The following is a 56,505-nucleotide window of genomic DNA, read 5'->3' on the forward strand; positions in this document are numbered from 1 at the left end:
AATTGTTGTCGTTTAAGCTCTCTTTCGGTTTAATTTTATAAATGGAGCTGCTGTCGTTAAAGCTATAATCCCAATTCGAAATCCTGTATTTGCTCATTTTATCCCTGGCATCGTCTGATATCCAGGTATTTGATGCCAATTGCTGTTTTTGATTGATCTTTTTCTCGAAAGTTATTTTAGCACTTTTGATGAAAACAGTTTGTGCACGCACTACTGTTATGGCAGAAAACAAGATTATGGTTAGTCCTAAATTTTTCATCTTCAATTATTTTTTGTCTTGTTTAACAAAGTTTCCGGTTAAATTATAGGTGATGCCAATTAGGACGTATCTCGGAATAAAGCTATTGGTGTATTCACTGATGTTATTGCCTCCAACGTAACGGTTATAACCAATTTTTTCGGCCAGAATATCAGAAATGGATACTTTAAGCTCTAATTCTTGCGATTTAAGCATCTTTTTTGATAAATAGGCATTCCACAAGGCAATATTTACCGGTGTGCTAAAAGAAGAATTTGCCGGTTGATATGACAAGGATATCGATGTATTAAATTCCGTATTGTATGGAAGTTCTATGTTTCCGGAAATATCATGATTGTGGCTAAAGTTTTTACCATTATTTATCGAACCGATTGACGAGCGGCTGTTCGAAAAAGTAACCGATGGATTATACTGGATTTGAACTTTATCGCCATAATAGCTAAAACGAGGACGTATATTAATGCTATTGTTCACATTTTCATTGAGCTTATTGTTTAAGATTGATACGGAGTTCGAATGGTTGAAACTGGCATTTAATCCTGTATTAAAACCGATTTTGCTAAAACTTTTATTAAAACTCGCACCTGCGTAAAAATTATTATTACCATTTAGATTGATATAACTGCTGACGGTTTTATTCACATCATCTACTGTTCTTGAACTTACAACGGCATTTTTGGTAAAGCTATAGCCACCATACACATACGCGTACATCTGCGATTTTTGCTGATAGGTGTTAAAATTAAAGCCAAAATTATTGTTGAAAGATGGTTTTAAATTCGGATTGCCTTTTATTTCGTAAAGCGGATTGTTAATTTGTATGATAGGTTGCAACTGATCTAAACTCGGCTGTCGGGTATTGCCATTGTAGTTTAATGATACACTGGTGTTTTTACCAAGTTTATAGTTAAAGTTGCTCTGTGGGGCCCAGTTTAAATAGCTTCGGTTAAATTTATTGTCTCGGTCCAGATCATTCAGCTCGAATGTCGTTTCGGTAGCCTCTGCACCACCAGATAGCGTGAACTTCTTTGATCTGTATTGCAGCACAATTTTACCAATGTTCGAAAAATTATTGAAATCGAAATTATTGCTCAGCGAATCGATTCGTTTATTGTTTAATGATTTATCGAATACCAGTTTATGGCTATTTGATGTTACCGTTTTAAAACTGTAGGCTGTTTGTAATGAAAATTGCTTGCCCAAAGGTTCGGTATACGATATTCTGGCACCAAGAGAGCTTTCACTGCCCGAATTATCGTTCAGAAAGTTTTGGTTAACAGTTCTGTTGATTGTTCCATTCCCATCATAGTAATTGGTTATGCTTAAACTGGTTCCCAAACTGGTGCTGCTTTTAGTTTCAGGTTGTATGTCGATAGAGAGTGTTCTTCCTCTTTTTACAAACTTTTTAGCATAATTAATATTCCCGTTAAACAAGTCGTTGTCGCCATTGCTATCATTAGACTGATCACTATTATTTACAAATATCCCAGTGTCATTTTTAGTTTCGTTCTTGCTGATATACTGACTGCTGTTTTTGCGTTTGCTACCTGCAAAGGATATTTTTAAGGTAGAAAGCGAATCTAATTTAATATCGACACTGCCTTTTAAACTCTGTCCGGTATTTCTGGTTTCGCTGTTTGAGCTGCCTTCGCTAAAGAAATTCGTTCCGTTGGGCAGTAATGATTGGTTTTTTGATGTTGTTCTGTCCAGTATATTTCTGTCACTGCCTTTATAATTGAGTTTTAAACCAACTTTATTTTCGTTCCATTTGTTAGAAAAATGTGCACCATATCCCGTTACGTCTGGCAGGCCGCTTGATGGTGAAAAATCATCTTCATCTCGGTTGCCGCCATAACTGATCATGACCGTACTGCCGTCGTCGCCAACCTCAATCACATCATAATCATTACCTTTTAACTTGCTCATGGCAGCACTTGCTTTCGAATCTTGGTTGGTATTGGAGTTAGAGCCAAAAACCGCGGCCTTTAATTTGTTTTTATAAATGCCTGCCATGCCACCTATATTTTTATAATGCTTAAGATCGCTGTTGGCATCCAAGGTGCTGAGATACCCATTTTTGGCGTTTTCCTTGAGTTTGATGTTCATGACCTTTTCCTTGGCATCACCTTCTTTTATACCAGATAATTCTTCCTCTTTGGTTTTTTTGTCATAAACCTGAACTTCACTCACTGCATTGGCTTTCAGGTATTTCTGGGCCAAAAGTGGATCGTCGCCAAAAAATTCCTCTCCGTCAACCAAAAGTGTATTTACATCTTTTTCGCCAGCTTTTATTGCGCCATCTTTATCAACCTCAATTCCAGGTAAGCGCCTTAATAAATCCTGTAGATTGGCATGTGGTTTTACCGCAAAACTATCTGCCTGGTAGGTTATGGTATCGCCCTTCATACTAATGGCCTGCTTTTGGGCTTTAATTACCACTTCGTTTAAAAGCGTGGCTTTGCTGTCCATCGCGATATTACCCAGGTTAAATTTTGATGAATCAGACAATTGGATGTCTCTTATATAATCGGCCATCCTCGGAAAAGTGACCACCAGGGTATAATTGCCTTTTTTTAAATTCGAAAACTCGAATTCACCATTAACCTTGGTCCGTGCATCTTTAACTAAAATGGAATCTTTACTTCTTATTAACAGGATAGAGCTGTTCTGTAATTTTGTTTTTTCAACGGTATCAACAACAACGCCCTTTATACTTGCATTTTGAGCCAGAGCAGGAAGACATAACAATAAAAAAATAAGAACCGAGAGGAGTTGTTTGAGCATGTATGTTGTAGAAGAAGCGTTAATAAAATAGTGCGTTTGGTTAAGTGCCTGAAAATACAACTATTTATTTAGTTATTGTAAATAAAACTAAATATTTTTTTTAAAAAAAATAACCACTTGATCTCCGGAGAATAATATCCTTAAAAAAGAAGAGATTGGGGGAGAAGTACAAGTTATGCGTTTAATGATAGCATTTTAGATTGATACGTTTCACCATCAGTGGTGACATTTATTTTGTAGTCGCTAATATCAGTTTTTTGATCAGTACAATCTGCCCAAAATGGTAGTAACTATGTTCAATCGCACCTTCTATATTACGCAGATAAGTGCCATACTTTTCATTTACAAATACCTGATCTAATTTTTCATCCGGCATTTTCGCTACTTCATCAGCGAAAACTGCCGAATTTGCCAAAAAATCTTCCATCAGTTTTTTCCAATCTTCTTCTGATTGTATTGGCGGTAGGTCGAAACTATATTGATCTTTAATTTCCAAAGGGGCGCCTTTAAATACCTTTAAAATGCCAATCAGGTAATAATTGATGTGATAGGTTAAAGCTGCAATCGTATTTAAATCTGCTACCTGATGTATAGCCTGTTGCCAGGTAATGTTCAACAATTGCTCCTTATAGTTGGTATTGGCAATCCAATACCCATTTAGAAAAACTTCCCTTAATCGGTTTGCAATTAATTCAGATCTGTTCATTTCTAAATTCCTGGTATTGATTTATATCTGCTAGCAACAGTTATAATAGATCTTCACTTTCTGTTCTTTTTCACTCCAGGCAATATAAATGTTGTTCTCTTTTCCTAAGCGATACTTAAAGCCATTTAATCCCGATTTTTTTAATTCTTCGTAAAGGGCTTTGTCGGGGGTATAATTATCGGCTTTATCTTCAGGCATTACTGCAGGTTCAAGAAAATTATCATCGCTAAAAAAATCATCTGCAATGGTTTTCAAGAAAATAATCTGGTCTTTTTCTTTTGAAAGATCAACATTTGGATCGGTACTGCCCAATAATTCAGTTCCTTTTATTTTGGTATTGTAAATTTCTTTTCCGTCAGCATTTTTGATTGTAAAATTCAATACCATTTCTTCAGGTTTCCGGCCAGTAAGCTCGATCTTAAAAGTGTCCAAGCGTTTTAAATCGGAAAAAGATTTCGCGAGGCGCTGGTTAACATTTTTAAACTCAATGGCATTGGTTTCCTTTTTGCTGTTCGAATTACAGGCAACGAGCGCTAATAGACAGATAGCAACGAAGAGCGGTATATTTCTCATATTCAAAACTACAAATTTTATGTTTTAGTTCATGTCCATATTTTATGATATCACCTAAATTTAAAAGGAATAGCCAATAGATAACCACAATTGAAAGTCGAAATAACCACTTGGGAGCCTATTCTTCAAATTATTTTGAATATGATAATAATCTCCATAACCTAAGCCTGTTAAGCCTTCTAAAAGAAAATGTTTTCCCGGAATAAAGGATACGCCGAATGTTCCGCCGTAACGCAAAGAACCCGCACTAAAATCCCTGTTGCGGCCCCAGCTAAAAATACCGGTTTCATCAACTGAGCGATGCGAGACAACAGTTTTGTCGAGGTTTCCGAAATAAACTCCATAAAAAGCATTGGCTTCTCTTTTCTTGATCGGGCGGATGTATTTCTTTGCGCGAAGCAAGAAGCCTTCGTAATGGAGATAATCGCGGTAGCCCAGATTTTTAATTTCGCCAGAGGTGTAAGCGAGCTCCAAACCATAAAGGTTTAAATAAGTCTTTTCTATGGCTATTGCAGGCCTTTTTGCTATTAAATTCAAAATGTTTGTCTTTATCATTAAGCCAGACTCATTTTGTGCAAAACCGGAATAGGCACATGAAATAAATATAAATAGGAGCGTTTTCTTTTTCATATAAGGTCGAAAATACTAAAATATTAAGCCTCGACAATTAACTGTTGTAAACCAAAATTTAGTTCCTATATTTGTGTAACTGATTACGTAATTAATTATTGTTATGAATTTTTTCGAACAGACTGGTAAAGTAGCTATAGGTAGCAGGTTGAGAATGTTAACCGATAAGGTGACCGAAGATGCAGCGCAGATTTATAAGTTGTATAATATTGACATGCAACCTAAGTGGTTTCCTGTGTTTTATGCTTTGGCACAAGACAAAGAAAAAACAATTACAGAACTGGCCAAAGATATTGGCCATTCTCATCCATCGGTGAGTAAAATCATTAGCGAAATGCTAAAAAAAGGCTATGTTAAAGAGGGAAAAGATAAAACCGATGGACGGAGGAATGTGGTGAGCCTTTCTCTGGCAGGGATAGAGATCTCTAAAAAAATTGAAGATCAGCTGATTGATGTAAATGCTGCCATTGAAGAGATTTCGGCCCAGTCACAAAATAAACTTTGGGAAGCAATAGGCGAGTGGGAGTTTTTATTGGAACAAAAAACCTTATTGAGAAGGGTAGTGGAAAAGAAAAAGGAAAGAGATAGCTTAAAGATTGAGATTGTAGATTACCAGCCCAAATACCAGGAAATATTCAGGTCGCTAAATGTAGAGTGGATTTCACAGTATTTTACCATGGAAGAAACTGATTATAAAGCTTTGGATAATCCGCAGGGCTATATTTTAGATAAAGGAGGTTTTATATTGGTTGCACGCTACGAAGGCGAACCCTTGGGTGTTTGTGCACTAGTAAAAATGAATGATGGCGAATATGATTTTGAACTGGCCAAAATGGCGGTATCGCCAAAAGCACAAGGAAAAAATGTGGGCTTTCTATTGGCAAATGCCATTATTGATAAGGCAAAATCGTTAGGTGCATCTAAAATTTATTTGGAGAGCAATACCATTTTAAAACCAGCCATAAACCTTTACCATAAACTAGGTTTCCAAAAAGTGGCAGGTAAGCCCACACCGTACACGCGATGTAACATTCAGATGGAACTGGTGATTAGGTAGGTTAGGAAGAGTTTAGTGTTTAGGGGGGCGCGCTAACCTCTAAACTTATAACCAATGTTTAATGGAATTTAGTCTAGTTTCAAAGCCTTAAGTAATTTATTCAGTTTTAATAAGTCTTCAGGTGTATCTATTGCAACTGTTTCTAAGTCGGTTACTTTTGTTTGGATATAAAATCCATTTTCGATCCAGCGAAGTTGTTCTAAGCTTTCGGCAATTTCTAAAGAAGATGGTGGTAATTTGGTAATGGCTTTTAGCGATTCCGTACGGTAACCGTAAATTCCGATGTGTTTGTAAAACTGGTGTTTTTCTGCCCATACTCCCGGTTCGCCATTTCTGATAAAAGGAATTGGGCTACGGCTAAAATACATGGCGCGACCGTTTACATCGATCACCACTTTAGGACTATTGGGATTGTATACACTTTCCTGACTCTGAATCGATTTGATTAATGTTGCCAGCTGCACTTTTTCTTCACTAAAGCAGCTTGCCAATAATTCAATCTGTGCAGGTTCAATAAAGGGTTCATCACCCTGGATGTTGATCACAATATCGTATCCAGGTAAAGCTTCAATCACTTCAGCGCATCTATCGGTTCCGCTTTGGTGATTAGTCGAGGTAAAGATAAATTCGCCTCCAAAGCGATTTACCTCATCGGCAATTCGTACATCATCAGTAGCAATTACTACTTTCGATAAGCTTTCGGCTTTCGATGCTTGTTCGTAAACCCTTTGGATCATGGTTTTTCCGGCAATATCTACCAAAGGCTTTCCCGGAAAACGGGTAGAGGCATATCGTGCAGGAATAATTCCGATAATTTTTGGATTTCCTAAAGAAGGGTTTAAATTTCTATCACTCATATATTATTTCTATAGAACTGATAAAAAACAAATATGAAAATCAATGCGATGATAATATAAGATATCGGATGTGCAAAATTGAATGTCCAACCGAGCAATTTTACGCGCTTCGGAACAATTAATCTCGAATCTTTTTTATTGAAATAAAAAGTACCCCATTTCCAGTTCTCCGGATTATCATGCTCGAAATCTTTTTCCATATTTATCACATTAAATATTTAAGCCATTTATTACGAAAAACTCCCCTTAGGGTTGGGGTTAAAATAAACCATTTATTTCAGCCTCAATAGATTGGATTACCGTACCTAGATCTTCGGGGTTGTTGGTGAAATCTAATTTATCTTTATCTAAAATCAATAATTTACCCAGATTATAACCTTTAATCCAGGCTTCGTATTTTTCGTTCAGTTTAGACAGGTAATCGATACGGATGCCTGCTTCGTACTCACGGCCACGACGCTGGATATTATTAACCAATGTAGGTACCGATGCACGCAGGTAAACCAATAAATCGGGTGGTTTAATAAAAGAGGTTATGTTATCAAAAATAGCCCTGTAATTATCATGATCTCGGGTGGTCATTAAAGCCATATCATGCAGGTTTTCTGCAAAAATATGTGCATCCTCGTAAATGGTCCTATCCTGGATCACGTTGCGTTTATTTACTTCAATGTCGGTAATTTGCTGAAAACGACTATTTAGGAAATAAATCTGAAGATTAAAGCTCCAACGTTTCATGTCGCTGTAAAAATCTTCCAGATAAGGGTTATTGTCCACAGCCTCGTATAAAGCTTCCCATCCATAATTTTTGGCTAATAAACCTGTTAAGGTAGTTTTACCGGCACCTATATTTCCTACAATTGCTATGTGCATTTTCTTTAGATTGGAGATTAGAGATGTGAGATGTGAGATTCGGGATATGCGACTGAGAATTAATCTCAAATCTAATATCTCAAATCTAGTTTCTCATATCTCAAATCTATTAAAATTATTAAAAACTTTTAAACCCGATTAAACTGCGAACCTCTCTGATGGTTTTTTGCGCGCTTTCGCGGGCCTTTAATGCACCATGTTTAGCCACTTGCCTTAAATATGAATCATTTTTGGCAATATCCAAAATACGCTCACGCATCGGTGCAGTAGTAATAATCATATCTTCTGCCAGTTGTTTTTTGAAATCGCCATAACGGATCTGCATTTTGCTATACAAATCTTCAAAATGTGCAAGTGTATCTGCACTCGAAACCACTTTCATTAAATCAAAAAGATTCTGGATAGGTTCAGGTTTTGGTTGGTTTTCTTCCGTTGGGCCACCATCACTAACTGCTCTCATTACTTTTTTACGAATGGTTTCAGGGTCATCAGATAGGTAAACTGCATTGGCTTCGCCTTCTGATTTACCCATTTTACCTTTACCATCTAAACCAGGTACTTTAACCAGTTTGTCTGAGTAGCTAAAAGCGTAAGGTTCAGGGAAATATTCTGTATTGTATAACCTGTTGAAACGGTTCCCGAAAGTACGCGCCATTTCCAAATGTTGCTCCTGATCTTTTCCAACAGGCACTTTAGTCGCTTTGTGGATTAAAATATCGGCGGCCATTAATACCGGATAGGTTAATAAACCTGCATTTACGTTATCTGGGTTGGCACGCACTTTATCTTTAAAAGATGTGCTGCGCTCCAATTCACCCATGTAAGCGTTCATATTTAAGTATAGATAAAGCTCTGCAATTTCCGGAACATCACTTTGTATATAAATAGTACTATTTTCTGGATCAATTCCACTAGCCAGATATTCTACCAAAACATGTTTAATATTTCCATGTAAATCGGCTGGAGTAGGGTGTGTAGTTAAGGAGTGTAAATCGGCGATAAAAAAGTAGCAATTGTAGTCGTTCTGCATTTGAACGAAGTTTTTAACTGCACCATAATAATTACCCAAATGTAATTTTCCTGTTGAGCGGATACCGCTCACCACTGTTTCTTTCATAATGGCACGAAATTAAAAATAAAATACAAGCAAATCATAAATCGCTTCAATTTTAATGGTAAGATTTTTTTTGAATACTGGTAGAACCTATAATTTATATGTATAGTCGTCATCTCACTATTTTTTTCGTCATCTCGACCGGAGTGCAACGTAGCGGAGAGATCTTTTCCTAGCGCTGGTGCCGCAACAACCACAGTGAGCAATATAACCATAATTTGAAAATGAAAGCTGCTATTTCATCGGAGACTGTAGTCCTTCTTTCCGTTGCAAGTCCTCGCTGCGCTCCGGGCTTTACACTTCAATAAGGTTTATTAACAGTGGTTTTTGCAAGGACGGAACTACGTAGAAGTACCTTTTCGATCTTTATCTCTAAATATTTTTTTCGTCATCTCCGGAGTGTAACGTACCGGAGAGATCTTTTGACCGGGTTTCGCCAGTGATTGGTATAATACAACCGCAATCTTACCCCAATGCAATCAGTTGTTTGAAATATCAAACTATTTTATATTTTTGGTTATCTATGATTTATCTTCTAAGACAAGTACACCGGATATGGTTTCTATTCTGGATACTGTTTTTTTTCGCTCTGTTCTATCCAATATATTACATTACCTCACGTAATGAGAAGTATTACAGTACGCTCAATTTTTTCAGAAAAGCCAACAGTTTTTTGTGCAGTTTGTTCTCAGGTGTTTTTTTTCATTATCAATATGAAGAAAAGCTAAATCCCAAACAAACTTACATCTATTGTGCAAACCACACCTCCAACCTGGATATCATGATTTTTTGCATCATGGGACATGGTAAATTCCACTTTATGGGAAAGGACGAATTGTTGAATAATCCCGTATTGGGCATTTTTTTTAAAACCATCGATATTTCTGTAAACCGCGACAGTAAGATTTCTGCTTTTAGAGCATTTAAAAAAGCCGGTGAAAATCTAGAAAAAGGAATGAGCCTGATTATTTTTCCTGAGGGTAAAATAGACGACCATTACCCACCAAAGTTGGGTGAGTTTAAAAATGGTCCGTTCCGCCTGGCTATCGATAAAAATATACCGCTGGTACCTGTGAGCATTACCAATGTTTGGAAAATTAATTGGGATGATGGCGCAAAGTATGGAAGTAAGCCAGGAATTTGCGATATTTACGTCCACAAACCCATAAATACATCAACTTTGGCAGATGTTGATTCTGATGTACTGAAAGAAAAGGTTTACAGATTGATTGATAGTAAGTTAGAATAAATATGAATTTAGACGCAAAAACCATCCATAAAATAGCCGATCTGGCCAGAATTCATATTGATGAAAAACAGGTGGATACACTGATCCCAGAAATGAACAAAATTTTGTCATTCATGGAAAAGTTAAATGAATTAGATACTTCAAACGTGAAACCATTGGTTTATATGAACGAATCAGTTAATGTTTGGAGAGAAGATGTAGTTAAGCAGGAAATAGCTACAGCTGATGGTTTGAAAAATGCAGCAAAACATACCGGCCAATTTTTCATGGTACCAAAAATTATTGAGAAATAATGGTGTAATCGCTATGCTGGATTAAATTCAGCATCATTAAGATTAACATTTATGCAGTAATTTTTAACCCTCTTGTAACATCTTACCCTTTACGCTTGTCTAAAAAAGAAAAAACATGGAGAAACCACTCATCACTATAAAAGAAATTGGCCGTAAATATGTTATTGGATCTGAAGTGATTCACGCTTTAAAATCAGTTTCTTTAGATATTAATAAAGGCGAATTCGTAGCATTGATGGGCCCATCTGGTTCTGGTAAATCAACCTTGATGAACATTTTAGGCTGTTTAGATACACCTTCAAGCGGAACCTATGTTTTAAATGGAACCAACGTGAGTCACATGAGTGATGATGCCCTGGCAGAAGTACGCAACCAGGAAATCGGTTTCGTTTTTCAAACCTTCAACTTATTGCCACGTTCAACATCTTTAGATAATGTTGCCTTACCTTTAATTTATGCCGGAACAAGTAAAAAGGATAGGGATGCAAGAGCAGCTAAGGCACTAGAAAATGTAGGCTTGGGCAATCGTATGGATCACAAGCCAAATGAACTATCGGGTGGTCAACGTCAACGTGTTGCTGTAGCCAGAGCTTTGATCAATAATCCATCTATTATTTTGGCCGATGAGCCAACAGGTAACTTAGATACCAAAACATCAATTGAAATAATGGGCTTGCTGGAAGAAATTCACAGTAAAGGGAACACTATAATTCTGGTTACACACGAGGAAGATATTGCACAGCATGCGCACCGCATCGTACGTATGCGTGATGGTTTGATCGAAAACGATTATTTAAATACAGATATAAAAAATGTATCTCCACGTTTGCAAGCTTTGAAAGATACTGGCAGCGATTGGGAGAAAATCAATTGAGGTTGATGGCATAAGGTGTAGGGCATAAGGCTTTGAAAGCCCTAAACCTTAAACCTTTCACCTTAAACCATTCCAATATGAAAATCTACACTAAAACTGGCGATAAGGGCCAAACATCACTCATTGGTGGTGCCCGTGTGCCTAAATATCATTTACGTATCGAAACCTACGGAACTGTTGACGAGTTAAATTCATACATAGGTTTGATTATGTGCCAGGATATTGATGCGCACGATCAGAAGTTGTTAAAAGAAATTCAGGATAGGTTATTTACTGTTGGCTCATCGCTTGCAGCAGATCCTGAAAAATCTAAAATGAAGATCCCCGATCTGCACGATACTGATATTACCTTGTTGGAAAATGAGATGGATCTGATGAACGAAAAGCTGCCTGCTTTAAAACATTTTGTTTTACCTGGCGGAAATACTGTCGTTTCTTACTGCCATATTGCTAGATGTGTTTGTAGAAGGGCAGAACGGCTAACCGTTGAACTTGCAGAAAATAGCTTTGTAGATGAGCGTGTAACAGTTTATTTGAATCGTTTAAGCGATTATTTATTCGTTTTGGCACGAAAACTGACCGTGTATTTTAAGACGGAAGAAAACATTTGGATTCCGCGGGTTTAATAGTGGAAAAATAAGTTTGTTTTGCTCAAAAATTTTAATATACTTTGCGCAATAATAAGAACAAGAATTTAATTGAATTGACGATATGTATTGGACATTAGAATTAGCATCGCACTTGGAAGACGCACCATGGCCTGCAACTAAAGACGAATTAATTGATTATGGTATCCGCTCGGGAGCCCCAGTAGAAGTAATTGAAAACTTACAGGCATTAGAAGATGATGGCGAACCTTATGAAACCATTGAGGAAATTTGGCCAGATTATCCAACTAAAGAAGATTTCTTCTTTAACGAGGACGAATACTAAACATTAGAAACTATAAAAACCTTCCAGCTAAACTGGGAGGTTTTTTTATGCTTTCATTTCCAATATTATTCATTATGCCGATAAAATAATTACATTTTTTAAACAAAAGTGAAAAGCCGAATGTTAATACATCAATAATTATAACATTGCTAAAAAATTAACACTATGGGAAATTTATTGTATTTAGTCGCAGTAGTATTGGTAATACTATGGGTAATAGGATTTGTGTTTCACGGCTTCGGAGACGTTGGCGGTATAATCCACGTTTTATTGGTAATCGCAGTTATTGCAATTCTGCTTAAAGTAATTGGCCGGGCAGCGTAAAATATATCGCACCGATATTCATTGATTTAGAAGTAGGGAACACTTTGAAATAGATGGATTAAAAAAGGAGTTTCATTTTTGAAACTCCTTTTTATTTTTTTAACAACAACTCGGCAAGCTCCAGATCGATTGGATAAGTGATTTTAATATTTCCTCTTTCTCCTTCGATGATACTAATCTCATAACCGATAGATTCTACCACACTTGCGTCATCTGTAAATTGAGCATTAAACTCTTGGTTGTAAGCTTCTTTAAGAATACTAAGGCTGAAAGTTTGTGGCGTTTGTACTAAATAAATCTCATCGCGTTTTAATGCCGTAGTTTTATCGTCTCTAAGCATACGTACGCTGTCGCTTGATTGTACGGCTGCAATAACGTTTCCTTGCAGCTCAGCTTCGTTAAAACAGTTGTCGATAAGGGATTTGGAAACCAGTGGACGAACGGCATCGTGAATGGCAACATAACTTTCTTCTTCGATAGCATGGATTGCATTTTTTACAGAGTGAAAACGCTCTGTGCCGCCATCGATAACCTGGTGTGGTACATGGAAATTAAATTCCTCACATAGCCGGGTCCAGTATGCTTGTTGATCTTTGTTTAGAACCAATAAAATTTTAGGCTGAGTATCACTTTGTGCAAAAGCTTTTATAGTATGCATCAAAACCGGGAGGTTTTTGAGCAGTAGAAATTGTTTTGGGGTTTCCGTTTGCATCCGATTGCCAGAACCGCCTGCTACAATTATAGCGTAGTATTTCATAGTTGAGCGTTTAGGGCGTGGCGTTTAGCGCTAAACCGCCAAACGCCAACCGCAAAACTTATATAATTAGCATGGCATCGCCATAACTGTAAAATTTATATTTTTCTTTTACTGCAACTTCGTAAGCATTCATTACGTTTTCATATCCGCCAAATGCACTTACCATCATCAATAAAGTAGATTCTGGTGTGTGGAAATTGGTAATCATTGAGTTTGCAATACTGAAATCGTAAGGAGGGAAGATAAACTTACTGGTCCAATCGTTAGCCGATTTTAATGTTCTGTTAGCAGAAACAGCCGATTCAATAGCACGCATTGAAGTAGTACCCACCGCACAGATTTTTCTTTTTTCCTCTAAAGCTTTGTTTACGATGTTCGCATCTTTTTGCTCGATGATAAACTGCTCAGAATCCATTTTGTGTTTGGTTAAGTCTTCAACCTCAACAGTTCTGAAAGTTCCTAAACCAACATGTAAAGTTACTTCTGCAAATTCTATGCCTTTAAGTTCAAGGCGCTTCATCAACTCACGACTGAAGTGTAAGCCTGCAGTTGGAGCAGCTACGGCACCTTCGTGCTTAGCAAAAATGGTTTGATAACGTTCTTTATCTTCAGCAGTAGCTTTACGTTTAATATATTTAGGAAGTGGAGTTTCACCTAAAATTTCAACGTTTTTTCTAAATTCTTCGTCAGTACCTTCAAATAGGAAACGGATGGTACGGCCACGTGATGTGGTGTTATCTACAACCTCAGCAACCAATAAATCGTCGTCGCCAAAATATAATTTATTACCTACGCGGATTTTACGTGCCGGATCTACCAAAACATCCCATAAACGTAATTCCTTGTTTAATTCACGTAGCAAGAAAACCTCGATGGTTGCACCGGTTTTCTCTTTATTACCATATAAACGGGCAGGGAAAACCTTAGTGTTATTTAATATCATTACGTCTTTGTCATCGAAATAACCTAAAACGTCTTTAAAAATTTTATGTTCAATTTTACCGCTGTCTTTGTGTAAAACCATTAGGCGAGCTTCGTCGCGTTGTTCTGCCGGATTGTTGGCTACTAATGATTCTGGTAAGTTGAATTTGAATTGTGATAATTTCATTCTTGATGAATTTTTTGAGGTGCAAAAATACGAATTTAATTTTTCTTTTTCGTATTTTATCAAACGCAATTTATGTATATTATGTTTTAATCATTTTAAATCAAATAATACAGGGCGATTAATGCATTGTAGACATAAAATTAATTAGTTTTGAAGATAAGCTGTAACCTTTTGAAAAGCTTTGCATCTAACCTTTAATTATGATAATCTTTAGGCTAATAGGCGAGAGTTTCCGTTTTGCATTTGATGCGCTGCGCCAGAATAAATTACGCACCATGTTATCGCTTTTGGCTATAACAATCGGTATTTTTACCATTATTGCTGTATTCTCTGCAGTGGATACCTTTCGCGGTAAATTGCAGGCAAGTGTAGATAAACTGGGTTCCAATACTATTTATATTCAAAAATGGCCTTGGAGCTTTGGCGATAATTACCCTTGGTGGAAATATATGAACCGCCCTCAGCCGTCATTGCGCGATTTTGAAGCCCTCCGCGAAAGAATTGAAAATGCACAAGGTGTTACATTTGAAATATCGACTAACGACAGGACAATCAAATACAGGAGTAACTCAATAGAAGGGATTTCGGTATGGGCGGCATCGCACGATTTTAATAAAACCTGGAATTTCGAGCTTCAGGACGGCCGGTATTTTACCGAAAATGAGAGTAAAAACGGCTCACCGGTTTGTATTTTAGGTTCTGATATTGCTGATGGACTTTTTGATGGCGATGCGCCAGTGGGTAAACAGGTTCAGATTTTAGGAAGAAGATTAACTGTTGTTGGTGTTTTCAAAAAAGAAGGAGAAGATATGTTAGGTACTTCTCTTGATAAAAACGTAAATATTCCGATTGCTTTTGCAAAAGGTGTTTTAGACATCCAAAGCGAGCGTTACGGTCCACAAATTACTGTTCGCGGTAAAGATAATGTGAGCTTAGAAGAGGTAGAAAGCGAATTGAAAGGCTTAATGCGCTCCATCCACAGGATCAGACCTGGCCAGGAAGAAGATTTTGCACTAAATAAAACCACCATTATTTCTAACCAGTTAGATTCGATGTTTAAAATGGTAAATATTGCTGGTTGGGTAATTGGTGGGTTTTCGATCCTGGTTGGTGGTTTCAGTATTGCAAATATCATGTTCGTATCGGTTAAGGAACGTACCAATATTATCGGCATCCAAAAATCGTTGGGTGCAAAAAACTATTTTATCCTGCTTCAATTCATATTCGAATCGATTTCGCTTTGTATTTTAGGTGGTTTGCTGGGTTTATTACTGGTCTTTCTGCTCGCTTTGGGCATTGGTGCGGCCACAGATTTTCATATTATATTAGGCTTGAACAATATTGCCCTAGGTATTGGCATATCAATAATCATCGGCACTATCTCTGGTTTTTGGCCAGCATATTCAGCATCAAGATTGGATCCGGTAGAGGCGATAAGGAGTTAGTTTCAGTTGGCAGTTTTTAGTTCGCAATTTGCAGTTATCTGCACTTACCGTAGTGAATAAACCTTATTGCAGTGGAAAGCCCAGAGCGCAGCGAGGACTTGTAACGGAAAGAAGGACTGGATTCTCCGATGAAATGCTTGCTTTCATTTCCAAATCATAAAATACCCCAATATGATTGGTGTGATATGAACTAAATAATAATATTTCTGGCGATAAAATCGCCTTTATCTTTAATCTTCGTTACAAATGAAGATGATAGTAAAATCTCAACAGATAAGACCCTGAAATGAATTCAGGGTGACGATCATTGAAGATGAAAAAAAATAAAAACCCCTCGCTAAATTTATTAACGAGGGGTTTTTATGATGGTGTTGCTAACTGCAAACGGTTGACTGAAAGCTGACTAGGCTAGCTTACCTAAAGCTTCTTTAATTCTTCTTAATGCTTCAACCAAACTCTCGTCTGATGCTGCATAAGATAAACGGATGTAGTTGTTGTTACCAAACGAATCGCCACCAACTGTTGCTACGTGACCAACGTTTAATAAATATAAAGCCAGGTCTGAAGAATCTTTAATTACATTTCCGTCAGCATCTTTTTTACCAAAGAAAGAACTAATTTCCGGGAAAAAGTAGAAAGCACCATCAGGAAGATTTGTTTTTACACCTGGGATTTCGTTTAATAAATTATAAACCAATTCTCTGCGACGCAAAAATGCTTCTTTCATTTCTAAAACACTGGCTAAACCTTGCTCGTAAGCAACAATTCCTGCTCTTTGCGCAATAGAACAGGTTCCAGAAGTAGTTTGTCCCTGTAATTTATCATTAGCAGCTGCAATTTCTTTATTAGCGGCAATATAACCTAATCTCCAGCCCGTCATAGCAAAAGCCTTAGAGAAACCGTTAACAATGATTACACGGTCTTTAATGCTATCGAATTGAGCAATAGACTCATGTTTGTCAACAAAGTTGATGTGCTCATAAATCTCATCAGATAAGATGTAGATATTAGGATGTTTTTCGAAAACGGCAACCAATGCTGCTAATTCTTCTTTGCTGTAAACCGAACCAGTTGGGTTACATGGCGAAGAAAACATAAATAATTTCGATTTTGGCGTAATGGCTGCTTCTAATTGCGCAGGCGTAATTTTAAAATTACTTTCAATGTCGGTATCGATAAAAACAGATTTTCCTTCTGCAAGGGTTACCATTTCTGAGTAAGAAACCCAATAAGGAGTTGGGATGATTACCTCGTCATCCGGATCAATCAAAGTTAAAATAACATTCGATAAAGATTGTTTTGCACCTGTTGAAACAACGATCTGAGAAATATCATAATCGAGATTGTTTTCTGTTTTTAGTTTATTTACGATCGCCTGGCGTAGGTCTGGATAGCCTGGTACCGGCGAATAACGTGTATAATTTTCGTCTAATGCCTTTTTAGCAGCATTTTTTACGTGATCGGGTGTATTGAAATCGGGTTCACCAACACTTAAACTAATGATGTTAATGCCCTTAGACGCTAATTCGCGGCCAAGTTTGGTCATTTTAAGGGTTGCGGATTCAGATAGACTGTTGATTCTTTTGGATAAGGTGCTCATGGTTAATTACTTTGAGCGCAAATATATAAACCAAATATTATTCTGCACTAAAAAAGACATAGTTTTTCTCATTTAATTTATTCGATAAGCGTATTTTTGAAAAAAATATCCTTGTGTCGGTAAAAAAGAAAGCAATAATAATTTCTCTGGTGGTGAGTGTGGTACTGATGTTGGCCAAGTTTGTTGCGTATTTTATTACGGGATCAAATGCCATCTTAACAGATGCAGCAGAGAGCATTGTAAATGTAATAGCAGGGAGTTTTGCTTTTTATAGCATTTACCTCAGCACACAACCCCGCGACGAAAATCATCCTTATGGACATGGAAAAGTTGAGTTTTTCTCTGCATTTGTTGAAGGAATATTGATTCTGATTGCGGGAGTGGTTATCATTTTCAAATCTTCGTACAATCTTATCTACCCTCATTTGGTAGGGGAACTATTAACCGGAACGCTGATTATTGGTATTACGGGCTTAATTAATCTGATTGTTGGGCTATACCTCATAAATGTAGGTAAAGATGAGCATTCGGTTACATTGCAGGCGGATGGCAAACATTTATTAACTGATACCTATACCAGTGTAGCGATTGTTGTTGGCTTAATATTAATTCAGCTAACAAATATTATTTGGCTGGATAGCTTGCTTTCTTTTTTGGTAGGCTTTTACATTGTTTATTCTGGTTATAAACTTACCCGCGGTTCGGTAGGTGGATTAATGGATGAAAGTGATTTTACACTTGTTGAAGAAGTAGTAGATGTTTTACAGAAGAACAGGCACAACCCGTGGATTGATGTGCACAACCTGCGTACCCAGCAATATGGCCCTGAATTTCATATCGATTGCCACGTAACATTGCCTTATTATTTTGACTTAAATAAAGTTCACCGGGAAATCTCGCAGATTGATGAACTGATCAATAAAAACGGCTTCCGCAAAGCAGAACTCTTTATTCATGCAGATCCATGCTTGCCTGAGTGTTGCCATTATTGCCACATGAGTGAATGTCCGGTGAGGGCAGAGGCCTTTAAAAAGGAAATTGTATGGACACCAGAAATAGTAATCAAAAATAAAAAGCATTTCGAAAATGAGCTACTTTAATGTAAGGGTTTATGGATTGTTAATTAACCAGAATAATGAAGTTTTGGTAAGTGATGAAGAGGAATATGGCTTTCGTTTCAGTAAGTTTCCTGGCGGAGGTTTAGAACTTGGCGAAGGATTGATCGATGGATTAAAACGTGAGTTTATGGAAGAATGTGATACTGAAATTGAAGTATTGTCTCATTTTTATACAACAGATTTTTTTGAAAAATCGTCATTTAACGATAGCCAGGTAATTAGTGTATATTATATCGTTAAAGAAAAAGCGCCTTTGCAGTTGGCCTTTAAAGATGTTATTTACGATTTCGATGGAGAAGGTGAAATTCTTCAGGCTTTCAGGTGGGTAAAAATTGAAGATTTAAATATTGAGGATATTACCTTTAAAACAGATAAAACCGTAGGCCAGCTTTTAAAAAATCAATATTCAGTTAAATTATAATCATGATGCCCGATTCGTCCAAACTCCATACTCCAGATTCCAAACTCAATTTAACTGAACGCGATCAAAAGGTAATCTGGCATCCCTATACCCAAATGAAGAATGCACTTCCTCATATCCCAATTGTTAGAGGAGAAGGGGTATATGTTTTTGATGAGGATGGTAAAAGGTATATTGATGCGGTTTCATCCTGGTGGGTAAATATTCATGGTCATTCGCACCCTTATATTGCACAAAAAGTAGCCGAACAGCTCAATGTGCTTGAACACGTGATTTTTGCAGGTTTTACGCACGAGCCTGCTGTACTACTTGCAGAAAGGCTTTTGCCTATATTACCTGGCAAACAAGATAAAGTTTTTTATACCGATAACGGGTCAACAGCAGTGGAGGTAGCCTTAAAAATGTGCCTGCAGTATTGGGACAATAAGGGTACACCAAAAACAAAGATTTTAGCCTTTAAAAACGCCTATCATGGCGATACTTTTGGCGCCATGTCTGTTAGTGGCCGCAGTATTTTTACAGATGCTTTTAACAGTCTATTATTCGATGTCGAGTTTATCGATCTGCCAAACGAAAATAACATCTCACATCTCATATCTCATATCTCGAATCTTAAGGATACCGCTTGTTTTATCTTCGAACCACTCATTCTAGGATCTGGTGGCATGTTGATGTACGAAGCTAAATATTTGGATCAACTTTTATCTGCCTGTAAAGACGCAGCAATTTTAACCATTGCTGATGAAGTGATGACGGGTTTTGGTAGAACTGGAACTTACTTCGCTTGCGAGAAGTTAACTAATAAGCCTGATATTATTTGTTTAAGCAAAGGTTTAACTGGCGGAACAATGCCATTAGGCGTAACCACTTGTACGAATGAGATTTTTGAAGCATTCTTAAGCGACGATAAATTAAAAACACTTTACCACGGACACTCTTTTACAGCGAATCCGATTGCCTGTGTAGCTTCCTTAGCGAGTTTGGATATTCTGTTAAAAAGTGAAACACTTCAGAATATTAAGCGGGTAGAGGCCAAACATGCTGTTTTTCTTGAAGAAATTAAAACGCATCCTAAAGTTAAAGCCATTAGGCAAACCGGAACAATTATTGCAATTGAGTGGGAGACTGGCAATGAAACCTCTTATTTAAGTAATCTTCGTAATTTATTGTATGCGTACTTTTTAGACAAGGGAATTATATTGAGGCCATTGGGCAATATTATCTATATCCTCCCACCATATGTAACCAGCGATGAAGATCTTGATTATATTTATGCAGCCATAAAATCGGCTTTAGAAGAAGTATAGGTGTTTTAGGTCGTATCAAGATGCTACGACCAGTATTAGAAAGGTCGTCATTCTCGCGCAGGCGGGAATCTTAATGCAACTTATAAATCAAGCTAAAGCATAATCTGTGGTGTAAGATGTTACCATCTTGCACTTCATCAAATTTTTAGATATATCCTAAGTCAGGTGGTAACAACTGACTTCACTATAAATTATCTGGAAACAGGTGAAATTACACTTCTGTTTCCAGATAATTTTTAAGCGCATCATTAACGAAATAAGTCCAGCCACCATTGAAACTTGTTTTGGCAAAGTCAGGGCCGTTCTCAGCAAAGCTTTCTATACCACTATGTGTTAATTTCAGCCTGGTTTGATCACCTTGCTCAAATAACTCCCAACTTACCACCGAATTGCCCGGATAACCGTCATATCGCCAAGTGTAGGCTAGTTTCTTGCCCTCAACAATTTCTGTTATTTCGCAGAGATGTAAATATTGAGGCCCATCGTCTGGTCCACCTGAAAATTCAAACTTAAAGCCTACTTTAGGTTTAAAGTTTTCCAATTGAAAATACCATTGTTTAATTTCATTGTTATCGGTTAAAGCTTTCCAAACTTTTTCGATAGGGGCGTTATACACCCTTTCTACAATAACTGGTTCGTTTTCCATCTTTATTTTGATTTAGTGTCTTTTGATAAGTGTGTTTCTAAAGCATCTAATTTGCTTGTCCAAAAAGTACGGTATTGTTCTACCCATTTTGATACTTCTGCTAGTTTTTGAAATTGTATGTTACAGTACCGGTCACGGCCTTGTTGGGTAACTTCTACTAAACCGCATTCTGTTAAAACTTTAATGTGCTGTGAAATAGCAGGCCGACTCATGTCGAAATTTTCGGCAATTGCATTTAGATTTAAGGTGTTATGGGCAATCAGATTAATGATTTCTCTTCGGGTAGGATCAGCAATGGCTTGAAATACATCTCTTCTCATAAAATTAATTGCGTAAGTAATTGCTTACAAATATAAGTGTAAGTAATCGCTTACGCAAATATTAATTTATTTTCTAAATGATAAAATTAACCCAGCGGCATTTTACTCATATCCATATAGAGAATACTCCATCTCTGGCCATCCAGATCAACAAAACCACAGCCATACATCCAGCCATCTTTGTAGCCTGGCTCGCCGTAAAGTGTACCACCGGCAGCTACCACTTTTTCCGCCAGATCATCTACTTCTTCCGGACTTTCTGCATCGAAAGAGAATAATACTTCGCCTCCATTACGTTTATTGGCAATATTGGTTCCTGCAAAACCTTCGTACAAAGCTTCTTCAAAAAGCATAATTGCTAAATTGCTTTCTCCTACCAAAAAACACGCCGAATCTTCACGGGCGCCATATTGGAGGTTAAGCGTGAAACCGAGCTGCGTGAAGAATGCTTTAGACTTGTTAATGTCTTTTACCGGAAGGTTTATCCAAAGTGATTTTATCATAACGTTTTATATTTGATGTAAGTAAAGATAGGTAAGCAGCTACAGAGTTACCCTTGCTAAAAAAGAAAATTAACAGGGCTGTTTGAGACAATTTAGGCTATTGTAATTAACTTATATTTTCTTCTATTTCTTATGTGGTTAAAGTATTGCGGCAATGTTGCGCCTTATAAATCATAATGCTTTTATTAACCTATGTTTTTATAATCTCATAGGCTTAACTGGTTAGTAAAGTTATTGTGCTCATTCTTGCCATATAAGGCATTTAAGGACACCTCAGCTCATAATGTTAGGAATAATACACTTAACATTTATATTTTTCGGAAAGTTTTTTAGGTGCCACATTGCAATAAGAAAGTGTAAGTGCATCGATAAGCATTTCGTCTGTTAATGCTGTTAAGTAAAAAATTGTCCAGCCTTGTTTGCCCCAGGCCCCTGTAGCCGGCCATATGTTGATCCGATCAAAATCACAGAAAACAGACTGATCAATTGCTGATAGTTTAAATGTTGCCTGCCTTTTCTGAATATTTAGCGTAGCAAAGATCTTTTTATTTACCCGGAAGGAAGTTTTTTCGAAATGCGGTAATTCAATAACTTCATCAAAAGATAGGCAGTGAGCTATAAAAGTTGATGAATCCATGGTGTATTGTTAAAAGTTACAATTTATACAATTTCTGTGGATGTTGTTCCGCGTAATTCAGAATTAAATTTAAGATATAACTGTTGGACTGATAGATAGAAAGATCATTTTTGATTGGCGCCAGACCATCAGCAAGATAATTCTTATCGGTAAAGTAGCCCATTCCATAAAATTTTCCGTTTTCAACAACCAGACAGCTAAATTCTTCTTCTTTTCTGCCTTCATCAACCAATGCAAAACTTGGTTGTTGGTTTTGAATGTCGCTTAATGCCGCATTTAATTTTTTATTATAAACGCTAACAGTCTCTATTCCACTGCATGCACCAAAACACTGCCCATTTTCGTGTGCATAACATTTAGTAGCCGTTTTTTGCAGGTAACAGAGCTTTGCACAAAGCTGGTACTTATCAACCAGTTGGTTTAAGAAATTATAACCTTCCAATAAACTGTTAAAACTCTGGAAGGCGTTATTGTTTTTTTTATGTTTATCTATTGCTAAGCGCAAATAGCCGTTTTGATCTTCGAAAACGTATAAATCATATTTATGCTCATAACGCTTCATTGCCCGGTTATTTTCAGGCCAGAGGCGTTTTATTTCATTGGCTTCTAAAATGAGCGCCATTAATTCGGTACCACAGATTACATGATCTACATGATGAATAGTGCGTAAAAAATCCTGGCGTTGCCGGTTAGGTGTATTACCTGTAAAATGGCTGGTTACGCGTTTCTTAAGGTCTTTTGCTTTTCCAACATAAATAATCTTGCCTTTACTATCTTTAAAATAATATACACCAGGCTGATGGGGTAACCTCATGATAGAAGCTTTATCTAAGTGCGGCGGTAAAACCTGCTCTTTCGATGTTTTCTTCAGCATTTCTGCTATTATGCCTTCCTGATCGTATTCTAGCAATAAATTGAATAGGATACTGGTTGCATCTGCATCTCCCGCTGCCCGGTGTCGGTTTTGAATAGGGATCTGCAAGGCTGTACAAAGTTTTCCTAAACTATATGAAGATTTACCAGGAATTAGTTTTCTGCTCAATCTTACCGTACACAGCTTTTTGCATTGTAAATCATATCCTGCAGCTGCCAAATGATGCTTTAAAAAGGAATAATCGAAGTTTACGTTGTGTGCCACAAAAATCTTATCGTTTAATAACTGATAAATCTGTAAAGCAACATCATCAAAAGTTGGCGCATCCAATAACATGTTATCATCAATACCTGTGAGCGCCGTAATGTAAACAGGTATAGGTTGCTTCGGATTAATTAGGGTAGTGTAAGATTCAACTATTTCATTGCCATCATGGATGTTAATGGCAACTTCGGTAATGCCATTTGCTGAGGCATGACCGCCAGTGGTTTCGATATCTACAACTGCGTATAACATTAAATTAATTTGAAATACAAATCTATGCTAAAATAATTAGTATAAAAATAATTTTGATTATTTCTTTAGCATGAAAAAAGCGGTTATGTACTTAACGTAACCGCCCTGGTGTTTTGTATGTAAATATTTAAATGTAAATATTTAAAGTTTACTTAAGAGCTTACTTAAATTTGGTTTAATGCCTATAGAAATTGGTACGGTGTTAAAAGCCCTGTTCTGGATTTTACTAAAGCCATACATGTAACTGGCCTCGACAAATAAATTGGCACCTCCGATATTATATTCAATACCAGCCCCACCTTCGGCAATACCCAAACCATTTGATTTATTATCTTGGGTAACCTGCAAGGTTGTAGTATTCACGCTAGCTTGAGGCGTAAGAATAAAACCGCCACCGGCACCTGCGAAACCATAAAAAGCCCATTTGTTCACAATTTTGCGGTAGCCTAAAGCAACATTTAGCAAGTAGGTGGTTGCCCTGCCTTTTTGTAAGGTATAGGTATATCCCGCATCTGGCGTTATCTGGTTAAAAGTAAAAGCATGTAAACTTGCTTTAGGGTATAAGAACAAACCACCGTTGCCCAAACCCAAATTTAAACCTAGCGATGTTGAAAATTTCGGCTTAAAATAATCCGAGGTTTCGCCCATTGGAAATGCAAAGCCAATTCCACTCATGGAATAGAGTTTATCTGGTCTGCTTTGTGCTTTTACTTTGATTGAAACTGTTGCACATAACAAGAGAAGAGATAATAGTAATTTTAATTTCATATCTGATTTTTTTAATTTTCGGTTAAAGCACTTACTTTTTGGAGCAAATCTGACATATTAAAGGGTTTTTCTAAATAATCGTCGGGATGGTATTTTTGTGATGTAATATAATTTTCATCGTACCTGGCCGATGCCATAATAATGGGGATACGCGCTGTTTCAGGATTTAACCTTAACTCTTTAAACACAGCACGCCCATCCATTCCATTTAACATAATGTCTAGAATAATCAGATCGGGACTAAAATCTCTTATTGTTTTAAAAATATGCCTTGGCGATAGTAGCGGATAAACTTTATAATGTTCGGTTTCTAATACATCCTGGAAAACTTCTAATACATCTGGATCATCATCCACAACCAACACTCTTTTCAAAACAGATAAATCAATTAATTAATAACTAAATAGATTATCCTAATACAAAGTTTTAGGCGTAATGTTTTGATTATGCATTAAAATTGATTAGAGATGCTGATAATAGCCTGTTAAAGACTACATTATGGTGCCGGGACGGGGTTTTTCCTGAAGCAAATTGTTTTTGATAAAATTTGCGAAAAGCGCTATATATGTACCCGAAACAGTAAAGGATGTTTCGCCAGAAAGCAGTATTTTATTGCCAAGTACACTTTTGATATGCTGTTTTGCAATAACAACAGTAGGGTTAACCTGGATAAATGCCGAATGTTTTTTTAACATTTTCAAAGTCTTGGTAAAATTGGATTTTGAACTTAAAAAAGCATTTTTTGTTGTTTTAAATTGAATATCTTCCCCAATTTCTTCTACTGCAATCAATTCATTCAGATCTATTCTTACCAAATCAGCATTTTCTCCTTGTAAAGGGATGTAAAAAAAGTGATCTTCGAAAACGGAAAAAGGATGTTGTGCTTTTTTTCCAGTTGGATAGAGGTTGTTTATTGTTTTGGTAAAATGTAAAATAGAGTAGGGCTTAAGCAAATAAGCATCAGCATCAACTTTAAAAGCATCAATGGCATACCTTGGGTGCGCCGTAGTAAAAACCAGGTGTTTTGTTTTTTGCCTTAATAGGGCTGCTAATTCGATTCCGGAAAGCGAAGGCATTTCGACATCCATAAAAATAATGTCGACAGGATTAGATACCGATATTTCTGCTAGGGCCTGGAGCGGTTCAGTAAAAGTTTGGATAAGCTTTAAATCAGGCAGCTTCTCCATATATGCTATTAAGCTCTCTAGGGAATGAGGGTCATCATCAATAGCGATACAACTTATTGACATTTTTTATAGGTTTAGTTGATGCAAATTACAATTTCAACCATTAAAATGGAAAAAAAACGCATTCGAAACGGATTTTTATGTATTCGGCAAGGAAAATTGGCTTTTCTTTTGAGATTGTTGTTTAATTTGAAATTTTAAACTAAAATTATTAAAGCGGGTTGTATTATTTGATTTTAATAACTAACATTACTTTGAAATACTGGTTTGAATCAGTAAAGTAGCTGAATTCAGCATTTTTGCCATAGGTGTAAGCTAAACGTTTCTTTATATTTTCCATCCCAGAACTTAAGCCTGAATTATCTTTAATTGCTTTTATTAAGTTTGAGGTTTCTATTGTAAGTTGACCATTTTTAATGTTCAAACTCACTTCGGCAGGATGTGATGGCGTAAGCAGTTCGCCATGTTTAAACATGTTTTCTACCAAAGTGGTTAATACTAAAGGAATGATTTTAACATTGCGTATTTCATCATCGTACCAAAAACGGAGCTGTACCTGGTGATCTTTACGGAGCTGGTGCAGGTTGATGAGGTTTTCTACCTGATTAATCTCCTCATCAAGCAAAATAAACTCTTTATCCTGATTGCTGTCAACCGAATAGCGCATCATCTCAGCCAGAGAATGAATGGCTTCTGCGGCAACCGGGGAAGAATCTTTAGCGTTTTGATAAATAAAATCTAAAGTATTAAATAACAGATGTGGCTGTATCTGCGCCTTTAAATAGGCATTTTCTGATTTAGCTATTTGGATAATGTTATTTAACCGTTGTTTCTCCAGGTCTTCAATTTTTTTCCTTTCTTCGAGAAAATTAAGGAGAAAATAATAACTGGTAGCAAAGCACATAAAATAGATGGCGCGGTAAATCGGCGCAGCAAAAAAGGCTGCATTAAATATCAGCTTAATAGGACCATTATAATCTGTATAATTAATTACGATATAATCTAAACAAACCGTTAATATTAAATAAGCGCCCAGTTCGAGTAAAATAAACAGGGGTAATTTCCACCATCTTTCATTTATATTTTTTAAGGCAAAAGCCAAAACTACATGCGCGTGGAAATAAAATGTAGCAATGTTTAAGCTATAAAAAATAATATAAGTGCTCAGTGTAGAGAATCTGCCAACAAAGATGCCGATGATGATGGCCTCGTAAAATATGAATATGGTCCAACCTAAAATGTGAAGTCTTTTGCCCGAAAACCAGGTTGAAATTTTGTGTAATTTGTTTTTTTTAGCGATAAGCGTCATTGGCTAGTTAATTGAGGAACGGCTATATATGCTAAACAATAAAGCCATAAGCGTTTAATTGTTTAGATAACGAAAATACTAAAAAATTAGTTTAAGAGCGGTTAGTTTTAATTGTTTTCTCTTTTATGTAGTCCTGTATGCTTTCCCGGTAACTATTTCCAATGTTGATGGTTAAATCATTGATCATTTTTAGGGTATTGCCCTCTACTTTTTCAATGTAGTTTTTAGCAATAATAAATGAGCGATGTGCCTGTGCAAAATTCTGATAATCTTTTAAAATAATCTTTATCTCTGATAGCGCAATGTACGAAACAATGGTTTCGTTCAGGGTAAAAATCCGGACATAGTTTTGCAGGCTTTCTATGGCAACGATATCCGTATACCTTACTTTAATTAAGCTGTTCTTCTCATTTTTGTTCCTTACAAAGAAGTAATCATCTTCTCGTTTAATACTAACATTCGGTAAGCTGGGGCTGAGGGGAAATAATCTGTTTACGGTCTCCGCAAAACGGGCAAAGGTATATGGTTTTAATAAATAAGCGCTTGCATTCATTTCAAAAGCTTCATAGGCATATTTAGAATGCGAAGTGGTAAAAATTAATTTGTCTGTTTTATGCCTGATTGCTTTTGATAATTCTAATCCCGAAATCATTGGCATATCAACATCTATAAAAACAATGTCAACATGATCTCCTGCAGTAATTTCGTTTAATGCCTGTAACGGATCTGTATATGAGTTTATTAAATGAATGTTTGGGAGGTAATTGATGTATGATTTTATACCGTTGACGGCGTGAATGTCGTCATCAATTACGATACATGTTAATTTCATTAGGCGTGTTTTAAGGTTAAACGAAATTATACGTTGCTTTTTAAATAAAGAAATTATTTTAAGCCTGCAATGATGTTTAGTTGGTTTTTGTAGTAAATATGATACGTATATGTTTTTTTATGCAAGAAACATGATCAGCGAAAACCAATGATGAAAGGTTTTTATAAAAAAAATAAAAACAAATTTATTTAATTACTTGTATAACAATATATTGCATTTTGAATCGTAGTTATTAATAGATATATTTAATAACCAAAATAATCATCCCTAATCACCTAAAACAATATCCCATGAAAAATAGAACCCGCACCGCCAATAGATTAAACGTGTCTATTACTAAAAAGGTTATTGAATTGCAGGAGCAAGGTTACGACTGTGATTTTCTGCTACTGGCTAACGGTAGTTTACAGTGCATGCAAACTAACTTAAGCTATCCGCTAAGTGCGGTTGCAATTAAACAAAGGGAACATGGCTACGATTTCTTTAGCCATTCTTATAAAAATGTACATACTATTGAAACAGGTAATGGTGAAAGAGGTGTATTGCTTACCGAAAAGGTATTTTAACTAGTTACTTTATGCCTCTATCAAAGTTAAAATTTACTGTGTTTAGCAGGTATTTCATGCGAACTTAATGATTACGATGCATAGCAATATCAGAAGATATACTTAGGGCATTTTAGTAAAAACTTTTTTTTCTTCTTTTTGTTTAAATTTTATTAGATATATTTAAACAAAAATAATGACTTATTCTATTTCAGATCTTGAACAGCTTTCGGGCATCCATTCTCATACCATCAGGATCTGGGAGCAACGGTACAATGCGTTGAGTCCGATGCGGTCTCAAGGCAATACGCGTTTGTATGATGATAAGCAGCTCCGTAGACTATTAAACATTGTAAGCTTAAATAAAAGCGGTTTAAAAATTTCTAAAATCTGCGGCCTTTCTGATGAAGCGATTGATAAACTTCTCGACCAACAGTTTTCATATCCCACTGATGATGAGCAGGCAGATTATGTTTCGCAACTTATTAAGCATGGTTTGGCTTTTGATGAGCACTCATTTAATCATTTAATTGATCAAAGCATTGATCAGTTGGGGCTTTCTGACTGCTATAGGAAAATAATGTATCCATTATTGGTCCGCTTGGGCTTAATGTGGCGAAAAGACGATATTTGCCCTGCACACGAGCATTTTTTATCAAACATTATCCGTCAAAAAATATTTACTCATATCAATAATCTTCCTTTATCAAGGCATGCTGGCGAAAGCTGGCTTCTTTTTTTGCCGGAAGACGAGGATCATGATATTGGGCTGCTTTTTGCCAGTTATATGCTAAGGATGCATCATCATCAGGTTATTTTCTTAGGCAGCAAAGTTCCGTTGGATTCAATTAAGCGAATATTTTCTACATTAAATGTAGGTCATGTTTTGCTTTTTATGATAAAGTCAAGACTGGAACCTGCCGCGCAAAAATATATAGATGAATTGTCTGAAATATGCTCATCCGCTAAGATCCATCTTGCGGGAAATAGTGAGGTTATCGGTAAACTAAACGATATCGATCACATCAACTGGTTTAAAACGCTCGATGAATTTGAAAAAACAATACAATACCCTTTTTTACATGAAAGAAATTTTTGATCAACTATCTGCCAATTGTAGCCGGCTTACCACTAAGTTATATAGTACCAGCTTTTCTTATGGTATTTATTTTCTTGGTAAAGAACTTCGTCAACCCATACACTCCATTTATGGCTTTGTACGTTTAGCAGATGAAATTGTAGATAGTTTTCATCACTATGACAAGAATTTTTTATTAGCAAAATTTAAGGAGGATACTTTCGAGGCCATTAACCTGGGCATTAGTTTAAACCCCATTTTAAATTCATTCCAAAGGGTAGTAAATCAATACCAGATAGACCAGGAGCTGATTGTTCTTTTTCTGAGGAGTATGGAGATGGATCTTTCTACGCAAGAATATACACCAGAACTTTATAACGAATATATTTTAGGCTCTGCAGAAGTGGTGGGTTTAATGTGTTTAAAGGTTTTTACCAATGGCAGCGATGCAGATTACGAACAATTGAAGCCTTATGCCATGAAATTGGGCTCTGCATTTCAGAAGGTTAATTTTTTAAGGGATGTGAAGGCTGATCATCAAACACTTAATCGAAATTATTTTCCCAATGTTAATTTAGCCCTATTCTGCGATCGTCAAAAAAAAGAAATCGAAGAAGAAATTGAAGCAGAATTTGCAATGGCTTTAACTGGTATTAAGCGGTTGCCCACAGCATCCAGAAATGGCGTATATTTGTCTTATATCTATTATAAAAAATTATTTGCTAAGATAAAGCGGTTAAGTGCTGAAAAAGTTATGACTGAAAGGATAAGAATTTCGAACACGCGTAAAGTAGGTTTGATGTTTGGTTCTATTATTCGTAATAAGTTAAATGTAATTTAAATGGAAGAACAAGTTATTCTGGTTGATGAGGAGGATGTGCCGAAAGGACAGATGGATAAAATGGAAGCACACGAAAAAGGTGTATTACACCGCGCCTTTTCTGTTTTTATTTTTAATTCTAAACGCGAACTATTACTGCAGCAGAGGGCAATGAGCAAATATCATTCTGCAGGTTTATGGACGAATACCTGTTGCAGTCATCCTCGGATCGGAGAAAGTAACATTCATGCAGCAAAAAGGAGGTTAATGGAAGAAATGGGGATGGACTGTGAATTGAACTATCTGTTTAAATTTACCTACAAGGCAATATTTGAAGATGGGTTAACGGAACACGAGGTTGATCATGTTTTTTTTGGCATGAGTGATGAACTACCAGTTATAAATCACGATGAAGTAGAAGGCTTTAAGTATATAGATTTGGAGACCTTAGCTCATGATATTGCGGTTAATCCGGGTGCCTATACGCCATGGTTAAGAATCTGCTTGGATAAAGTTGTAGCGCATGCGTCAACAGCTAAAACAAAAAACGGGCATACAGCCTAAGCCATATACCCGTATCTAAATTAACGCTCTCGAGGACAAATATAGGACTAGTTTAGAAAATTCCTAAAAGATTAACATTTCTTTTACTTTAAGATTATAGTTTGTTGTTTTGATAAAAGTTGTGCAATAATTTAAATGCTTAACATTTAGTGGTTTATATTTCTGAGTGGAAATTTTAAGCCGAAAAAATATTTTTTAGCTAGCATATAGTTTTTGGCATTTTTTACAGAAATAAGTTTGCCGGTGTGTTTTTCCGATTTCTTTTTTCTCGATTTTATGTTTAAGCGGGCAATCTTTCTTACTATATACTTCCCAATGCTTACTTAATGTATTTTCCTTTTTCCACTTTAAAAAATCAAAACTATAATTTCTGGCTTCCTTAACCAGTACGTTTAATTTTGCAGGTGGTAAATTTTCAATTTTGGTTAAGGGATGTATACGGGTTCGGTATAAGACCTCGTTTTTAATAATATTACCTACGCCACTAAAAATCTGCTGGTCCAGCAATACGTCGCAAACCAATGCCTGGGGTTTTTCTTTTAACTTTTTAATAGCTGCATTGCTGTCCCACTCATCAGCCATTACATCGTTTTCCCAGTGGTAATGTTTTTTAACGTTTCCTTCCAGAAGGTCAATTTTGCAAGTATAAAAGTTTAATTCATCTTTTTTAAAGATCAGTCCCAATTTTAATGGCGCTTTTTTACGCTCATTAATTAAGTAACTGCCAAATAACATAAAATGAATACGGATTGTGAAATCGTTAAAACAGATCAGGAAATGTTTACCCCAGCTTTTAAAATCCTGGATTTTTTCATGGAGCAATCTATCCTTGTCTAAATTTTTTGCATCGCCTGCCACTTCCAGTACTTCCGGTTTGCCCAAATGGAGCGCTTTGATTAAATCTTTTAATATTACTATTGATGGACCTTCGGGCATATTATTCTTCCTCTAGTTTCTGGAATTTAAATTTATCTTTAATGTTGCTATTAAAATACCGACCTTTTGATCCAGAGGCTTTTAACATTTTATAAACCCGTTCTGGAACATTTTTGTAGAGATATACCATATCCGTTACGAATGTAATTTTGAGTATTTTAGCAGCTGCATCATAATTAAAATATTTGATCACTGATGATGGCATAATATTAAATTATACTTTAAAAACAGCTACCATTAGAAATGGTTTCAATCGTTTTTGAGTGCTGATTCTTCTCGCTGCGCTTTAATCTTTTCCTTTTTCAGATCGATCCGGATAATGTTATATAAGCTCATGTAAACATTTGCCACCCATACTATCGAAAAGAAAGAAATAATGTAACCACGCCAATCGGGATAAAGTAAAGTGAATCTGGTAATAAAAAGCAGAATCGCGGTTACATAATGACTGAAGCAGTATTCGCAGGTAAATACATAAAAGAACTTTCTTTTTACCAGTTGATCGCAGTTTTTAGAACGGTTTACACAAAATTCACGCGCTTCTTTGAAAATTTCTTCTTTGGTAACTGTCCATGCGATGCAAGCTACGGGTAAGGCCATAATGAAAAGATAATAGATGTGTGCTTCCATAGTAATTAAATCAGGGTATAAATACAACCTTAAACCCTTGAAAATGTTTAAGTCAGCGATAAACATTTTGATTATATTTATGTTAATTAAAATATATCTAATTATTTGTTTTATGGAAAGATCAGAAATCATATCTCTACTTGAGGTAATCAATCAACAGGTTAGTTCTTCGGTTTTAGGTGGGATGGAAGAAGAATATGAAGAATTAGAAAGCATGGGCCTGATTAAAATTAACCGCGATTCGGTACAATGGTCGTCTGCTATGACGCCTGCAGGAAATGCTTATTTGGGGCACGATTAGAACAGATTGCAATGTTTTAACCACAGAGGACGCAGATTGAGAGCGCGGAGCTCACAAAGCTGCTACGACAGTTCTTTGGAATCTGTGGATGATAGCCTAGTCTATGACTCTTAGATGCGTAGATTTATTATCGACCATATAAGAAATATAAGGTTATGTAAGGTGGTGTGTTCTTGCGTGGTTTAAAATGATTTGAAATTCGTTCGATTTATATTTAATACCAAGATTATTAAAAAGTTGATTCTTCAAGCCATATAGCCCTGATGGCAATGGAAATCCCTTTTGGCGTCGCTGAATTGTTTATATCGGGTTTTAACCAAAAGGATTGGAATGTACAGCAGGACCGAACCCTTCCTAATGCTCACTGGTATTGCGCTTCAAAAAAGCTGCTTGTTTTATTACGATTGATCGATAGATTTCCTTCGAATCTTTACGACCAAACTTTGACCAATTTATTGTTGGATTCTGCTAAATTTGCAGCAAGCTTAGAATTGTGCCTAAATAACATAAATGGCCATTCTATCTGCAGATATGAACGATTTACAACTTAGAACGGTAAATGTAACCAGATACGTTACGCCTTTGCGTGAGGGTGGCTCTATGCCTGCCATTGCGGAAGCTGATGATAACTTTTTATATGTACTTAAATTTAGAGGGGCAGGACAGGGTACCCGGGCTTTAATTGCCGAACTAATAGGTGGCGAAATAGCCCGTTATTTAGGTTTGCGCGTACCTGAATTGGTTTTTGCCAATTTAGATGAAGCTTTTGGGAGAACAGAACCCGACGAAGAAATTCAGGATCTGCTAAAAGCCAGCGTGGGCTTAAATTTGGCATTGCACTATTTATCTGGCGCAATAACGTTCGATCCGACCGTAACTACTGTTGATGCTAAACTTGCTTCGCAGATTGTATGGCTAGATTGTTTTTTAACCAACATGGACCGTACCTGTAGAAACACCAATATGTTGCTGTGGCACAAGGAGCTCTGGCTTATCGACCATGGGGCTGCGTTATATTTTCATCATTCCTGGCAAAACTGGGAAGAGCAGGCGGTTAAACCCTTCTTTTTGGTCAAAGACCACGTATTATTACCATGGGCCACTGAACTGGAAAGTGTAAATGAAGAATTTAGTAAACTACTTAGCCCTGAAAAGATCGAATCTGTTATTAATTTAATTCCTGATGACTGGTTGGAAGGCGAAACAAACTTCGAAAGTAAAGCAGCGCACCGTAACGCTTATATACATTTTCTTACTACCAGGTTAACTCATTCAGCTATATTTTTAAAAGAAGCACAGCATGCAAGGGAAATTCTTATTTGAGTATGCTGTGATTCGCGTAATGCCCAGGGTAGAACGTGAAGAATTTATTAATGTTGGCATTATTTTGTTTTGTGCCAAGCAAAAATTTCTAAAAAGTGTTTTTTCCCTGGATGAGAAAAGAGTAAAGGCTTTTTCTGCGGAGATAGATTTAGAAGAGCTGAAAGAGAACTTATGCGCTTTTGAAAGAATAAGTACGTCTGCAAAAGGATCAGGTCCCATTGGTCAGTACGACCAGGCTTCTCGTTTTAGGTGGCTCACGGCAACCAGAAGTACGGTAGTGCAGTGCTCAAAAGTACACCCTGGTTTTTGTGATGATGCAGAAGAAACGCTTCAAAGGTTGCATAATGAGCTTGTTTTATAGCGCTATGCGAAGGCGTTAAGCGTTTGATTTACCTTTAAGAACAAATATTTTCAGCGCTTGGATAGTACATCAATCTAACAATTAATCAGTTTGTAATTGGCAGTTTTCAGTTGACAATCAAGCAATCTAACAATTAAGCAATACACAATTAACCTATTAACCCCTTTCGTCTTGCCAAAAGAATATTTCAAAAAACTCCAGGATCTGCTCGATACCGAACGCAACGAAGATTTACAATCGTATTTAAAACTTACTGAAAATACTTCGGCTGCCGATAGGAGAGCCCTGGGTTTAACCTGGTACCCTATTGCAATCAGGAATACCGAAATTGGCCGTGGCGATTATTTAACTGTAGAGTTGGAACGGACTACCCATCAGGATTTTTCTCATCAGTTCCGTTTTGGTTCTGCAGTGGTATTATTTTCTAATCATGATGCCAAAGAAGACCGGATAGAAGGGATTATAAATCACCAAAGTGGTAGCAGGATGAAAATCAGCTTCCGCGTTGATGAATTACCAGATTGGACCAGAGATGGCAAACTCGGTGTAGACTTACTTTTTGATAATAACAGCTACGACGAAATGCAGAGTGCCCTAAAACAGGCTACGCATTTGGCAGAAAATGAATCTGAAAATAAACTGATCCGTATTTTAACGAAAGGAGAAAAACCTTCATTTCGGGGCGAAGAGAAATTTATCATTCCAAATACGCTAAACGACTCGCAGCAATTAGCGGTGAATAAAATTATTGCAGCTGATCATTTGGCTGTGGTTCATGGCCCGCCAGGCACCGGAAAAACGACAACGCTTGTACATGCTATAAAATCGTTGGTTAAACACAGTGATCAAAAAATTTTGGTGGTAGCACCAAGTAATACTGCTGTTGATTTACTTACTGAAAAATTAGCAGCTGAGGGGTTAAAAGTAATCCGTGTGGGTAATCCGGCAAGGGTTTCAGAAAGATTGCTTGCGGCTACTCTTGATCATCAAATGGCCGATCATCCGGAGATGAAAACAATTAAGATTTTAAAAAAACAGGCCAGCGAGTATAAAAATATGGCCCACAAATACAAGCGGAGTTTTGGCAAAGCGGAACGGGAGCAACGTAAGGCCCTGTTTGATGAAGCGCATAAAATTGGAAAGGAAGTAGAAAAAACGGAGCAGTACATTATGGATAATCTGTTTACTAAAGCACAGATTATTACCGCTACCCTGGTTGGAGCCAACCATTATACAGTTCGGAATTTAAAGTACAATACGATTGTGATTGATGAGGCTGGCCAGGCTTTGGAACCCGCTTGTTGGATACCGATTTTAAAAGCACAGAAAGTGATACTAGCTGGCGATCATTTTCAGCTTTCTCCAACTATAAAATCAAATGAAGCAGCCAGAAATGGTTTAAGTAATACTTTACTCGAAAAAGCAGTAAATCTTCATCCAGAGTCTGTTGTGCTTTTAAAAGAGCAATATAGAATGAACAAAGATATTATGGGTTATTCATCTCGGGTATTTTACAAAAACGAGTTGATAGCGCATCATTCTGTTGCCGATCATTTATTGTTTACAGGCGATCAACCGATTCAATTTATCGATACTGCTGGCTGTAGTTTTGACGAAAAATTAGATGGAACAAGTACAACCAATCCTGATGAAGCTGCATTTTTGGTCAAACATTTAACGCATTTAGCTGCTAGTTTGGCAGATCAAACCTTAACTGATAGTTTTCCGTCTGTTGCTATTGTTTCCCCTTATAAACAGCAGGTTCAGATTTTAAATACGTTGATCCAGGAAAATGAAATTTTAAATCCATATCGCAGTAAAATTGCAGTTAATACCATTGATAGCTTTCAGGGGCAGGAACGTGATGTGGTTTATATTAGCCTTACCAGGAGTAATGGCGATGGAAGCATTGGGTTTTTATCAGATACGAGGAGAATGAATGTTGCCATGACAAGAGCAAGGAAAAAGCTGGTTGTTATTGGCGATAGCGCTACTTTATCGAAATCTAATTTTTATGCTGAATTTATCCAGTATACGGAGCAATTGAACGCATATCACAGCGCCTGGGAATTTATGGAGTTATAACGGTAAAACTGTTGCTTTTACACCTGCTTCACATGATATAACGCAAGTTGATGCTAAACCTTTTCCAGTTTCTTTTCTTCTCCGAGTTTGCCAGATATACTAGCCCCTGCAATTAAAAGTTCGTGCGTAATGGTTTTGGTATATTCTGTAATTTCTGATTTAAAATCTTTTACTGATGAGCCTGAACGGATTTCTTCTAATCTTTTTTCCCACTGTCCGGTAAGTTCAGCCTGTGCAATCTGCTTATCCTTCACTACTTCGTAAACAGCCAAACCTTTATTGGTAGGTACAAGATTTCGCTTTTCTCTTGTAATATATTCTCTGGTGATTAACGTTTCGATAATGGATGCACGAGTTGCCGGCGTACCCAAGCCACTATCTTTCATGGCATAACGTAGTTCTTCGTCTTCAATCTCCTTGCCGCAAGTTTCGAGCGCTTTTAATAGCGAAGCCTCGTTGTACATTGGCTTTGGTTTAGTCTGCTTTTCTAAAAGAGATTTTTCGGTTATAGGCAATTGTTCTCCAGCGGCAACCTTTGGTAAGGCGGCATTGTCTTCGTCCTTTTTATCGTCTTCAGGGTCGTTAAAAACAGCCCGCCAGCCTGCAGAGCGGATTACCGTTCCGTTGGCCACAAAAGTAACTCCTGATTGAATGGTTATTTTGGTTAATTCTTTAAGACATTCCTGGTGAAAAGCCTCAATCATACGACCAACAACCATATCGTATACAGCCTGTTTATCTGCACTTAGGCCATATGCCTGTTCGCCGGTTGGTAAAACGGCATGGTGATCGGTTACTTTTTTAGCGTTAACACTTCGCTTATTTAAAGTAATGGTTTGCAGAAATTGTGCTTGCTTTCCAAAATCAGCATGATCGGTAAATTTTGCAATCAAATCCGGAACTCCAGCAAAAACATCATCGCCAATATATCGCGATCCGGTACGGGGGTAGGAAACCAGTTTACTCTCGTACAGGTTTTGCAAAATATTAAGTGTTTGATCAGCAGTATATCCCTTTTTCTTATTGGCTTCTTGCTGTAAACTGCTTAAGTCGTGCAATAGCGGAGGTGGTTCTTTTCTTGGTTTAGCTTCTACAGCCGTAATGTTTCCGCCCATTGGAAAGCCAGAAGCCACATCCTCTACAAGCGCAAATAACTTTTCTACTTCTTCCTTTTCTTTATAGTTCGAGGTTGATATAGCCTTAAAAACCTGTTCATCTTTAGAAAGTAGAATGCTGATCTGGTAGTAGGTTTGAGGAACGAAATTTTTAATCTCCAAAAAACGAGCACAAATCATGGCCAGGGTAGGCGTTTGCACCCGACCTAATGAAAGAACCGTTCTGTTGCCTGCCGAAATACTTAGCGCCTGTGTGGCATTCATTCCCACCAGCCAGTCTGATTCTGAACGGCAATGTGCCGAATTAAACAAAGTATCGTAATCGGTTCCAGGTTTTAAATTTCTGAATCCATCTTTTATCGCTTCATCTGTTTGTGAAGAGATCCAAAGGCGTTTGAAAGGTTTTTTGCATTTCAGGTAATAATAAATGTACCTGAAAATTAATTCACCTTCACGCCCCGCATCCGTTGCCACTATAATTTCGCTCGCCTCATCAAAAAGTTTTTTTATGGTGTCTAATTGTTTCCGTACTGCCGGATCTTCTACAAAACCATCTTTTGTTTTAATTTTTCTAACAGCAAGTTTAAACTTTTGCGGAAGCATGGGTAAATGTTGCTTTCTCCAGCCAATAAAGCCATAATCCTGAGGGGGAGCCAATTGTAATAAATGCCCGAATGCCCAGGTAAAAGAATATCCTTTACCTTCAATGTATCCATCTTTTCTGGTGGTCGCTCCGAAAACTTTAGCAAGCTCACGACCAACAGAGGGCTTTTCTGCAATTACAATCTTCATGAATGGGCTTATCTTTTCAACCCCAAAGATGATTAAAATATTGGCAACCGATTAAAAAAATTACTCACAATGCTACTTAACATTCGTTTTGGCAAACAATTATCAGATAACTTTGTCCATCATTTGTGTCAGGATTTTTTATATCGGATTGATTAACAATTCGGTATTATCACTATCTAACAGCTACAATTGATTTTTAATGAATGGATAAAATTTATGAACTGGCAGGCAATAAAATTAAAGTAGGGCTCGAACCGCAATTAATCCGCGTGTATAGTAATGCTCAACTCTGGGCTTATCTCGATGGAAAAGCAGAGGCAAGGTTTGAGCTTTTGATCAATACAATTAAAGCCGATTATGAACAGCATTTCGGTAAAGCACTGGCTATTGCTAATGCTTCACTTATTGTAGAGATACTGGTGCATGTGTATTGTGATTACCTGGGATTATCTTTTAACCGCATAGTACGGATAAAATGGATTCAGGCTTTGGTTAAAAAACTGCTCAAACGTGCGGAAGTTGTAGACTGCGGCGAAAAGGGGGTGGACAACAACCGTTGGGTTTGGGATTTACTCGCCAGTAGCAAATCGTTTTTTATCTGGATTTTACCTAAAAACCTGAACGCCAAAAATATTAAACAACATTAATCCATTTGGGCTGCTAAAATCTGTTCCTGGTTTAATACAACACTTGCTGCAAGTGTTTCATTTAAAAATGATGAGTTATATTGTTGCTCTGAATTATTGATAAACAGTACCGTTCGGTCTGAAATGGTATTGATCACCTGATCGGCCAACTTAGCCGGAACAGCAGGGCAACCCTGGCTTCTGCCCAGTCTGCCTAATTGATCGATGCTTTTTTGACTTACATAACTGGCGCCATGAACCACAATAGCTCTTTCTCTTGCATTGCTGTTAAAACCTTGGTCCATGCCATCCAGTTTAAGCGAACGGCCATGTTTTCCATAGTAGACTTCACCGGTTAAATAGAAACCTAAACTGCTCTGATTCGAATTGATATTATTGGAAAAGTAGGCTGGCTTATCGCCACCACTGTTTTGCCCGTGGGCTACCCAGGTATTCAATACCAGTTTTTTGCTCACAAGATCGATAATATAGAGGCGTTTTTTAGAACTTTCCTGATCAAAATCTGCAATGGTTAAAATAGATTTGGTGTGTAAAAGCCCCGAATATTTGAAGTTATAAAAACCGGTTAAGGCTTTTTCAAAAACCTGCTCACTTAATCCGGCAGAATCCAAATGAACCTGATGGTAAATATTCGAGATATATTGATTGTATAAGCTATCTGTAGCAATATGCTTAACTACTTCTTGTTGTGTACGGGGAAGCTCCGCTGCTTTCCAACTTGTTCCGACAATGCTCATACCCATCAAAAAAATCGTAGCAATTTCCAGGATGTATTTCTTCATTCAGTATGGTTTAGTTTGATATTGAGCTATTTATACGGTTGTTTTGCCAAAATGTTGCCCAAATCAATTGTGTAGCGTTTCAGATACAATTGGTTTTACATTGTTGTGACTTAAAAAGGAATGATATAGCTTTTGAGAATGTGAATTTAACTTCTGAAATTGAATATTGCTAACAATCGTTTTTATTTGGTGTTATGTATTAAAGCTTTTATATCATGAAAATTTTATTAACCGGAGCAAACGGTTACATCGGCACAAGACTACTCCCTTTATTGTTAGCAGAAAAGCACGAGGTGATTTGTATGGTTCGGGATAAGCGCAGGTTTATTTCAGCGTCTGATTTAAGTGATCAGGTTAAGATTATTACGGGTGATTTACTAGATACAGAGAGCTTAAATGAAATTCCAACAGATATTGATGCTGCATATTATCTGGTCCATTCCATGTCTTCAAGCCAAACGGGTTTTTCTGATATGGAGAAAGCTTCGTCTGAAAATTTTTCGACAGCAATAAGAAAAACCAATTGCAAGCAGATTATTTATTTAACAGGCATTGCCAACGATGAACATCTATCTAAACATTTGGGATCGAGGTTAGCGGTAGAAGACGAACTTAAATCATCAGGAAAAGCCTGCACCATTTTAAGAGCGGCTATTATTATTGGCTCGGGGAGTGCCTCATTTGAAATCATTAGAGATTTAACCGAAAAAATTCCGTTCATGATTACGCCCAAATGGGTTGAAACCCGTTGCCAGCCTATCGGTATCCGTGACGTATTAGCTTATCTGCTGGGTGTTTTAAATCATGAGAAAGCATTTGATAAAACATTCGATATTGGTGGCCCTGATGTGCTAACCTACAGGCAAATGCTTTTGGGTTATGCTAAAGAACGCGGGTTGAAAAGATGGATTATTACCGTTCCGGTACTAACACCGCGACTATCCTCTTTGTGGTTGAATATAATTACGCCTGTACCTTATTCATTAGCCCGTAGTTTGGTAGATAGTATGAAGAATGAAGTAACATGTAAAGATAACCACATACAAAAAGTTGTACCGCTAAAATGTTTAAGTTATGCAGAAGCTTTACACTTAGCGTTCGAAAAAATTGATCAGAATTCTATTGTTTCGAGCTGGAAAGACGCCCTGAACCGTGGCTACTTAAATTCGAATTTTATGGATCAGATTAAGGTGCCACAAAACGGGACTTTAGAATATAAAGTGAAAATGCCATTTGAACGTAAAGCCGAAGAGGTATTTGAAAATATCTGGAGTATTGGCGGGAATAGAGGCTGGTATTTCATGGATTGGTTATGGCATTTACGCGGCTTTTTGGATAAAATGTTTGGTGGGGTAGGTACTAGAAGGGGAAGGACCAGCAATACCGATTTACAGGCAGGAGATGTGCTCGATTTCTGGCGTGTATTGCTTGCCGATAGAAAGAGTAAAAGATTGTTACTGTATGCCGAAATGAAAGTGCCCGGTGAGGCATGGCTCGAATTGAAGCTGGTGGAGTTTCATGGAAAAGCTTTTTTATCACAAATAGCTACTTTCAGACCAAAAGGTTTATGGGGTAGGATGTATTGGTATGCCATGTGGCCATTCCATATTGTTTTATTTAAGGGGATGGCCAAGGAGATCACCACTTACAAGCCCGATAATTAAATCTATTTCCATATTTTTGCAGCTTAAAGAATATAAAATGCCAAACGAAGAAAATGATTACGCTTTCTGGACCAAATACAAAAGATTTGCCTCAACAGAAATTTTGATGTATTTAATTATGATTATCGGTATTGGCCTGGGGATTATTTTTTTAAGCTAAAGCCTGCTTTTGTTTCCCGCAGATCTCGCAGAAAAGAGACGCAGATATAATTTGAACTCATATTTTTAAGGCGTGTACGTGCATTTTGTCGCCCTGAGCGTAGTCGAAGGGGCTCTTGGCAGGTGTTTCAGCATCACGCTAACCAATAGACCAATGTCTTATGAACCAATGAACTAATTCTTTAAGCTGAGTGCTAACTTTAAATAATCTGCAGAATTTACATCATTAATGAATTTCGAAAACTCATTATACTGCCCTGCAGGAAATGTACCATCGTTTAGTATAAATTTCCGGTAATAGGTTAGTTTGTTGCCTACTAAGCTGGCCTTACATACATATTCCCCGAAAGGACTTTTAAAAGCTTTGTCCTGTCCAATAATCAATTCTGTAATTACATTATCTGGCAAGGTATAAACAATACTATCTTCGTCTGTATATCCGCGGTTAATGTAAACGGGCAGTGTTCTGTTCTTTATTTCAGGAATTGACCGCCTCAGGTTAAAGGCATTGAGCTGTAAAAACATTTTATTTCCATTAACAGGCGCATAATTTCTGATGTTAATGCTTACTTCTTCCGTTAATTTGGGCGATATATCTTTTTTCTGCGCAAAGGAAACTGCTTCGAAATCAATATTGTCAATGTTATAAGCTTCTTTTAATAATTTATGCTGTTCGGTTATTGATTTACCAATCAGCGATTCCTGATTTTCATATTGTGAGCCAGCATAAACGGTATTCATTTTTCCAGACACACTGCCATCTAACTGAACAGTTAAGCTGGCCTTACGTATCTGCAAGTTTTCAGCAGTTGTTAGTTTTGGTGTATGCAACAGTTTACCTCCTTCGGTAGTACAGGCAAGCACTAATCGGTCATCTGTAAAATCGCTTAAAAAGCCAAAGGGGATTTTTTGGCTGGTACATTCTAACCAAGTTGTGTCGCCCTTTAATGGCATGCATAAAATAATATGATTGCCTTGTACCATACTGGCATAGTTTGGGTCCATGCTTTTCTTTTCAGAACCAGCCGATACTACGCAGTAATAAGAATCTATATTTGCTGCACTGAGCAGGCTTTGCATATAGTTTACCAAAGCTTTACAATCACCATAACCCAACCGGTCTACTTCACTGGCTGCAATAGGCTGAAAGCCACCAATACCAATTTGGACGCTGATGTACCTTGTTTTGTCTTGTAAATACTGATAGATTTTACGCGCTTTATCTTTGTCCGTTTTTTCGTTTTTTACAAGATCTTTTACCATTTCAATGGTGGCAGGTGGCAGGGTTTTACGTTCTGCCAACAAATCGTCGTAAATCCATTTGCCGAGCTCTTTCCAGTTGGTATAACTGCCTTTATGATTGTAATAATAAAATGCTTGCGGAGCAATCTGGACATTGGTTGCATAAGTTTCGTGTGCCGGACTATAGGGTTCAGTTCTAACCGCCAGGATATTATTTGCCCTCCAAATTGTTTTTTTCTGCTTCTCATCAGTTATTACTTCTGGTGTTCCGCTATAATTCTGGGTTTTTATTCTTACCTGATCTGATGGCTTACAAATAAAGGTATAAGTACTTTTTTCTACTGAAACATCATCTGCTGGTTTCGGACTCCAATCGGGTATAATCAGATTTTGTTTATTTCTAATTTCATAATTGTAAACCACGGTGTAAGGATACTGGTTTACCGATGGCAGGTAGTGTTTTACGCGGCTATCAACAAATAAGGAGAACCCATCGGCTGCGCTCATATCATCAAAATCGTTTTGAGAAAACTTGTTAGTGAGCTTGCCAACACTATTATAAACTTCTCCTTTTATCCCCTTAATTGAAATGTTTTTATCGTAATAGATTACCAAGCGTGCTTCGTCTTCTCCATTTTGGTTAAATACCGTAATGGCTTTTTTTACATTAAGTAGAACATTATCAGGCGAGCGCATATCAATCGTTGTTTCTTCGTTCCTAATACAAGCATTGGCCCGATTGCGCAGGTTAGCGGGAATTAAATCAACATCATAGTTGTCTTGCGCAAAGCCAGTAACAGAAACTAAAAGCAAGGAAAATACGGTGAATAGGAATCTCATTTAATTTGCCTTTTTTAATAAAAATTCTGTTTTCTGGTTTTGGATGATCTTGCTATAGAATTCCTTTAAGAAAAGGTATTCTTCTGGCTGATAAATAGCATTATTAAACTGTAAAGCCTGACTCATCGAAATGGTGTTTCCATCCAAACCTGTTTGCAGTAAATACTTTCCGCCAGCATTGGGTAAAGCTATTGCCATATCTTTTGGTTTTTCTATCAATTGGTATTTTTCTGGTAAAAGCACATTGATGATAACGCGCTCGTCAGACGCTGCACCCAAATCAATTGGGTAGGTACGTTCGTTTAAATTAAACGGATTTTTCGAAATGGTATTGATAAAAAATGGGCTAAAATAAAACTGATCTTTATTGGTGCCATCATTTATGGAAAACTCTACCTCGTATTTTTCTATTAAAGAATTTTCTACACTATCCAGGTTCGAAATTTGATGTTCCAGTATCTTAATTCTGGTTAAACGTTCATCAAGCTTCTCTACATACTCATCTGGCGAATTGTATCGAAGAATATCTTTACGTTTGCTATATGCAGCGTAACCCATGGTATGAGTAGTTAAAGTGCCAATAATTTTTCCTTCAGTAGTCATTTTTCCCATAAGGATATAACTGGTGGTTGTTTTCTGGCTGGCCTTTAAATCTATCCAGTAAGACGGTTTCTTTAAATTGATTACCCTACCTTGATCGTTAATACACCGAAGTGGTAACAATCCGAAGGGTAGAAGTGGTTCCGTTGCATCAAGTAAATAACTTTTATCGGCAATATTTACTTTAGCAACGAGGTAATTAAAATCGCTCATTACCGGATAAAGTTTGTTTACTGTTCCGTTATCACGGGTAGAAAGTATAACAGCTTCTGCATCTAAACCAGCTGCATAAAGTGCCGCAATTAAGCTCAGGTTAATATCTGCCACATTGCCCGATCTGTTTTCTAATGCTTTTTTGATATTATCTTCCGAGTATTTCCCGTAATAATTATTCCACTTGATCTGTTTTTTGATGTAATTATAAACGGCTTTTGCTTTATCTAAATCAGTAGTACTTCCTTTTGTGATTTCTGGAATGAGGTCTTTAAAAACATCTTTCCTTTTCATCTGATCGCCCAATGTTTTATATGAGGACAGTTCATAATCAATATCTTTCCAGGTTTTGGTATAAGATGTTTTTCCTCCATTCAAATTCTGTACATCTGATAGCTCAAAATAAATGGCTGATTTAAAGTTGCTTGAAGCAGTCATGTTATCTTCTTCAATAAATGCAGGAATGTTTTTCATCATGTAGTTGATTTTTGAGCAATCGATAGCTACGCCTGAAAGCCTTAAACATTCTTTGCTCAACTCTACTTTTTGATCCGTCAGTTTTTGAAATCCGCGTAAGGAAACATTGTAGTTGTAAATGCCCGGAATGTAAACCAAATATTCGCTAATCACCTTTGGGATGTTGCTTTGAAATTCCCATGTTTTGAAATTAAATAAGTTGGGCGATTTTAACCTATAACTATATTCAATTACAGCGCCTTCCTTGAGGTTTGGAAGCGTAAACTTGGTTAATCTGGTATATTTTGACCGGTTTTCAGTGAAAACAGCCTTTCTGTCCATTACGGTTTCTACAAAATTATTATTTACATAATTAAAAGTAGAAGCTTTTAAATCACTAATCGTTTCTTCGCGAGATTCGTCTTTATAGGTTGGAATAACAATATTAGCTTCCTTAAAGCCTTCTTTATTGTAAATTTTGATTTTTACATGATGCTCAAAAATCAGTTCTAAACTCCCAGTATTATCGTCCCGTTGAATTGATGCAGTACCAAACTCTTTTAAAACAATGGCGTTGGCGTTACTGTCTAATTTTTTTCTGTCGAATTCGTAATCGTCATAGGTGATTGCGCCAAAGTTAAAGTTTTGAGCATGAGTAGTTAACGATAAAAATAGGAGAAATAGTATGGCTAATATCTTATTCATTTGAGCGTATATAAATTGTCGCAATTTAATCCTACAAACTAACATTCTGAAATAATTTGACAATTAAATTTATAAATTAATAAAGCTGTTTTACAGAACTAATGAAACCTTTTTAGCACTTTTGAAAAAAAAGAATTTGACATTCCGATTCAAATCTAATGTCGCCAATCTCACATCATACGAAATGAAATTAAATTTAAAGCGCCCTTTAGCATTTTTTGATTTAGAAGCTACTGGAATTAATGTTGGAGCCGATAGAATTGTTGAAATAGCGATTTTAAAAGCCATGCCAGATGGTTCTGAAATTGTTAAAACCTGGCGTGTAAATCCAGAAATGCCGATTCCTTTGCAAACCTCGTTAATACACGGTATTTATGATGAAGACATTGCAAACGAGCCTACCTTTAAAACTTTGGCAGCCGAAATTGCCGAATTTATTGGCGAAAGTGACCTGGCAGGATACAATTCGAATAAATTTGATATCCCGATGCTTTTAGAAGAATTTTTAAGAGCTGAAGTGGACTTTGATATGAACAACCGCAAGTTTGTTGATGTACAGAATATATTCCACCAAATGGAGCAACGTACCTTAAAAGCGGCTTATAAATTCTATTGTCAGGAAGATCTAATTAATGCACATGCTGCAGAAGCAGATGTTATAGCCACTTACAAGGTTTTACTTGGCCAGTTAGAAATGTACAAGGAAACCGAGTTTGAGAGCAGACAAGGTGTAAAAAGTATTCCCGTTGTAAATGACGTAGATGCACTGCATATTTTTACCAATATTAATAAACCTGTAGATTTTGCCGGTCGTTTAGTGTATAATGACAATGATGAAGTGTGCTTCAATTTCGGTAAACATAAGGGTAAAACTACTGCTCAGGTATTTTCGGTAGAGCCTAGCTATTATGCCTGGATGAAGAATGGCGATTTCCCCTTGTATACAAAGAAGAAATTAGACGAGGAGTGGGCAAAGTTTAATGCTAAGAAAAATGAGAACAGGGCGGCACGACCTCAAAATAATGCACCTGCGAATAAACCTCAATATCAACAGAAGCCTCAGCCGAAGCCAGAGAAACCAGCACAGCCGATCAATACGGATATGTTGGAGCAGTTGAAAATGAAGTTTGGTAAGTAGATTTTGATTAATCGGTTAATTGTATAAACTGGCTAATCGGTTAACTGTTAATATTGATTGGTTATTAAAGATAACATTACGTCATGCGCAAAGCGCTTTGCCCTAAACTCAAAAAATGAAATTTATAAAAATATTTAGCCTTTTATTGTGTACAGCATTTTACGCTAGCGGGCAGACTACTTTACCAATAGCACCTGAATTTCAGAAAACCTATCAAAAGGAAACGAGAAATACGGACGGAAAGCCGGGGAAAAATTATTGGCAAAATACTTCAAAATACGATCTGAATGTAGCTTTTAATCCTACCACCAGGTTATTAAAGGGTAAGGTTCAGGTAACTTATACCAATAATAGTCCTGATACCTTAAAGGAAATCTGGTTTAAACTTTACCCGAATCTATACAAAAAGGGAACACCAAGAAAGTCAAAATTGGCAGAATCTGACCTGGGTGATGGGGTTGCTATTGAAAAACTGGCAGCAAACGGAAAGTTAATCACTGATTTTAAAATTGATGGAACAAATATGACTGTTAATGTTCCTTCGGTTGTTCCTGGCAAAACAATTAACTTTTCTATCGACTATAACTATACTTTAAATAAAGGATCACATATGCGTACAGGTCAGGTAGATGAAGGCTCACATTTTGTAGCTTACTTTTTTCCGCGCATTGCGGTCTACGATGACGTAGACGGCTGGAATAAATTTCCTTACACAGGAGCTGAGGAGTTTTATAACGATTTTGACCAGTTCAACGCTTCAATTACTGTTCCGGGTGGTTATGGCGTTTGGGCAACAGGCGATCTGAAAAACCCTTCAGAAGTTTTTCAGAAAGATATTGTTTCCAGAATGTTATCTGCCGAGAAAAATGATGCCGTAATTGATGTGATTACCGACAAAGATTTAGCTGATAAAAAAGTAACTCAGCCGAATGCTTTTAATACCTTTAAATTCGAGGCTAAAAACGTTACTGATTTTGTATTTGCTTTAAGCGATCATTACCTGTGGAAATCGAGCAGTTTAGTAGTTGATCCTAAAACAAAAAGAAGAACGCGTGTAGATGCTGTTTTTAATCCAAAACATAAAGATTATTACGAAGTGATTGATTTCGCCCGTAAAACAGTTGAAGCCATGAGTTATACTTTCCCGAAATGGCCTTTTCCATACAATCATGAAACAATATTCGATGGTTTAGACCAAATGGAATACCCAATGATGGTTAACGATAACCCGGTTGATAATCGCACAGATGCCATTACCTTAACCGACCATGAAATTTTTCATACCATGTTTCCATTTTATATGGGCATAAATGAGACTAAATATGGTTGGATGGACGAAGGTTGGGCCACAATAGGCGAATGGTTGATTTCTCCAATGATTGATTCTACCATTGTTGATGAATACGGTGTACAACCTACGGCTTCATCATCTGGCGGGAAAGATGACACCCCAATAATGACTTTAACACCAGATTTAAAAGGATCAGGATCTTTTACCAATTCGTACCCTAAGCCAGGTTTGGCTTATTTGTTTGTTAAAGATTACCTTGGAGATGAACTGTTTACCAAAGCTTTGCATACTTATATTAAAAACTGGAATGGTAAACACCCGATGCCACACGATTTCTTTAACAGTATTAACGAGGGCAGCGGCAAAAATTTAAACTGGTTCTGGAAAGCCTGGTTTTTTGAAGATGGCGTTACCGATATGGCTATAAAGGCTGTAGACAAAACATCAGGTGGATATACGATTACCATTGAGAACAAAAGCGTTAAGCCATTGCCAATCGATTTATCCCTGACTTATGAAGATGGTTCTGTCGAAAATAACCATACTACTATTGGCGTTTGGGAAAAAGGGGATAAGCAAGTGAAAATTGATATCAAGACAATAAAGAAATTATCAAAAGTAGTGATGGGAAATCCGCACACGCCTGATAAGGTTAAAAGTGATAATAGTTTTTCGTTGAATTAGATGAATACCGAGGAAGTCAAGTTGAACTGAGCAAATGGCCTAAAAACTTGACTTCCTTAACATAGGTACGTTTTATGGCGATCGTCATTCTGAACTTGTTTCAAGATCTATTTAACTTAATTCTTGATGATGAATTAAATTTAGCATGACAACTTATTGATTAATGAGTTGTACTTTATAAGCTGGAAAATAATTATCATTGCTTACCATATAAAGCTTTTCAATAATTGACTGGGATATCATCAACCTATCAAAAGGATCATTATGGAAATGCGCTAGCTTTGAAAGTTGGATGATATGATTCAGTGTAATAGGCAATATGTCAAATCCACTTTTTTCTATAATATTAAATATTTCCTCAATAGTTGAATCCAGATTCAACCTCCCTAAAGCATATTTAATAGAGAATTCCCAATAACTAGCTATACTTACAAAACACTTGTTATTTGAATCTTCAATAAGATCTTTAATTTTTTTCGAAAGCTTACCATCGTTAGTGATAAACCAGATTACGATATGTGTATCAAGTAACAGGTTCATTGAAGATAATCTTCAAAGCCTTCAATTGGATCATTGAAATTATCCTTCATGCTGATTAAGCCCTTTCCTAAACCTGCAATTCTCTTTTGCGGTTTGTTCACAGTCTTATCTTTAGCCATTAAAGAATCAATGTAGTCCGATACCCGCTTTTTTAGTTCAGTGGGTAAGTCTGCTAGCTTAGTATATAGTTGAATATCAGTCATTATATCAAATATAGTAAAGATTTATGATTATTCAGGTTTCAGAAAATCGATATTCCTTTTCAGTCCGGAAAATTTTGTGCGCTTAACTGCCGACCCTTTAAAAACCTTTTTAAAAACATCATCTGTAATTTCAGTCAGGTCTTTTGCGTTCAAATCCAATAGCCCATTTTCAGGCTTAAAGGCCTCTTCATTGTGCACTTTAGAGAAACGGTTCCATGGGCAAACATCCTGACAGATATCACAACCGAACATCCAGTTGTTCATTTTATCTTTAAACTCATTGGGGATTTCATTTTTCAACTCAATGGTGAGGTAGGAGATACATTTGGTTCCATCTACAACCTGAGGTGCAATAATGGCATCAGTTGGGCAGGCATCTAAACATCGGGTGCAGCTTCCGCAATAATCAGCTTGGTAGGGGTGATCGTAATCTAGCTCCAGATCAACAATCAATTCTGCAAGAAAGAAAAAGGAACCATCAGTTTTACTGATCAGGTTAGAATTTTTTCCAATCCAGCCAATGCCAGATTTTTTCGCCCAGGCACGATCTAAAACCGGAGCAGAATCTACAAATGCCCTTCCCGAAACTTCGCCGATATTTTCTTCGATAAAATGAGTTAATTCTTTTAATTTATCTTTTATTACGGTATGGTAATCTTGTCCGTACGCATATTTGGAAATTTTTGGCGCATCAGGATCTGATTGTTTTTCTTCTGTGTAATAGTTTAAGGATAAGGAAATTACTGATTTAGCTCCCTCTACTAAAAGTCTGGGGTCGAGGCGTTTATCGAAATAATTCTCCATATATTTCATTTCGCCATGGCGGTTTTGATTCAGCCATTTTTCTAACCTTGGTGCCTCTTCTTCAAGAAATTCTGCTTTTGAAATACCACAGGCCATAAAGCCCAAACGCAGGGCTTCATCTTTAATGAGTTGGCTATATTTTGCAGAATTGTTATACACCGATCTGCAAAGATAAGGCTTAGGATTTAAAACATTTTCATTAATCACTTGTTCTAAATACAGAAACTAAATTAATTAATTATGGTTCATCCTGATTGAAATCACACAAGGAAAGGAGGAACTTTTAGAGTATTAGCTATGGAAAATATAGATCCACAACATACGGAATCAGGAGCAGCTCCTAAACCGATCGAAAAAGATTACGAAAGTCATAAGGAAGATCCGGGGCCAGCAAAGCCAGCGGTAACTGAGAAAGATGAAAACGGTGCAGGGCAAGCGTTAAAATGGGTTATACCATTAGCCGTTATTATAGGTCTGATTATATGGTTTGTGATGAGAAAATAATTAGCTTTAGATTATAATGAAAATGCCGGCTCATTTATTTGACCGGCATTTTTTATGGATTATTATTTTAAAAGTTTAACCTGATAAAGGTCTTTTCTTCTGTCTTTTAGCACTTTTACTGTTCCATAGTGGTGCAGTTCGTCTAGTAAATGCAGGTCAACATCTACCACTAAAACCATCTCTGTATTTGGTGTAGCTTCTGCTTTTATGGCATTGGTTGGGAAAGCGAAATCAGAAGGTGTAAAAACCGCAGATTGCGCGAATTGGATGTCCATGTTGTTTACCTTCGGCAAATTGCCCACGCAGCCTGCAATGGCCACATAACATTCGTTTTCTATCGCCCGGGCCTGAGCACAATGCCTAACGCGTGTATAACCATTCTGTGTATCGGTTAAGAATGGCACAAACAAAATCTGCATGCCCTGATCGGCATAAATGCGGCTTAATTCAGGGAATTCTACATCGTAACAGATCAAAATACCTACTTTACCACAATCAGTATCAAAAACCTGTACTTTATCACCGCCGATCATACCATAATATTTCTGCTCATTAGGTGTAATATGGATTTTTCTATACTCATCTATTTTACCGGTACGGTGACAAAGGTAGGTGGCATTATAAAGTTTGCCATCCTCAATAAGCGGCATACTACCTGTAATGATATTAGTATTGTAGCTCAAAGAGTATTCATGCATTTTTTGTACGATCTCTTCTGTTTTTTCGGCGAGTTTGCGCATGGCCTCAATCTCTGGCAAGTGATTATAAGGTTGCAGTAAAGGCGTGTTAAATAGCTCAGGGAACATTACAAAATCTGATTTGTAACCGCTCAGCGCATCTACAAAAAACTCCACTTGCTCATAAAATGCGTCCATATTAGGGAATAAACGCATTTCCCATTGCACCAAACCCAAACGGATGGTCATTGCCGAACGGGCTGAAGCATCGATACCCTGGTAATAAATATTATTCCACTCAATTAAGGTGGCATATTCTTTTGATTCTTTATCGCCAGGTAAATAGTTTTTCAATACTTTTCTTACGTGAAAATCATTAGAGATCTGGAAAGTCAATGTAGGATCGTAAATTTCTTTTGCTTTTACCTTGTCTATATACTGCCTTGGGCTAAGCTTTTCTGCATATTGGTGATAACCCGGAATTCTGCCACCGGCAATAATGCTTTTTAGGTTTAGACTTTCGCAGAGCTCTTTACGTGCCTCATATAACCTTCTACCCAAGCGCAAACCACGAAAGTCAGGGTGTACGAAAATTTCAATTCCGTATAGCGTGTCGCCGTTGGGGTCATGTGTTGTAAAAGAATAATCGCCAGTAATCAATTTGTAGGTATGCCGATCGCCATATTCGTCGTACTCTACAATAATGGCTAATGAGCAGGCTACAACCTTATCATCAACAGCGATACAGAGCTGCCCCTCGGGGAAAATATTTAAAAGTTTTGCAATACTTGATTTTGGCCAGATGGAACCGCCCATACTGTCGTAGGCCTGGAGCATCGATTCTTTAAGATCTTCGTAATCTTCGAGCGTTAGTTTACGTAATTCAATATTCATAATGTTTGATTTGTAGTTATTGAACACAAAAAGGGCTTAAATGTTCAGATGGATTGTATATTTCTTCGAATATCCTGAAACAAATCCGAAAGCTATCGGATCAGGAGGACGGAATGTTGATTTGATGCAATAGTAACCCGAGTAACGTCACCCTGAATTCATTTCAGGGTCTTTTTTTATTATTCAATCATAGAAGAAAAATCGTTTATAAAACGATAATAGATTTCTCCATTCCGTTGCACTCCAGTCGAAATGACGATTTGGCAAGAAACAATCTTGTATTAAAATAACTTTCCGGTTTGGCCTGGATAATTTTTCTTTAAGTGTTTATATGCCGCTTCAGTAACTTCTCTACCCCGTGAAGTACGCATAATATATCCTTCCTGGATCAAAAATGGCTCATAAACCTCCTCAATAGTGCCTTCATCTTCTCCAACAGCTGTCGCAATGGTTTTTAAACCTACCGGACCGCCTTTAAATTTATCGATAATGGTAACCAGGATCCTGTTGTCCATTTCATCCAAGCCATGTTCATCTACATTTAATGCATTGAGGGCATAGCGGGCAATTTCAGTATCGATATTCCCGTTTCCTTTAATCTGGGCAAAATCTCTTGTTCTCCGTAAAAGTGCATTGGCGATACGGGGTGTTCCACGACTACGGCGGGCAATTTCGTAGGCACCTTCATCACTGATCGGCGTTTTTAGTATATCAGAAGAACGTAATACAATTGTGGTTAACAATTTAGCATCATAGTAAGCCAAGCGGGCATTGATGCCAAAGCGTGCCCTTAACGGAGCAGTCAGCAATCCGGAACGGGTGGTAGCACCTACTAAAGTAAAAGGATTAAGCGATATCTGTACCGAACGGGCATTTGGGCCAGTTTCGAGCATAATATCAATTTTAAAATCCTCCATGGCAGAGTATAGGTATTCTTCCACAAGAGGAGATAAACGATGGATCTCATCAATAAAAAGGATATCGCCTTCATCTAAGCCGGTTAATAAACCAGCCAAATCACCAGGTTTATCTAAAACAGGACCAGAAGTTACCTTAATTCCAGTAGCCATTTCATTGGCAATGATATGAGAAAGTGTGGTTTTACCTAATCCGGGAGGACCATGCAAAAGAACATGATCTAAAGCCTCACCGCGGAGTTTCGCCGCCTGAACAAAAATCTTCAGGTTTTCCATCACTTTTTCCTGCCCCGTAAAATCTTCAAAAGCCTGCGGCCTTAAAACCCTTTCAATATCGCGATCGGTAGGAGTTAGGTTGCTTGCTTCAGGATCCAGATTCTCATTCATACAGCAAATATAAAATTAAATGCTAAAAAAATTAGGATTTTTTAAATTTATCAGAAACGACAAGATCTTTTGATCCGGCAGTATATTTATAAAAACCTTCGCCAGTTTTAATACCTTTTTTACCTGCAGCAACCATATTTACCAACAAAGGGCAAGGCGCATATTTAGGATTTCCAAATCCATCGTTCAATACTTTTAATATCGCCAAACAAACATCCAGACCAATAAAATCTGCTAATTGCAATGGGCCCATGGGATGGGCCATTCCAAGTTTCATTACCGTATCGATTTCATAAACACCTGCTACGCCTTCATAAAGGGTATAAATGGCCTCGTTAATCATTGGCATTAAAATACGGTTCGCCACAAAACCCGGATAATCATTTACCTCAACAGGAACTTTCTCCAAACTTTGCGATAGCGACATAATAGTACTGGTTGTTTCATCACTGGTGGCATAACCTCTTATTACTTCTACTAACTTCATTACCGGAACAGGGTTCATAAAGTGCATCCCGATTACCTTATCGCCTCTACCGGTTACGGCAGCAATCTGCGTAATGGAAATAGAAGAGGTATTAGAAGCCAGAATAGCATGTGCAGGTGCGTACTCATCTAAATCCTTAAAAATCTTCAGTTTTAAGTCTACATTTTCGGTAGCAGCCTCTACAATTAAATCGGAGCTTTGAACGCCCTCCTTTGTTGAGGTATATGTGGTGATGTTATTAAGAGTTGCCGCTTTCTGATCTTCTGTTAATGTGCCTTTGGCAACCTGTCTGTCTAAATTTTTGGTAATGGTTTGTATGGCCCTATCCAATGCAGCTTGATTAATATCAATCAGGTTGACTTGATAATTGAATTGTGCAAAGGTATGAGCGATACCATTTCCCATCGTGCCAGATCCTATAACTGCGATTTGTTTCATCTTAGAAATTAAAAAAGAAAATTTATTAATAAATGATTAATTAAATAGAGATCTCGCAGGATAGCCGATCTTTATTTATTGTATATTAAGTTATGGTGCCAATCTTGTTTTAGTCCAGATCCCTTTAACCTTTTCGAAATTTATCCTGTCGTGCAGCCTGCTTCTTCTTCCTTGCCAAAACTCGATTCTAGTTGGTTTTACAATATAACCGCCCCAGTGCGCAGGTTTTGCAATACCTTTATCGGTACTTTTAGCCTTTAATTCTTCAAATTTTTCTTCTAAAAATGCCCTATTCGGAATAACCTGGCTCTGTGGAGAGGCTACTGCTCCAATCTGACTGCCAATTGGCCTGGTATTGAAATACTCTTCGGAAGTTTCCTTATCTAGTTTTTCTACCGTTCCTTCGATCCTCACTTGTCTTTCCAATTCAGGCCAGAAAAATACTAAAGCCGCATATGGATTACGTTTAAGCTCTTTTCCTTTCGCACTTAGGTAATTTGTAAAGAACCTAAATCCATCTGTATCAACGCCTTTAAGTAAAACAATACGGGCATCGGGTCTGCCAGCTTTATCGGCCGTAGCCAAAGTCATTACATTGGGTTCGTATATCTGGGCATCAACAGCATGTTGAAACCACTTTTTAAACTGGATAATTGGGTCTTGATCAACGTCAGATTCATCCAGCGAAGCGCTTTTGTAATCTTGGCGCAGGTTTTGTAGAAATTCATTTGTAACTTGCATTTAACAAAAATAGACATCTTTTATGGTGTAACAAATGATTATCATCATGCTGAACAATATAAAACCTAAAACAGGCCACTTGCTCATCTCAGAGCCATTTATGGCCGATCCTAATTTTAAAAGATCTGTTGTTCTATTAACAGAGCATGGCGATGATGGCACAGTGGGCTATATCCTGAACCAGGTAGGGAATCTGATGTTGAACGATGTAATTCAGGATTTGTGGGATGCAAAAAACTACATTTATTTTGGCGGACCAGTTGCTGCAGATACCCTGCATTTCATTCATCGAAGTTATGATAAGCTGCAGAGCGGCGAGCCCATTGGGAATGGTTTGTACTGGGGCGGAAATTTTGAAACACTTAAAATTCTTTTAAATACCAATGCCATTAGCGCTGAAGAAATAAAATTTTTTATGGGCTACTCTGGCTGGGATCATGGACAGCTTGATCGCGAAATAGAGGAGAATGCCTGGATGGTGAGTGATACCTTTAATCCTGATCTCATTTTTAGTAATGATGATGAAAAACTTTGGCGGGATGTGGTTGTAAACTTAGGGCCAAAATATGCGCATATCAGTAATTTTCCGGTTGACCCAAGTTTGAATTAAGGAGTTTTTTCGAGAAGTTTTTATAAAGTAGTCGTCATCTCGACAGAAACGCAGTGAAATGGAGAGATCTATCGAAACAGATTTTTCGGCTACGGTGCACTTCGGTCGAAATGACGTCCCATTACGGCTAGTTATAGCCGTTTAGGACTCAAGACTATCAGCACTCTCCTCAACTTTCCTTCTCAATTCATCTTTATATGCCTGCATTTTTACCGTTAAAGACTCATCAGCTGTAGCTAAAATTTGAGTGGCCAATAAACCTGCATTTTTAGCCGCATTTAAAGCCACTGTAGCAACGGGAATGCCATTTGGCATTTGTAAAATAGATAAAATGCTATCCCAGCCATCAATAGAGTTTGACGATTTAACCGGAACACCGATTACCGGCAATGTGGTAATAGAAGCCACCATTCCTGGTAAATGGGCAGCACCACCGGCACCGGCAATAATTACTTTTA

General features: G+C 37.1%; 63 protein-coding genes (2 of these 63 only partly in view). 26 read left to right on the plus strand and 37 right to left on the minus strand.

The annotated features are described in order from the left end of the window. The 5 genes from ACTJKN_RS09775 to ACTJKN_RS09795 all read right to left on the minus strand — a co-directional run. A protein-coding gene (locus ACTJKN_RS09775; protein ID WP_440824504.1) for a GLPGLI family protein crosses the window boundary here: on the minus strand, positions 1–259 show its start. 503 nt of this gene lie to the left of the window's left edge; the window shows 259 of its 762 coding nt (coding positions 1–259); its start codon is at positions 257–259; its stop codon lies beyond the left edge, outside the window. A gap of 6 nt (positions 260–265) precedes the next feature. Next, complete coding sequence (locus ACTJKN_RS09780; protein ID WP_440824506.1) at positions 266–3,043, minus strand: outer membrane beta-barrel protein; 2,778 nt, start codon at positions 3,041–3,043, stop codon at positions 266–268. A 229-nt stretch (positions 3,044–3,272) separates the two neighbouring features. Continuing rightward, positions 3,273–3,749, minus strand: a complete 477-nt coding sequence (locus ACTJKN_RS09785; protein ID WP_440824508.1) for a DUF1572 domain-containing protein — start codon at positions 3,747–3,749, stop codon at positions 3,273–3,275. Positions 3,750–3,779: 30 nt separating this feature from the next. Next, on the minus strand, positions 3,780–4,322 hold the full coding sequence (locus ACTJKN_RS09790) for a hypothetical protein (RefSeq protein ID WP_215127606.1): 543 nt from the start codon (positions 4,320–4,322) through the stop codon (positions 3,780–3,782). Between the two features lie 60 nt (positions 4,323–4,382). After that, positions 4,383–4,877 carry a hypothetical protein gene (locus ACTJKN_RS09795; protein ID WP_440824510.1) on the minus strand — a complete coding sequence of 165 codons (495 nt, stop codon included), beginning with the start codon at positions 4,875–4,877 and terminating at the stop codon, positions 4,383–4,385. A gap of 178 nt (positions 4,878–5,055) precedes the next feature. Between ACTJKN_RS09795 and ACTJKN_RS09800 the strand changes: the two genes are divergently transcribed. Then, positions 5,056–6,009 carry a bifunctional helix-turn-helix transcriptional regulator/GNAT family N-acetyltransferase gene (locus tag ACTJKN_RS09800; RefSeq protein WP_440824511.1) on the plus strand — a complete coding sequence of 318 codons (954 nt, stop codon included), beginning with the start codon at positions 5,056–5,058 and terminating at the stop codon, positions 6,007–6,009. Positions 6,010–6,077: 68 nt separating this feature from the next. On the opposite strand, the gene kdsB is transcribed toward ACTJKN_RS09800, so the two are convergent. From kdsB to trpS, 4 genes are all read right to left on the minus strand, one after another. Further along, positions 6,078–6,866, minus strand: a complete 789-nt coding sequence (gene kdsB / locus ACTJKN_RS09805; RefSeq protein ID WP_440824512.1) for a 3-deoxy-manno-octulosonate cytidylyltransferase — start codon at positions 6,864–6,866, stop codon at positions 6,078–6,080. Then, on the minus strand, positions 6,863–7,066 hold the full coding sequence (locus tag ACTJKN_RS09810) for a DUF5808 domain-containing protein (RefSeq protein ID WP_086545937.1): 204 nt from the start codon (positions 7,064–7,066) through the stop codon (positions 6,863–6,865). The genes kdsB and ACTJKN_RS09810 overlap by 4 nt, the downstream gene beginning before the upstream one ends. 58 nt (positions 7,067–7,124) lie before the next feature. Continuing rightward, entirely contained in the window at positions 7,125–7,739 is a 615-nt protein-coding gene (locus tag ACTJKN_RS09815) for a deoxynucleoside kinase (protein ID WP_025144984.1), read from the minus strand. A gap of 118 nt (positions 7,740–7,857) precedes the next feature. After that, positions 7,858–8,856, minus strand: a complete 999-nt coding sequence (gene trpS / locus ACTJKN_RS09820) for a tryptophan--tRNA ligase (protein WP_131031177.1) — start codon at positions 8,854–8,856, stop codon at positions 7,858–7,860. A gap of 520 nt (positions 8,857–9,376) precedes the next feature. On the opposite strand from trpS, the gene ACTJKN_RS09825 reads away from it, so the two are divergent. The 6 genes from ACTJKN_RS09825 (at position 9,377) to ACTJKN_RS09850 (ending at position 12,526) form a co-directional block, all read left to right on the plus strand. After that, a complete protein-coding gene (locus ACTJKN_RS09825; RefSeq protein WP_440824515.1) occupies positions 9,377–10,102 on the plus strand; it encodes a lysophospholipid acyltransferase family protein in 726 nt (241 codons plus the stop codon). Positions 10,103–10,104: 2 nt separating this feature from the next. Next, positions 10,105–10,395 carry an Asp-tRNA(Asn)/Glu-tRNA(Gln) amidotransferase subunit GatC gene (gene gatC / locus ACTJKN_RS09830; protein WP_440824517.1) on the plus strand — a complete coding sequence of 97 codons (291 nt, stop codon included), beginning with the start codon at positions 10,105–10,107 and terminating at the stop codon, positions 10,393–10,395. 115 nt (positions 10,396–10,510) lie between these two features. Further along, entirely contained in the window at positions 10,511–11,269 is a 759-nt protein-coding gene (locus ACTJKN_RS09835; RefSeq protein ID WP_057934548.1) for an ABC transporter ATP-binding protein, read from the plus strand. 77 nt (positions 11,270–11,346) lie between these two features. Beyond that, positions 11,347–11,895: a cob(I)yrinic acid a,c-diamide adenosyltransferase gene (locus tag ACTJKN_RS09840; protein WP_440824520.1), complete on the plus strand. Its 549-nt coding sequence runs from the start codon at positions 11,347–11,349 to the stop codon at positions 11,893–11,895. Between the two features lie 85 nt (positions 11,896–11,980). Then, positions 11,981–12,202, plus strand: a complete 222-nt coding sequence (locus tag ACTJKN_RS09845; protein ID WP_010603503.1) for a DUF2795 domain-containing protein — start codon at positions 11,981–11,983, stop codon at positions 12,200–12,202. 165 nt (positions 12,203–12,367) lie between these two features. Continuing rightward, complete coding sequence (locus ACTJKN_RS09850) at positions 12,368–12,526, plus strand: lmo0937 family membrane protein (RefSeq protein WP_109924584.1); 159 nt, start codon at positions 12,368–12,370, stop codon at positions 12,524–12,526. A 91-nt stretch (positions 12,527–12,617) separates the two neighbouring features. Here ACTJKN_RS09850 and ACTJKN_RS09855 read toward each other — a convergent pair whose 3' ends face one another. After that, positions 12,618–13,283: a 2-C-methyl-D-erythritol 4-phosphate cytidylyltransferase gene (locus ACTJKN_RS09855; protein WP_440824522.1), complete on the minus strand. Its 666-nt coding sequence runs from the start codon at positions 13,281–13,283 to the stop codon at positions 12,618–12,620. 58 nt (positions 13,284–13,341) lie between these two features. Further along, entirely contained in the window at positions 13,342–14,391 is a 1,050-nt protein-coding gene (queA, locus tag ACTJKN_RS09860) for a tRNA preQ1(34) S-adenosylmethionine ribosyltransferase-isomerase QueA (protein WP_029278727.1), read from the minus strand. 200 nt (positions 14,392–14,591) lie between these two features. Between queA and ACTJKN_RS09865 the strand changes: the two genes are divergently transcribed. Then, positions 14,592–15,836 carry an ABC transporter permease gene (locus tag ACTJKN_RS09865; protein ID WP_440824525.1) on the plus strand — a complete coding sequence of 415 codons (1,245 nt, stop codon included), beginning with the start codon at positions 14,592–14,594 and terminating at the stop codon, positions 15,834–15,836. Positions 15,837–16,239: 403 nt separating this feature from the next. Here the strand turns inward: ACTJKN_RS09865 and ACTJKN_RS09870 are convergent, their stop codons facing one another. Further along, positions 16,240–17,436: a pyridoxal phosphate-dependent aminotransferase gene (locus ACTJKN_RS09870; RefSeq protein WP_199564369.1), complete on the minus strand. Its 1,197-nt coding sequence runs from the start codon at positions 17,434–17,436 to the stop codon at positions 16,240–16,242. A 113-nt stretch (positions 17,437–17,549) separates the two neighbouring features. On the opposite strand from ACTJKN_RS09870, the gene ACTJKN_RS09875 reads away from it, so the two are divergent. Genes ACTJKN_RS09875 through bioA form a run of 3 tightly spaced genes read left to right on the plus strand, consistent with a single transcriptional unit; the run spans position 17,550 to position 20,282 of the window. Beyond that, a complete protein-coding gene (locus ACTJKN_RS09875) occupies positions 17,550–18,536 on the plus strand; it encodes a cation diffusion facilitator family transporter (RefSeq protein ID WP_440824528.1) in 987 nt (328 codons plus the stop codon). Further along, positions 18,523–18,975 (plus strand): NUDIX domain-containing protein, encoded by a 453-nt coding sequence (locus ACTJKN_RS09880; RefSeq protein ID WP_440824530.1) that lies wholly within the window; start codon positions 18,523–18,525, stop codon positions 18,973–18,975. The genes ACTJKN_RS09875 and ACTJKN_RS09880 overlap by 14 nt, the downstream gene beginning before the upstream one ends. Before the next feature lie 2 nt (positions 18,976–18,977). After that, positions 18,978–20,282 (plus strand): adenosylmethionine--8-amino-7-oxononanoate transaminase, encoded by a 1,305-nt coding sequence (gene bioA / locus ACTJKN_RS09885; protein WP_440824531.1) that lies wholly within the window; start codon positions 18,978–18,980, stop codon positions 20,280–20,282. 211 nt (positions 20,283–20,493) lie between these two features. On the opposite strand, the gene ACTJKN_RS09890 is transcribed toward bioA, so the two are convergent. From ACTJKN_RS09890 to ACTJKN_RS09935, 10 genes are all read right to left on the minus strand, one after another. Beyond that, complete coding sequence (locus tag ACTJKN_RS09890) at positions 20,494–20,928, minus strand: SRPBCC family protein (protein ID WP_440824533.1); 435 nt, start codon at positions 20,926–20,928, stop codon at positions 20,494–20,496. 2 nt (positions 20,929–20,930) lie between these two features. Then, the gene (locus ACTJKN_RS09895; RefSeq protein WP_440824535.1) at positions 20,931–21,248 is read right to left on the minus strand and encodes an ArsR/SmtB family transcription factor; all 318 of its coding nucleotides are present in this window, start codon (positions 21,246–21,248) and stop codon (positions 20,931–20,933) included. 86 nt (positions 21,249–21,334) lie between these two features. Further along, positions 21,335–21,751: a VOC family protein gene (locus ACTJKN_RS09900; protein WP_440824537.1), complete on the minus strand. Its 417-nt coding sequence runs from the start codon at positions 21,749–21,751 to the stop codon at positions 21,335–21,337. Between the two features lie 301 nt (positions 21,752–22,052). After that, a complete protein-coding gene (locus tag ACTJKN_RS09905; protein WP_440824539.1) occupies positions 22,053–22,388 on the minus strand; it encodes an MmcQ/YjbR family DNA-binding protein in 336 nt (111 codons plus the stop codon). Positions 22,389–22,404: 16 nt separating this feature from the next. Continuing rightward, on the minus strand, positions 22,405–23,778 hold the full coding sequence (locus ACTJKN_RS09910; RefSeq protein WP_440824540.1) for an exonuclease domain-containing protein: 1,374 nt from the start codon (positions 23,776–23,778) through the stop codon (positions 22,405–22,407). 141 nt (positions 23,779–23,919) lie between these two features. Beyond that, a complete protein-coding gene (locus ACTJKN_RS09915) occupies positions 23,920–24,546 on the minus strand; it encodes a hypothetical protein (RefSeq protein WP_440824542.1) in 627 nt (208 codons plus the stop codon). 11 nt (positions 24,547–24,557) lie between these two features. After that, on the minus strand, positions 24,558–24,911 hold the full coding sequence (locus ACTJKN_RS09920) for a response regulator (protein WP_440824962.1): 354 nt from the start codon (positions 24,909–24,911) through the stop codon (positions 24,558–24,560). A gap of 126 nt (positions 24,912–25,037) precedes the next feature. Further along, positions 25,038–25,796, minus strand: a complete 759-nt coding sequence (locus tag ACTJKN_RS09925) for a LytR/AlgR family response regulator transcription factor (RefSeq protein ID WP_440824544.1) — start codon at positions 25,794–25,796, stop codon at positions 25,038–25,040. A 163-nt stretch (positions 25,797–25,959) separates the two neighbouring features. Beyond that, complete coding sequence (locus ACTJKN_RS09930) at positions 25,960–27,042, minus strand: sensor histidine kinase (RefSeq protein ID WP_440824546.1); 1,083 nt, start codon at positions 27,040–27,042, stop codon at positions 25,960–25,962. A 91-nt stretch (positions 27,043–27,133) separates the two neighbouring features. Then, on the minus strand, positions 27,134–27,874 hold the full coding sequence (locus ACTJKN_RS09935) for a LytR/AlgR family response regulator transcription factor (protein WP_440824548.1): 741 nt from the start codon (positions 27,872–27,874) through the stop codon (positions 27,134–27,136). A 290-nt stretch (positions 27,875–28,164) separates the two neighbouring features. On the opposite strand from ACTJKN_RS09935, the gene ACTJKN_RS09940 reads away from it, so the two are divergent. The 4 genes from ACTJKN_RS09940 to idi all read left to right on the plus strand — a co-directional run bounded on the left by ACTJKN_RS09940 (position 28,165) and on the right by idi (position 30,881). Next, positions 28,165–28,440, plus strand: a complete 276-nt coding sequence (locus ACTJKN_RS09940; protein WP_440824550.1) for a hypothetical protein — start codon at positions 28,165–28,167, stop codon at positions 28,438–28,440. 175 nt (positions 28,441–28,615) lie between these two features. After that, positions 28,616–29,518 (plus strand): MerR family transcriptional regulator, encoded by a 903-nt coding sequence (locus tag ACTJKN_RS09945; RefSeq protein WP_440824552.1) that lies wholly within the window; start codon positions 28,616–28,618, stop codon positions 29,516–29,518. Then, positions 29,502–30,338: a phytoene/squalene synthase family protein gene (locus ACTJKN_RS09950; protein ID WP_440824554.1), complete on the plus strand. Its 837-nt coding sequence runs from the start codon at positions 29,502–29,504 to the stop codon at positions 30,336–30,338. Before ACTJKN_RS09945 ends, ACTJKN_RS09950 begins: the two co-directional genes overlap by 17 nt. Beyond that, positions 30,339–30,881 carry an isopentenyl-diphosphate Delta-isomerase gene (gene idi / locus ACTJKN_RS09955; RefSeq protein WP_440824556.1) on the plus strand — a complete coding sequence of 181 codons (543 nt, stop codon included), beginning with the start codon at positions 30,339–30,341 and terminating at the stop codon, positions 30,879–30,881. A gap of 195 nt (positions 30,882–31,076) precedes the next feature. On the opposite strand, the gene ACTJKN_RS09960 is transcribed toward idi, so the two are convergent. The 3 genes from ACTJKN_RS09960 to ACTJKN_RS09970 are packed head-to-tail and all read right to left on the minus strand — an operon-like array spanning position 31,077 to position 32,447. Then, positions 31,077–31,817, minus strand: a complete 741-nt coding sequence (locus tag ACTJKN_RS09960; protein ID WP_440824558.1) for a DNA-formamidopyrimidine glycosylase family protein — start codon at positions 31,815–31,817, stop codon at positions 31,077–31,079. 1 nt (position 31,818) lies between these two features. Next, positions 31,819–32,022, minus strand: a complete 204-nt coding sequence (locus ACTJKN_RS09965; RefSeq protein WP_440824560.1) for a KTSC domain-containing protein — start codon at positions 32,020–32,022, stop codon at positions 31,819–31,821. Positions 32,023–32,066: 44 nt separating this feature from the next. After that, on the minus strand, positions 32,067–32,447 hold the full coding sequence (locus ACTJKN_RS09970; RefSeq protein ID WP_440824562.1) for a hypothetical protein: 381 nt from the start codon (positions 32,445–32,447) through the stop codon (positions 32,067–32,069). Positions 32,448–32,559: 112 nt separating this feature from the next. On the opposite strand from ACTJKN_RS09970, the gene ACTJKN_RS09975 reads away from it, so the two are divergent. The 4 genes from ACTJKN_RS09975 to ACTJKN_RS09990 all read left to right on the plus strand — a co-directional run bounded on the left by ACTJKN_RS09975 (position 32,560) and on the right by ACTJKN_RS09990 (position 36,517). Further along, positions 32,560–32,748, plus strand: coding sequence for a hypothetical protein (locus ACTJKN_RS09975; protein WP_029277933.1), 189 nt, complete (start codon positions 32,560–32,562; stop codon positions 32,746–32,748). 510 nt (positions 32,749–33,258) lie between these two features. Continuing rightward, the gene (locus ACTJKN_RS09980) at positions 33,259–34,071 is read left to right on the plus strand and encodes a HipA family kinase (RefSeq protein WP_440824565.1); all 813 of its coding nucleotides are present in this window, start codon (positions 33,259–33,261) and stop codon (positions 34,069–34,071) included. Next, positions 34,049–34,432, plus strand: coding sequence for a DUF3037 domain-containing protein (locus ACTJKN_RS09985; RefSeq protein WP_440824567.1), 384 nt, complete (start codon positions 34,049–34,051; stop codon positions 34,430–34,432). The genes ACTJKN_RS09980 and ACTJKN_RS09985 overlap by 23 nt, the downstream gene beginning before the upstream one ends. A gap of 171 nt (positions 34,433–34,603) precedes the next feature. Next, positions 34,604–36,517 carry an AAA domain-containing protein gene (locus tag ACTJKN_RS09990; RefSeq protein ID WP_440824569.1) on the plus strand — a complete coding sequence of 638 codons (1,914 nt, stop codon included), beginning with the start codon at positions 34,604–34,606 and terminating at the stop codon, positions 36,515–36,517. 53 nt (positions 36,518–36,570) lie between these two features. Here ACTJKN_RS09990 and ACTJKN_RS09995 read toward each other — a convergent pair whose 3' ends face one another. Then, entirely contained in the window at positions 36,571–38,424 is a 1,854-nt protein-coding gene (locus ACTJKN_RS09995) for a DNA topoisomerase 3 (protein WP_440824571.1), read from the minus strand. A gap of 203 nt (positions 38,425–38,627) precedes the next feature. Here ACTJKN_RS09995 and ACTJKN_RS10000 point away from each other — a divergent pair, with 203 nt between their 5' ends. Next, complete coding sequence (locus tag ACTJKN_RS10000; RefSeq protein ID WP_440824573.1) at positions 38,628–39,071, plus strand: hypothetical protein; 444 nt, start codon at positions 38,628–38,630, stop codon at positions 39,069–39,071. On the opposite strand, the gene ACTJKN_RS10005 is transcribed toward ACTJKN_RS10000, so the two are convergent. Beyond that, positions 39,068–39,853: a murein L,D-transpeptidase catalytic domain family protein gene (locus ACTJKN_RS10005; protein WP_440824575.1), complete on the minus strand. Its 786-nt coding sequence runs from the start codon at positions 39,851–39,853 to the stop codon at positions 39,068–39,070. The genes ACTJKN_RS10000 and ACTJKN_RS10005 overlap by 4 nt on opposite strands. A 215-nt stretch (positions 39,854–40,068) precedes the next feature. Here ACTJKN_RS10005 and ACTJKN_RS10010 point away from each other — a divergent pair, with 215 nt between their 5' ends. After that, positions 40,069–41,517, plus strand: coding sequence for an SDR family oxidoreductase (locus ACTJKN_RS10010; RefSeq protein ID WP_440824578.1), 1,449 nt, complete (start codon positions 40,069–40,071; stop codon positions 41,515–41,517). A gap of 37 nt (positions 41,518–41,554) precedes the next feature. After that, entirely contained in the window at positions 41,555–41,677 is a 123-nt protein-coding gene (locus tag ACTJKN_RS10015) for a hypothetical protein (protein ID WP_440824580.1), read from the plus strand. A 173-nt stretch (positions 41,678–41,850) separates the two neighbouring features. Here ACTJKN_RS10015 and ACTJKN_RS10020 read toward each other — a convergent pair whose 3' ends face one another. Together ACTJKN_RS10020 and ACTJKN_RS10025 are read right to left on the minus strand one after the other, a co-directional pair. Continuing rightward, on the minus strand, positions 41,851–43,758 hold the full coding sequence (locus ACTJKN_RS10020; RefSeq protein WP_440824582.1) for a DUF3857 domain-containing transglutaminase family protein: 1,908 nt from the start codon (positions 43,756–43,758) through the stop codon (positions 41,851–41,853). Beyond that, positions 43,759–45,732 carry a transglutaminase domain-containing protein gene (locus ACTJKN_RS10025; protein WP_440824584.1) on the minus strand — a complete coding sequence of 658 codons (1,974 nt, stop codon included), beginning with the start codon at positions 45,730–45,732 and terminating at the stop codon, positions 43,759–43,761. It abuts the gene before it with no gap. Between the two features lie 184 nt (positions 45,733–45,916). On the opposite strand from ACTJKN_RS10025, the gene ACTJKN_RS10030 reads away from it, so the two are divergent. Beyond that, entirely contained in the window at positions 45,917–46,870 is a 954-nt protein-coding gene (locus tag ACTJKN_RS10030; RefSeq protein WP_440824586.1) for an exonuclease domain-containing protein, read from the plus strand. A gap of 115 nt (positions 46,871–46,985) precedes the next feature. Further along, positions 46,986–48,845: a M1 family metallopeptidase gene (locus tag ACTJKN_RS10035; RefSeq protein WP_440824587.1), complete on the plus strand. Its 1,860-nt coding sequence runs from the start codon at positions 46,986–46,988 to the stop codon at positions 48,843–48,845. 153 nt (positions 48,846–48,998) lie between these two features. On the opposite strand, the gene ACTJKN_RS10040 is transcribed toward ACTJKN_RS10035, so the two are convergent. From ACTJKN_RS10040 to queG, 3 genes are read right to left on the minus strand one after another with little or no spacing between them, the layout of a single operon-like run. After that, on the minus strand, positions 48,999–49,385 hold the full coding sequence (locus ACTJKN_RS10040; RefSeq protein ID WP_440824589.1) for a type II toxin-antitoxin system VapC family toxin: 387 nt from the start codon (positions 49,383–49,385) through the stop codon (positions 48,999–49,001). Then, positions 49,382–49,588, minus strand: coding sequence for a type II toxin-antitoxin system VapB family antitoxin (gene vapB, locus ACTJKN_RS10045; protein WP_440824591.1), 207 nt, complete (start codon positions 49,586–49,588; stop codon positions 49,382–49,384). Before vapB ends, ACTJKN_RS10040 begins: the two co-directional genes overlap by 4 nt. 27 nt (positions 49,589–49,615) lie before the next feature. Next, on the minus strand, positions 49,616–50,551 hold the full coding sequence (gene queG, locus ACTJKN_RS10050; protein ID WP_440824964.1) for a tRNA epoxyqueuosine(34) reductase QueG: 936 nt from the start codon (positions 50,549–50,551) through the stop codon (positions 49,616–49,618). A gap of 138 nt (positions 50,552–50,689) precedes the next feature. Here queG and ACTJKN_RS10055 point away from each other — a divergent pair, with 138 nt between their 5' ends. Then, positions 50,690–50,896, plus strand: a complete 207-nt coding sequence (locus tag ACTJKN_RS10055; RefSeq protein WP_440824593.1) for a hypothetical protein — start codon at positions 50,690–50,692, stop codon at positions 50,894–50,896. A 62-nt stretch (positions 50,897–50,958) separates the two neighbouring features. On the opposite strand, the gene ACTJKN_RS10060 is transcribed toward ACTJKN_RS10055, so the two are convergent. From ACTJKN_RS10060 to pdxH, 4 genes are all read right to left on the minus strand, one after another. Beyond that, a complete protein-coding gene (locus ACTJKN_RS10060; RefSeq protein ID WP_131031141.1) occupies positions 50,959–52,467 on the minus strand; it encodes a bifunctional GNAT family N-acetyltransferase/carbon-nitrogen hydrolase family protein in 1,509 nt (502 codons plus the stop codon). Positions 52,468–52,748: 281 nt separating this feature from the next. Next, complete coding sequence (ruvB, locus tag ACTJKN_RS10065; RefSeq protein ID WP_121283333.1) at positions 52,749–53,771, minus strand: Holliday junction branch migration DNA helicase RuvB; 1,023 nt, start codon at positions 53,769–53,771, stop codon at positions 52,749–52,751. 31 nt (positions 53,772–53,802) lie between these two features. Continuing rightward, on the minus strand, positions 53,803–54,696 hold the full coding sequence (locus ACTJKN_RS10070) for a 3-hydroxyacyl-CoA dehydrogenase family protein (RefSeq protein ID WP_440824596.1): 894 nt from the start codon (positions 54,694–54,696) through the stop codon (positions 53,803–53,805). A gap of 90 nt (positions 54,697–54,786) precedes the next feature. Then, entirely contained in the window at positions 54,787–55,437 is a 651-nt protein-coding gene (pdxH, locus tag ACTJKN_RS10075; RefSeq protein WP_440824597.1) for a pyridoxamine 5'-phosphate oxidase, read from the minus strand. Between the two features lie 46 nt (positions 55,438–55,483). On the opposite strand from pdxH, the gene ACTJKN_RS10080 reads away from it, so the two are divergent. Continuing rightward, positions 55,484–56,047, plus strand: a complete 564-nt coding sequence (locus tag ACTJKN_RS10080) for a YqgE/AlgH family protein (protein WP_440824599.1) — start codon at positions 55,484–55,486, stop codon at positions 56,045–56,047. A 141-nt stretch (positions 56,048–56,188) separates the two neighbouring features. Here the strand turns inward: ACTJKN_RS10080 and purE are convergent, their stop codons facing one another. Beyond that, positions 56,189–56,505: the 3' portion of a 5-(carboxyamino)imidazole ribonucleotide mutase gene (gene purE, locus ACTJKN_RS10085; RefSeq protein ID WP_440824600.1), read on the minus strand. It continues 190 nt past the right edge of the window; only the last 317 of its 507 coding nucleotides appear in the window; its start codon lies off the right edge, out of view — the gene reads right to left on this strand; the stop codon is at positions 56,189–56,191.

This window comes from Pedobacter sp. 22163 (genome assembly GCF_052045595.1).
Lineage (GTDB): Bacteria > Bacteroidota > Bacteroidia > Sphingobacteriales > Sphingobacteriaceae > Pedobacter.

Bases quoted from the DNA above. Each gene is read 5' to 3' on its own strand.
- ruvB (WP_121283333.1), bottom strand. From the start codon at position 53,771: ATGAATGAGAATCTGGATCCTGAAGCAAGCAACCTAACTCCTACCGAT.
- ACTJKN_RS09815 (WP_025144984.1), bottom strand. From the start codon at position 7,739: ATGCACATAGCAATTGTAGGAAATATAGGTGCCGGTAAAACTACCTTA.
- ACTJKN_RS10060 (WP_131031141.1), bottom strand. From the start codon at position 52,467: ATGAATATTGAATTACGTAAACTAACGCTCGAAGATTACGAAGATCTT.
- ACTJKN_RS09810 (WP_086545937.1), bottom strand. From the start codon at position 7,066: ATGGAAAAAGATTTCGAGCATGATAATCCGGAGAACTGGAAATGGGGT.
- ACTJKN_RS09915 (WP_440824542.1), bottom strand. From the start codon at position 24,546: ATGAAATTAAAATTACTATTATCTCTTCTCTTGTTATGTGCAACAGTT.
- ACTJKN_RS09980 (WP_440824565.1), top strand. From the start codon at position 33,259: ATGGCCATTCTATCTGCAGATATGAACGATTTACAACTTAGAACGGTA.
- ACTJKN_RS09970 (WP_440824562.1), bottom strand. From the start codon at position 32,447: ATGGAAGCACACATCTATTATCTTTTCATTATGGCCTTACCCGTAGCT.
- ACTJKN_RS09985 (WP_440824567.1), top strand. From the start codon at position 34,049: ATGCAAGGGAAATTCTTATTTGAGTATGCTGTGATTCGCGTAATGCCC.
- ACTJKN_RS09900 (WP_440824537.1), bottom strand. From the start codon at position 21,751: ATGATAAAATCACTTTGGATAAACCTTCCGGTAAAAGACATTAACAAG.
- ACTJKN_RS09930 (WP_440824546.1), bottom strand. From the start codon at position 27,042: ATGACGCTTATCGCTAAAAAAAACAAATTACACAAAATTTCAACCTGG.
- ACTJKN_RS09800 (WP_440824511.1), top strand. From the start codon at position 5,056: ATGAATTTTTTCGAACAGACTGGTAAAGTAGCTATAGGTAGCAGGTTG.
- queA (WP_029278727.1), bottom strand. From the start codon at position 14,391: ATGAAATTATCACAATTCAAATTCAACTTACCAGAATCATTAGTAGCC.
- ACTJKN_RS10005 (WP_440824575.1), bottom strand. From the start codon at position 39,853: ATGAAGAAATACATCCTGGAAATTGCTACGATTTTTTTGATGGGTATG.
- ACTJKN_RS09855 (WP_440824522.1), bottom strand. From the start codon at position 13,283: ATGAAATACTACGCTATAATTGTAGCAGGCGGTTCTGGCAATCGGATG.
- ACTJKN_RS10030 (WP_440824586.1), top strand. From the start codon at position 45,917: ATGAAATTAAATTTAAAGCGCCCTTTAGCATTTTTTGATTTAGAAGCT.
- ACTJKN_RS09950 (WP_440824554.1), top strand. From the start codon at position 29,502: ATGAAAGAAATTTTTGATCAACTATCTGCCAATTGTAGCCGGCTTACC.
- gatC (WP_440824517.1), top strand. From the start codon at position 10,105: ATGAATTTAGACGCAAAAACCATCCATAAAATAGCCGATCTGGCCAGA.
- ACTJKN_RS09995 (WP_440824571.1), bottom strand. From the start codon at position 38,424: ATGAAGATTGTAATTGCAGAAAAGCCCTCTGTTGGTCGTGAGCTTGCT.
- ACTJKN_RS09785 (WP_440824508.1), bottom strand. From the start codon at position 3,749: ATGAACAGATCTGAATTAATTGCAAACCGATTAAGGGAAGTTTTTCTA.
- ACTJKN_RS09910 (WP_440824540.1), bottom strand. From the start codon at position 23,778: ATGTTATACGCAGTTGTAGATATCGAAACCACTGGCGGTCATGCCTCA.
- ACTJKN_RS09895 (WP_440824535.1), bottom strand. From the start codon at position 21,248: ATGAGAAGAGATGTATTTCAAGCCATTGCTGATCCTACCCGAAGAGAA.
- idi (WP_440824556.1), top strand. From the start codon at position 30,339: ATGGAAGAACAAGTTATTCTGGTTGATGAGGAGGATGTGCCGAAAGGA.
- ACTJKN_RS09960 (WP_440824558.1), bottom strand. From the start codon at position 31,817: ATGCCCGAAGGTCCATCAATAGTAATATTAAAAGATTTAATCAAAGCG.
- kdsB (WP_440824512.1), bottom strand. From the start codon at position 6,866: ATGAGTGATAGAAATTTAAACCCTTCTTTAGGAAATCCAAAAATTATC.
- ACTJKN_RS09870 (WP_199564369.1), bottom strand. From the start codon at position 17,436: ATGAGCACCTTATCCAAAAGAATCAACAGTCTATCTGAATCCGCAACC.
- ACTJKN_RS10080 (WP_440824599.1), top strand. From the start codon at position 55,484: ATGCTGAACAATATAAAACCTAAAACAGGCCACTTGCTCATCTCAGAG.
- ACTJKN_RS10040 (WP_440824589.1), bottom strand. From the start codon at position 49,385: ATGAACCTGTTACTTGATACACATATCGTAATCTGGTTTATCACTAAC.
- ACTJKN_RS09975 (WP_029277933.1), top strand. From the start codon at position 32,560: ATGGAAAGATCAGAAATCATATCTCTACTTGAGGTAATCAATCAACAG.
- ACTJKN_RS09865 (WP_440824525.1), top strand. From the start codon at position 14,592: ATGATAATCTTTAGGCTAATAGGCGAGAGTTTCCGTTTTGCATTTGAT.
- trpS (WP_131031177.1), bottom strand. From the start codon at position 8,856: ATGAAAGAAACAGTGGTGAGCGGTATCCGCTCAACAGGAAAATTACAT.
- pdxH (WP_440824597.1), bottom strand. From the start codon at position 55,437: ATGCAAGTTACAAATGAATTTCTACAAAACCTGCGCCAAGATTACAAA.
- ACTJKN_RS09945 (WP_440824552.1), top strand. From the start codon at position 28,616: ATGACTTATTCTATTTCAGATCTTGAACAGCTTTCGGGCATCCATTCT.
- ACTJKN_RS09840 (WP_440824520.1), top strand. From the start codon at position 11,347: ATGAAAATCTACACTAAAACTGGCGATAAGGGCCAAACATCACTCATT.
- ACTJKN_RS09825 (WP_440824515.1), top strand. From the start codon at position 9,377: ATGATTTATCTTCTAAGACAAGTACACCGGATATGGTTTCTATTCTGG.
- ACTJKN_RS09850 (WP_109924584.1), top strand. From the start codon at position 12,368: ATGGGAAATTTATTGTATTTAGTCGCAGTAGTATTGGTAATACTATGG.
- ACTJKN_RS10020 (WP_440824582.1), bottom strand. From the start codon at position 43,758: ATGAGATTCCTATTCACCGTATTTTCCTTGCTTTTAGTTTCTGTTACT.
- ACTJKN_RS10035 (WP_440824587.1), top strand. From the start codon at position 46,986: ATGAAATTTATAAAAATATTTAGCCTTTTATTGTGTACAGCATTTTAC.
- ACTJKN_RS10000 (WP_440824573.1), top strand. From the start codon at position 38,628: ATGGATAAAATTTATGAACTGGCAGGCAATAAAATTAAAGTAGGGCTC.
- ACTJKN_RS10015 (WP_440824580.1), top strand. From the start codon at position 41,555: ATGCCAAACGAAGAAAATGATTACGCTTTCTGGACCAAATACAAAAGA.
- ACTJKN_RS09965 (WP_440824560.1), bottom strand. From the start codon at position 32,022: ATGCCATCATCAGTGATCAAATATTTTAATTATGATGCAGCTGCTAAA.
- ACTJKN_RS10055 (WP_440824593.1), top strand. From the start codon at position 50,690: ATGGAAAATATAGATCCACAACATACGGAATCAGGAGCAGCTCCTAAA.
- ACTJKN_RS09935 (WP_440824548.1), bottom strand. From the start codon at position 27,874: ATGAAATTAACATGTATCGTAATTGATGACGACATTCACGCCGTCAAC.
- ACTJKN_RS09835 (WP_057934548.1), top strand. From the start codon at position 10,511: ATGGAGAAACCACTCATCACTATAAAAGAAATTGGCCGTAAATATGTT.
- bioA (WP_440824531.1), top strand. From the start codon at position 18,978: ATGATGCCCGATTCGTCCAAACTCCATACTCCAGATTCCAAACTCAAT.
- ACTJKN_RS10010 (WP_440824578.1), top strand. From the start codon at position 40,069: ATGAAAATTTTATTAACCGGAGCAAACGGTTACATCGGCACAAGACTA.
- ACTJKN_RS10025 (WP_440824584.1), bottom strand. From the start codon at position 45,732: ATGAATAAGATATTAGCCATACTATTTCTCCTATTTTTATCGTTAACT.
- ACTJKN_RS09890 (WP_440824533.1), bottom strand. From the start codon at position 20,928: ATGGAAAACGAACCAGTTATTGTAGAAAGGGTGTATAACGCCCCTATC.
- ACTJKN_RS09795 (WP_440824510.1), bottom strand. From the start codon at position 4,877: ATGATAAAGACAAACATTTTGAATTTAATAGCAAAAAGGCCTGCAATA.
- ACTJKN_RS10070 (WP_440824596.1), bottom strand. From the start codon at position 54,696: ATGAAACAAATCGCAGTTATAGGATCTGGCACGATGGGAAATGGTATC.
- ACTJKN_RS09940 (WP_440824550.1), top strand. From the start codon at position 28,165: ATGAAAAATAGAACCCGCACCGCCAATAGATTAAACGTGTCTATTACT.
- ACTJKN_RS09905 (WP_440824539.1), bottom strand. From the start codon at position 22,388: ATGGATTCATCAACTTTTATAGCTCACTGCCTATCTTTTGATGAAGTT.
- ACTJKN_RS09925 (WP_440824544.1), bottom strand. From the start codon at position 25,796: ATGTCAATAAGTTGTATCGCTATTGATGATGACCCTCATTCCCTAGAG.
- ACTJKN_RS09880 (WP_440824530.1), top strand. From the start codon at position 18,523: ATGAGCTACTTTAATGTAAGGGTTTATGGATTGTTAATTAACCAGAAT.
- ACTJKN_RS09780 (WP_440824506.1), bottom strand. From the start codon at position 3,043: ATGCTCAAACAACTCCTCTCGGTTCTTATTTTTTTATTGTTATGTCTT.
- ACTJKN_RS09845 (WP_010603503.1), top strand. From the start codon at position 11,981: ATGTATTGGACATTAGAATTAGCATCGCACTTGGAAGACGCACCATGG.
- vapB (WP_440824591.1), bottom strand. From the start codon at position 49,588: ATGACTGATATTCAACTATATACTAAGCTAGCAGACTTACCCACTGAA.
- ACTJKN_RS09790 (WP_215127606.1), bottom strand. From the start codon at position 4,322: ATGAGAAATATACCGCTCTTCGTTGCTATCTGTCTATTAGCGCTCGTT.